Annotated in this window: 48 protein-coding genes (1 of these 48 running past the window's edge); 31 read left to right on the top strand and 17 right to left on the bottom strand. The window is 71.0% G+C overall.

The genetic code is table 11. From position 1 onward, the window contains the following. Positions 1-113 precede the first annotated feature (113 nt). Positions 114-800 (bottom strand): hypothetical protein, encoded by a 687-nt coding sequence (locus AB0J40_RS43620; protein ID WP_364465860.1) that lies wholly within the window; start codon positions 798-800, stop codon positions 114-116. 281 nt (positions 801-1,081) lie between these two features. On the opposite strand from AB0J40_RS43620, the gene AB0J40_RS43625 reads away from it, so the two are divergent. Both AB0J40_RS43625 and AB0J40_RS43630 read left to right on the top strand, forming a co-directional pair. Further along, on the top strand, positions 1,082-1,873 hold the full coding sequence (locus AB0J40_RS43625; protein ID WP_364465862.1) for a hypothetical protein: 792 nt from the start codon (positions 1,082-1,084) through the stop codon (positions 1,871-1,873). After that, positions 1,870-3,963 (top strand): serine/threonine-protein kinase, encoded by a 2,094-nt coding sequence (locus AB0J40_RS43630; RefSeq protein WP_364465864.1) that lies wholly within the window; start codon positions 1,870-1,872, stop codon positions 3,961-3,963. The genes AB0J40_RS43625 and AB0J40_RS43630 overlap by 4 nt, the downstream gene beginning before the upstream one ends. On the opposite strand, the gene AB0J40_RS43635 is transcribed toward AB0J40_RS43630, so the two are convergent. Beyond that, on the bottom strand, positions 3,941-4,363 hold the full coding sequence (locus AB0J40_RS43635) for a hypothetical protein (protein ID WP_364465866.1): 423 nt from the start codon (positions 4,361-4,363) through the stop codon (positions 3,941-3,943). The two genes, AB0J40_RS43630 and AB0J40_RS43635, sit on opposite strands and share 23 nt — an antisense overlap. Positions 4,364-4,646: 283 nt before the next feature. Here AB0J40_RS43635 and AB0J40_RS43640 point away from each other — a divergent pair, with 283 nt between their 5' ends. The 9 genes from AB0J40_RS43640 (at position 4,647) to AB0J40_RS43680 (ending at position 15,345) form a co-directional block, all read left to right on the top strand. Further along, on the top strand, positions 4,647-5,225 hold the full coding sequence (locus AB0J40_RS43640; RefSeq protein ID WP_364465868.1) for an AAA family ATPase: 579 nt from the start codon (positions 4,647-4,649) through the stop codon (positions 5,223-5,225). Positions 5,226-5,696: 471 nt separating this feature from the next. Further along, positions 5,697-7,463, top strand: a complete 1,767-nt coding sequence (locus tag AB0J40_RS43645) for a glycoside hydrolase family 18 protein (protein ID WP_364465870.1) — start codon at positions 5,697-5,699, stop codon at positions 7,461-7,463. A gap of 43 nt (positions 7,464-7,506) precedes the next feature. After that, on the top strand, positions 7,507-8,244 hold the full coding sequence (locus AB0J40_RS43650) for an IclR family transcriptional regulator (protein WP_364465872.1): 738 nt from the start codon (positions 7,507-7,509) through the stop codon (positions 8,242-8,244). A 73-nt stretch (positions 8,245-8,317) separates the two neighbouring features. Next, complete coding sequence (locus tag AB0J40_RS43655; RefSeq protein WP_364465874.1) at positions 8,318-9,469, top strand: 4-hydroxybenzoate 3-monooxygenase; 1,152 nt, start codon at positions 8,318-8,320, stop codon at positions 9,467-9,469. A 90-nt stretch (positions 9,470-9,559) separates the two neighbouring features. Then, positions 9,560-11,179 (top strand): FAD-dependent oxidoreductase, encoded by a 1,620-nt coding sequence (locus tag AB0J40_RS43660; RefSeq protein ID WP_364465876.1) that lies wholly within the window; start codon positions 9,560-9,562, stop codon positions 11,177-11,179. Between the two features lie 48 nt (positions 11,180-11,227). Continuing rightward, positions 11,228-12,283 (top strand): LacI family DNA-binding transcriptional regulator, encoded by a 1,056-nt coding sequence (locus AB0J40_RS43665; RefSeq protein ID WP_364465878.1) that lies wholly within the window; start codon positions 11,228-11,230, stop codon positions 12,281-12,283. Between the two features lie 74 nt (positions 12,284-12,357). Continuing rightward, a complete protein-coding gene (locus AB0J40_RS43670) occupies positions 12,358-13,647 on the top strand; it encodes a sugar ABC transporter substrate-binding protein (protein ID WP_364465879.1) in 1,290 nt (429 codons plus the stop codon). Further along, the gene (locus tag AB0J40_RS43675) at positions 13,644-14,528 is read left to right on the top strand and encodes a sugar ABC transporter permease (RefSeq protein ID WP_364465881.1); all 885 of its coding nucleotides are present in this window, start codon (positions 13,644-13,646) and stop codon (positions 14,526-14,528) included. Before AB0J40_RS43670 ends, AB0J40_RS43675 begins: the two co-directional genes overlap by 4 nt. Further along, on the top strand, positions 14,518-15,345 hold the full coding sequence (locus tag AB0J40_RS43680) for a carbohydrate ABC transporter permease (protein ID WP_364465883.1): 828 nt from the start codon (positions 14,518-14,520) through the stop codon (positions 15,343-15,345). The genes AB0J40_RS43675 and AB0J40_RS43680 overlap by 11 nt, the downstream gene beginning before the upstream one ends. A gap of 1,809 nt (positions 15,346-17,154) precedes the next feature. Here AB0J40_RS43680 and AB0J40_RS43685 read toward each other — a convergent pair. Beyond that, positions 17,155-19,098 carry a HAMP domain-containing sensor histidine kinase gene (locus AB0J40_RS43685; protein ID WP_364465885.1) on the bottom strand — a complete coding sequence of 648 codons (1,944 nt, stop codon included), beginning with the start codon at positions 19,096-19,098 and terminating at the stop codon, positions 17,155-17,157. Continuing rightward, positions 19,088-19,783, bottom strand: coding sequence for a response regulator transcription factor (locus AB0J40_RS43690; RefSeq protein ID WP_364465886.1), 696 nt, complete (start codon positions 19,781-19,783; stop codon positions 19,088-19,090). The genes AB0J40_RS43685 and AB0J40_RS43690 overlap by 11 nt, the downstream gene beginning before the upstream one ends. Positions 19,784-19,940: 157 nt before the next feature. Here AB0J40_RS43690 and AB0J40_RS43695 point away from each other — a divergent pair, with 157 nt between their 5' ends. Beyond that, the gene (locus tag AB0J40_RS43695) at positions 19,941-23,075 is read left to right on the top strand and encodes a GH92 family glycosyl hydrolase (protein ID WP_364465888.1); all 3,135 of its coding nucleotides are present in this window, start codon (positions 19,941-19,943) and stop codon (positions 23,073-23,075) included. A gap of 58 nt (positions 23,076-23,133) precedes the next feature. Here AB0J40_RS43695 and AB0J40_RS43700 read toward each other — a convergent pair whose 3' ends face one another. The 3 genes from AB0J40_RS43700 to AB0J40_RS43710 are packed head-to-tail and all read right to left on the bottom strand — an operon-like array spanning position 23,134 to position 25,381. After that, a complete protein-coding gene (locus AB0J40_RS43700) occupies positions 23,134-24,147 on the bottom strand; it encodes a hypothetical protein (protein WP_364465890.1) in 1,014 nt (337 codons plus the stop codon). Then, on the bottom strand, positions 24,144-24,467 hold the full coding sequence (locus AB0J40_RS43705) for a helix-turn-helix transcriptional regulator (protein WP_364465891.1): 324 nt from the start codon (positions 24,465-24,467) through the stop codon (positions 24,144-24,146). Before AB0J40_RS43705 ends, AB0J40_RS43700 begins: the two co-directional genes overlap by 4 nt. A 53-nt stretch (positions 24,468-24,520) precedes the next feature. Further along, positions 24,521-25,381: an alpha/beta fold hydrolase gene (locus tag AB0J40_RS43710; RefSeq protein ID WP_364465893.1), complete on the bottom strand. Its 861-nt coding sequence runs from the start codon at positions 25,379-25,381 to the stop codon at positions 24,521-24,523. Between the two features lie 115 nt (positions 25,382-25,496). Between AB0J40_RS43710 and AB0J40_RS43715 the strand changes: the two genes are divergently transcribed. From AB0J40_RS43715 to AB0J40_RS43730, 4 genes are all read left to right on the top strand, one after another. Further along, entirely contained in the window at positions 25,497-26,615 is a 1,119-nt protein-coding gene (locus AB0J40_RS43715; protein WP_364465895.1) for a helix-turn-helix domain-containing protein, read from the top strand. A 99-nt stretch (positions 26,616-26,714) separates the two neighbouring features. After that, positions 26,715-27,176: a hypothetical protein gene (locus AB0J40_RS43720; RefSeq protein ID WP_364465897.1), complete on the top strand. Its 462-nt coding sequence runs from the start codon at positions 26,715-26,717 to the stop codon at positions 27,174-27,176. Positions 27,177-27,183: 7 nt separating this feature from the next. Continuing rightward, positions 27,184-27,597, top strand: coding sequence for a hypothetical protein (locus AB0J40_RS43725; RefSeq protein WP_364465899.1), 414 nt, complete (start codon positions 27,184-27,186; stop codon positions 27,595-27,597). A 52-nt stretch (positions 27,598-27,649) separates the two neighbouring features. After that, on the top strand, positions 27,650-28,876 hold the full coding sequence (locus AB0J40_RS43730; RefSeq protein ID WP_364465901.1) for a DUF222 domain-containing protein: 1,227 nt from the start codon (positions 27,650-27,652) through the stop codon (positions 28,874-28,876). A gap of 155 nt (positions 28,877-29,031) precedes the next feature. On the opposite strand, the gene AB0J40_RS43735 is transcribed toward AB0J40_RS43730, so the two are convergent. Both AB0J40_RS43735 and AB0J40_RS43740 read right to left on the bottom strand, forming a co-directional pair. Then, positions 29,032-31,623, bottom strand: coding sequence for an exo 1,3/1,4-beta-D-glucan glucohydrolase (locus tag AB0J40_RS43735; protein ID WP_364465903.1), 2,592 nt, complete (start codon positions 31,621-31,623; stop codon positions 29,032-29,034). 272 nt (positions 31,624-31,895) lie between these two features. After that, entirely contained in the window at positions 31,896-32,372 is a 477-nt protein-coding gene (locus AB0J40_RS43740) for an Lrp/AsnC family transcriptional regulator (protein WP_364466030.1), read from the bottom strand. Positions 32,373-32,497: 125 nt separating this feature from the next. On the opposite strand from AB0J40_RS43740, the gene pdhA reads away from it, so the two are divergent. From pdhA to AB0J40_RS43765, 5 genes are read left to right on the top strand one after another with little or no spacing between them, the layout of a single operon-like run. Continuing rightward, on the top strand, positions 32,498-33,568 hold the full coding sequence (gene pdhA / locus AB0J40_RS43745) for a pyruvate dehydrogenase (acetyl-transferring) E1 component subunit alpha (RefSeq protein ID WP_364465905.1): 1,071 nt from the start codon (positions 32,498-32,500) through the stop codon (positions 33,566-33,568). After that, the gene (locus tag AB0J40_RS43750) at positions 33,568-34,563 is read left to right on the top strand and encodes an alpha-ketoacid dehydrogenase subunit beta (protein WP_364465907.1); all 996 of its coding nucleotides are present in this window, start codon (positions 33,568-33,570) and stop codon (positions 34,561-34,563) included. The genes pdhA and AB0J40_RS43750 overlap by 1 nt, the downstream gene beginning before the upstream one ends. After that, positions 34,556-35,731: a dihydrolipoamide acetyltransferase family protein gene (locus AB0J40_RS43755; protein WP_364465909.1), complete on the top strand. Its 1,176-nt coding sequence runs from the start codon at positions 34,556-34,558 to the stop codon at positions 35,729-35,731. Before AB0J40_RS43750 ends, AB0J40_RS43755 begins: the two co-directional genes overlap by 8 nt. Before the next feature lie 53 nt (positions 35,732-35,784). Continuing rightward, positions 35,785-36,333 (top strand): hypothetical protein, encoded by a 549-nt coding sequence (locus tag AB0J40_RS43760; RefSeq protein WP_364465911.1) that lies wholly within the window; start codon positions 35,785-35,787, stop codon positions 36,331-36,333. After that, complete coding sequence (locus AB0J40_RS43765) at positions 36,330-37,313, top strand: hypothetical protein (RefSeq protein WP_364465913.1); 984 nt, start codon at positions 36,330-36,332, stop codon at positions 37,311-37,313. Before AB0J40_RS43760 ends, AB0J40_RS43765 begins: the two co-directional genes overlap by 4 nt. 15 nt (positions 37,314-37,328) lie before the next feature. Here the strand turns inward: AB0J40_RS43765 and AB0J40_RS43770 are convergent, their stop codons facing one another. The 6 genes from AB0J40_RS43770 to AB0J40_RS43795 all read right to left on the bottom strand — a co-directional run bounded on the left by AB0J40_RS43770 (position 37,329) and on the right by AB0J40_RS43795 (position 44,223). Continuing rightward, positions 37,329-37,817: a putative immunity protein gene (locus tag AB0J40_RS43770; RefSeq protein ID WP_364465914.1), complete on the bottom strand. Its 489-nt coding sequence runs from the start codon at positions 37,815-37,817 to the stop codon at positions 37,329-37,331. A gap of 38 nt (positions 37,818-37,855) precedes the next feature. After that, complete coding sequence (locus tag AB0J40_RS43775) at positions 37,856-38,986, bottom strand: FAD-dependent oxidoreductase (RefSeq protein WP_364465916.1); 1,131 nt, start codon at positions 38,984-38,986, stop codon at positions 37,856-37,858. Then, positions 38,983-39,303 (bottom strand): bifunctional 3-phenylpropionate/cinnamic acid dioxygenase ferredoxin subunit, encoded by a 321-nt coding sequence (locus tag AB0J40_RS43780; protein WP_364465918.1) that lies wholly within the window; start codon positions 39,301-39,303, stop codon positions 38,983-38,985. The genes AB0J40_RS43775 and AB0J40_RS43780 overlap by 4 nt, the downstream gene beginning before the upstream one ends. A gap of 182 nt (positions 39,304-39,485) precedes the next feature. Continuing rightward, the gene (betA, locus tag AB0J40_RS43785; RefSeq protein WP_364465920.1) at positions 39,486-41,144 is read right to left on the bottom strand and encodes a choline dehydrogenase; all 1,659 of its coding nucleotides are present in this window, start codon (positions 41,142-41,144) and stop codon (positions 39,486-39,488) included. A 10-nt stretch (positions 41,145-41,154) separates the two neighbouring features. After that, positions 41,155-42,723 carry an amino acid permease gene (locus tag AB0J40_RS43790; protein WP_364465922.1) on the bottom strand — a complete coding sequence of 523 codons (1,569 nt, stop codon included), beginning with the start codon at positions 42,721-42,723 and terminating at the stop codon, positions 41,155-41,157. Between the two features lie 33 nt (positions 42,724-42,756). Then, complete coding sequence (locus AB0J40_RS43795) at positions 42,757-44,223, bottom strand: aldehyde dehydrogenase family protein (protein ID WP_364465924.1); 1,467 nt, start codon at positions 44,221-44,223, stop codon at positions 42,757-42,759. A gap of 92 nt (positions 44,224-44,315) precedes the next feature. Here AB0J40_RS43795 and AB0J40_RS43800 point away from each other — a divergent pair, with 92 nt between their 5' ends. Together AB0J40_RS43800 and AB0J40_RS43805 are read left to right on the top strand one after the other, a co-directional pair. Then, positions 44,316-44,894 carry a TetR family transcriptional regulator gene (locus tag AB0J40_RS43800; RefSeq protein ID WP_364465926.1) on the top strand — a complete coding sequence of 193 codons (579 nt, stop codon included), beginning with the start codon at positions 44,316-44,318 and terminating at the stop codon, positions 44,892-44,894. A 126-nt stretch (positions 44,895-45,020) separates the two neighbouring features. Beyond that, a complete protein-coding gene (locus AB0J40_RS43805; protein ID WP_364465928.1) occupies positions 45,021-46,142 on the top strand; it encodes an aromatic ring-hydroxylating dioxygenase subunit alpha in 1,122 nt (373 codons plus the stop codon). On the opposite strand, the gene AB0J40_RS43810 is transcribed toward AB0J40_RS43805, so the two are convergent. Beyond that, a complete protein-coding gene (locus AB0J40_RS43810) occupies positions 46,139-46,786 on the bottom strand; it encodes a GntR family transcriptional regulator (RefSeq protein WP_364465930.1) in 648 nt (215 codons plus the stop codon). The two genes, AB0J40_RS43805 and AB0J40_RS43810, sit on opposite strands and share 4 nt — an antisense overlap. 57 nt (positions 46,787-46,843) lie before the next feature. Here AB0J40_RS43810 and glyA point away from each other — a divergent pair, with 57 nt between their 5' ends. The 8 genes from glyA to AB0J40_RS43850 all read left to right on the top strand — a co-directional run bounded on the left by glyA (position 46,844) and on the right by AB0J40_RS43850 (position 57,322). Continuing rightward, positions 46,844-48,091 carry a serine hydroxymethyltransferase gene (gene glyA / locus AB0J40_RS43815; protein WP_364465931.1) on the top strand — a complete coding sequence of 416 codons (1,248 nt, stop codon included), beginning with the start codon at positions 46,844-46,846 and terminating at the stop codon, positions 48,089-48,091. Beyond that, positions 48,088-49,299, top strand: coding sequence for a sarcosine oxidase subunit beta family protein (locus tag AB0J40_RS43820; RefSeq protein ID WP_364465933.1), 1,212 nt, complete (start codon positions 48,088-48,090; stop codon positions 49,297-49,299). Before glyA ends, AB0J40_RS43820 begins: the two co-directional genes overlap by 4 nt. A gap of 8 nt (positions 49,300-49,307) precedes the next feature. After that, positions 49,308-49,586, top strand: a complete 279-nt coding sequence (locus tag AB0J40_RS43825) for a sarcosine oxidase subunit delta (protein WP_364465935.1) — start codon at positions 49,308-49,310, stop codon at positions 49,584-49,586. Next, entirely contained in the window at positions 49,583-52,120 is a 2,538-nt protein-coding gene (locus AB0J40_RS43830) for a 2Fe-2S iron-sulfur cluster-binding protein (protein ID WP_364465937.1), read from the top strand. The genes AB0J40_RS43825 and AB0J40_RS43830 overlap by 4 nt, the downstream gene beginning before the upstream one ends. Beyond that, positions 52,110-52,577: a sarcosine oxidase subunit gamma family protein gene (locus tag AB0J40_RS43835; protein WP_364465938.1), complete on the top strand. Its 468-nt coding sequence runs from the start codon at positions 52,110-52,112 to the stop codon at positions 52,575-52,577. Before AB0J40_RS43830 ends, AB0J40_RS43835 begins: the two co-directional genes overlap by 11 nt. After that, entirely contained in the window at positions 52,574-53,416 is an 843-nt protein-coding gene (gene purU / locus AB0J40_RS43840; RefSeq protein WP_364465940.1) for a formyltetrahydrofolate deformylase, read from the top strand. The genes AB0J40_RS43835 and purU overlap by 4 nt, the downstream gene beginning before the upstream one ends. A gap of 12 nt (positions 53,417-53,428) precedes the next feature. Then, the gene (locus tag AB0J40_RS43845; protein WP_364465942.1) at positions 53,429-55,855 is read left to right on the top strand and encodes an FAD-dependent oxidoreductase; all 2,427 of its coding nucleotides are present in this window, start codon (positions 53,429-53,431) and stop codon (positions 55,853-55,855) included. A gap of 162 nt (positions 55,856-56,017) precedes the next feature. Continuing rightward, positions 56,018-57,322: a trypsin-like peptidase domain-containing protein gene (locus AB0J40_RS43850; RefSeq protein ID WP_364465944.1), complete on the top strand. Its 1,305-nt coding sequence runs from the start codon at positions 56,018-56,020 to the stop codon at positions 57,320-57,322. A 4-nt stretch (positions 57,323-57,326) separates the two neighbouring features. Here AB0J40_RS43850 and AB0J40_RS43855 read toward each other — a convergent pair whose 3' ends face one another. Further along, positions 57,327-57,671 carry the 3' portion of a MarR family transcriptional regulator gene (locus AB0J40_RS43855; RefSeq protein ID WP_364465945.1) on the bottom strand. Its footprint extends 30 nt past the window's final position, so 345 of the gene's 375 nt are visible here — the last part of the coding sequence; its start codon lies off the right edge, out of view — the gene reads right to left on this strand; the stop codon is at positions 57,327-57,329.

Below are 57,671 nucleotides of genomic sequence, written 5' to 3' on the forward strand. Positions count from 1 at the left end.
GGGGCCGCGCCCCCCCCCTCCCACCCCCCGCCCCGCCCCCCCCCCCCCACACACCCCGCCGTTCGCCGCCAAATCCACCCCCCCCCCCCCAACGGCTGCATGTCAACCGGGGGTCAGCGGAAGCGGATCACCGTGATGCCCGCGAGCACGAAGAACACCAGGACGACGAGGGTGCCGGTCTGCCCGCCGGACGAGCGGGTCACGACCTGGTCGACCGAGCCGGTCAGCCGCACGCCGCACTCGGCGACGACGGTGTGCCGCCCCGCTTCGATCCGCGTGAACTGGACGGGCGCGGTGAAGGCGCCGGAGCTGTCGGTGAAGGCGGAGCCGACCTCGGTGCCGTCGGCGGTCAGCGTGACCCGCCGTCCGGGGTTGCAGCCCTTTCCGGACGCCGACAGCTCGTCGCCGGGCTGGACGCTCGGCCGGTCGAGCACCAGTTCCCCCGGTTTCGGCTCGGTGCTGGTGGTCGTGGGCGTGCCGGGCGTGGCCGGGGTGGTCGACGTCGGCGGGGTGCTCGTGGTGGCCGGCGGGGTGGTGGTCGTGGGGGTCGGCGGGGTCGTGGTGGTGCCGGGCCGGGTCGGTTTCGTGGTGACGACCGGCGGGGTGGTCGTGGTCGGCGGCGGGGTCGTGGTCGGCGTGGCGGTCACTGTGAACCGGCTGCCGCCGCTGAGCGCCGCACCGGTCCGGGCGTTGGTGCAGGTGCCGGTCACCGGGTAGGTGCCGGGCTGCGCGCCGGCGGGCACCGTGGCCGCGACGGTGCCTTTGGTGTTGGTCTGCAGGTCGGTGTTCGCCGACCACATCGGCGTGCCATTCCACGAAAAGGTGACCGGGCCTTTGCAGGGATAGAAATTCCACGCAATGGTGAAGGAACTCCCAGCCTTCCCGGTTGATGGTTGTAAACTAACCGAGGATATGTATGGTGATTGTGCGTTGGCGCTGGTCGCGGTGGCGAGCAGAAGCAACGTTCCGGCCACGGCGCCGAAAAACAGCCGAACCACGAATCGCATTGGGACGTCCCTCCCCGGTGTGTGCTCGCTGTAGCATTCCGGACCAGTCGGATAACGCAAGTAGGGGATGCCCAATGGGACGTGTCATCGCGGCGGGGGTTGCGTTGGGTTTGTGCGCCGTACTGGTCGGCGCGCCGGCCGCTTCGGCGGACTCCGGCTCGCTCGACGTGCAGGCGTCGATCGACGGGCGGCCGGTCGCGGACGCGACCGTCCCGATCGACCCGGCCCGGCAGATCGAGCTGCAGGTCGTGGCCACCAACTCGGGCACCGCGCCGGTGAAGGTCCGCAGCGTGCGGCTCTCCGGCGTCGCGCTCGCCCTGACGTTCTTCGCCTACGACACGACGGCACCCTTCGAAGTTCCGGCGCGGGGCTCGATCACCCGGACGTTCGTGCTCGACCTCGGCGATCTCGCCGGACAGGCGACGGGACTGCTGCCGTCGTCGGTCGAGCTGCTCGACGCCCAGCGCGTGACGCTCGGCGAAGCGACCACCGTCGCCGACGTCCAGGGGTCCTTCTGGTCGGTTTACGGCGTCTTCGGCCTGGCGATGCTCGTGCTCACCGTCCTCGCGTGGCTGACCGCGCTGCTCGCGCTGGCCCGGCATCGCCTCGCGCCCAACCGCTGGCGTCGTGGCCTGCGGTTCCTGCCCGCCGGGTTCGGCACCGGCCTGGTCGCGGTGATCACGTTGTCGGTGCTGCGGCTGGTCCCGCCGGAGCCGGCGGTCGAGATCCCGGTGGTGCTCGGCGCCGCGGCGATCGCGTTCCTGCTCGGCTACCTGACGCCGCACCCCGCGCCGCCGCCGGCCGTCACCGACAGTGACACCACGGTGCGGCTGGCCGTCCCGCCGACGCAGGAATTCACCCGATGAGCGCACCGGCCGAGCTGGTCGCCGCCCTGCCGCAGTACGACATCGGGGCGGAGATCGGCGAGGGCGGCATGGGGGTCGTGTTCGCCGGGACGCACCGGACGCTCGGGCGGCACGTCGCGATCAAGCAGCTGCCGTGGGACGTGCTCAACCACGCGGCGAGCAGCGAGCTGTTCGACCGCGAGGCGCGCGTGCTGGCCAGCCTGGACCACCCGCACATCGTGCCGGTGTACGACTACGTCCGCACCGGCCGCGAGCACCTGCTGGTGATGGAACGCCTCGACGGCGGCACGGTGCACAGCCGGTTCCACGGCGACGGCGTCAGCGGCGAGCAGGCGTGCGCGATCGGCCTGGCGATGCTCGCCGGGCTGCACGCGGCGCACCGCGCGGGCGTGCTGCACCTCGACGTCAAGCCGCGCAACCTGCTGTTCAACCTGCAGGGCGTGGTGAAGGTGGCCGACTTCGGCATCGCCCGGGTGATCAGCGAGGGCGCGACGCTGGTCACGCACGGTGGCGAGATCCTCGGCACGCCGGCGTACATCGCCCCGGAGCAGGCGATGGGCAACGCGCTGAGCCCGGCGGCCGACGTGTACGCGGCGGGCACGGTGCTGTACGAGCTGCTGTCGAAGGAGCTGCCGTTCGACAACACGCGCGGCGCGATCAGCATGATGCGCCAGCACATGTTCACCGACCCGAAGCCGATTTCGGGAGTGCCGATGCCGATCGCCGGCGTGATCATGCGCGCGCTGGCCCGGGAACTGGACGCGAGGTACCGCGAGGCGGAGTCGTTCGCGGCGGACTTGGCGGCCGCGGCGACGGCGGTTTACGGGCCGGGATGGCTGGAGCGGTCCGGGGTACCGGTGCTGCACTTGACGCCCCGGGTGATCGCGGGGCTGAACTCGCCGACGGCGCCGGTGGTGGACGAGCGGACGCGGCCGGTGAGACGGCCGACGGGTCCAAACGCGACACTCGTGGCGACGAGTGGTGGGTTGGACACGAACCCAGGCGTGGCAGGCGGTCCTGGCTTCGGCGCGGCGGCCGGCGCGGGCGCGGCCGGCTTGGCGGCGGGCTCCGGACCGGGCTTTGCCGGCGGCGCGGGAGGTGCCGAGGCCGGCTTCGCCGGTGGGCTGGGCGTCGGCTCGGCAGGCGGCTTCGGACCGGGCTCTGCCGGCGGCGCAGGGGGTGCGGAGGCCGGCGCGGCAGGCGGCTTCGGACCGGGCTCTGCCGGCGGCACGAGCCTGGCGGGTGGCTCCCAGGCCGGCCATGCCGGCGGCCTCGGATCCGGCGCCATCGGCTCCGGACCGGGCTTCGCGAGCGGGCCCGGGTCCGGCTCGCTCGGCGCCGGTTCCGGCCCGACCGGCGGCACACTCGCCCCGGATTCCGACTCCAGCCGCTCGCGGGCCGCCGTTCTCTGGCTGCGGCTCGCCGCCGCGGCCGCCGCCGTCGTGCTGATCGTCCTCGCGCTGCTCAATCCCGACCGGTTGCCGCACGAGGCGTCGCCCACCCTGCTGCTCGGCGGCGCCCGGGTCACCGCGCCCGTCGAAGTGGACCTCAGCAAGCCGCTCACCTTCGCCGGTGCCGGGAATCCCGGGCGGGTCGCGCTCAGCCTGTCCGCCGCCGGGATTCCGCTCGGCTCGGCCGAAACCATCGCCAAACCGGACGGCAACGGCTTCACCGCCGAGCTCACCCTGCCGGCGATCGCGCGGTGGGTGGTCGGCGGGGCGGTCACCGCGACCGTCCGGACCGGGCCCGTCACCCAGGTCTTCACCCTGCTCACCAGCCAGCACCCGCTGGCCAGCGCGATGGGTGCGGGCAGCCTCATCCTGGCGCTGTTCGCGCTCGCCTACCTGGAATCGGGGCTGCGAACCATCCGCAACGGCCACCGCTGGCGCGGCGCGGCGGTCGGCGGGCCGGTGCTGGGCCTGCTGTTCGGAGCCGTCGCTTGGCTGTGCGTCTGTGTGCTGCGGGTGCACGAACCGGCGCCGGGGTTCGGGGCCGGGTGCGCCGTCGCGGGTGCGGTCGCGGCGGGGCTCGTGGTCGCGGCGGCGCGGCGCCGCGCGTCCACAGTGGTCAGTCGACCATCCGGACGGTGACGTGCGGGCTGTAGCTCTTCCGCCTGCTCCACCCGGTTTCGGCGCAGAGGCTCAGCTGGATCGCGCGGTCGGCCGGCGCCCAGTAGCCGGTGCGGACGAAGTAGCCCTCCATCGTGTTCAGCGCGGCGAGGCGCTTGCGGGCCGAGCACATCTCCCAGCCCCACTGGCGCCCGGACTTCTCGACGCCGTTGCGCCGCACGGACAGGCACGGGTTGCCGACCGCGCGGATATCGGCGTCACCCTCGGTGACGTAGACGACGCCGTCGATCTTGTAGAACCGGTTGTTGTCGAGCAGGGACACCTGCCCGGAGAGCGTGACGCCGACCCGGCCGCCTTCGTCGCCCGTGAGCGTCCAATCGAGACAGAATTCCTGGACCGGGAGTTCCAGCGACTGGGTCATGACGAGTTCCCCTGTTCTAGGCCGAGCGTCCCCTTCAGAAGATAGGCAAAATCCGGACGCCGGGAAGGGGCCGGGACGATCTTCACCCGAAGCGGTTCCCGGCCGGCGAATGCCTTGCCGCGCATGGGTTTTCAGGCGAGTGGGTGACTTCGGGCACGGGTGGTGACATCGGCGCGCCTCTCCGGGTGGTGCCGTCCGTACGGTCGGGTCTGTTCCTCGGACGGTCACGTTCCGTGAGTTAAAGGTAAAGGAACCATTACCTTCGCCGGGGCGTTGACGGGGCATGAGCGAGCCCACGGTCATCGAACTCGGGCCCCGCGACATGCTCGTCGTGGCGGGCCTGCCCGGCGCGGGCAAGACGACGATGCTCGGCCACGCCGCGCCCGGCCTGGTGGTGCTGGATTCCGACCAGGTCCGCACGCGGCTGGCGGCGGCGGTGCCGTCGGTCCCGTACCGCTGCTACCGGCCGGTCGTCCACGCGTGGCACCGGGCCCGGGTGGTGAGACGGGCGCTGGCGAGAGGGCCGATCGTGGTCCACGAGCCGTCGACGCGCGCGACCACGCGGGCGCTGCTGGCCCTGGTGGGGGCGGTGAGCGGCCGCCCGGTACGGCTGCTGTTCCTGGACGCGACGGCTGCGGAGGCGCTGGCGGGGCAGCGGAGCCGGGGGAGAGTGGTGCGGCCGCGGTCGTTCGCCCGCCACGTGCGGCGCGTGGGACGTTGGCGCGAGGGCCTGCTGGCGGAGCGCGTGCCGGCGGGGTGGAGCAGCGTGCAGGTGATCGACCGGGCCGGCGCGAGGCGGACGCGGGTGGTGGCCAAGTCCCTGGTGAGCTGCCGAGCCGTGCAAGATGTCGTGAGTGGTTAGGGCGGTTAGAACCGCCCTGAACACTCACGACAGGCCGCGGAAGACTGCTCGGGCGGCGGGCGCGAGGCGGGCTGGGCTGCGGAAGGCTGCGCGGCGGCGGGTGCGGGGCCGCGGAAGGTTGTTCGGCGGTGGGCGGGAGGAAGGCTGGGGCGGCGGACGACTGCTCGGGGGTGGGTGTGAGGCGGGGGTCTGCGGAAGGCTGCTCGGCGGCGGGTGTGGGGACGGGGCTGAGGAGGGCTGCTCGGCGGCGGGCGCAGGCGGGCCGGGGCCGCGGTTCGGGCGATCGGTGGCGCGAGGCTGACCACAGCAGCCGCCGAGGCGCGGGCACGGCGGCGGCCGACGCGCGGGCCCACAGCGGCTGCCGAGGCGCGGGCGCGAGGCTCGCCCGCCGTCGAAACCGCCTTTAGTTGGTCTAAACATTTTACATATTGGTCTAGACAATACCTCCAGTCTCCCCGACTGGAGGACCCGATGAGGCGTTCCAGACTGTCCGCATTCCTCGCCGCCGCACTGCTCGCGCTCTCCGGGATCGCCACCGGAACCGCCGATGCGGCCAACCTCCTCGCCAACCCCGGCTTCGAAGCCGGCTCCCTCACCGGCTGGACCTGCGCGAACGCCGCCACCGTCACCACCCCCGCGCACAGCGGCGGTTACGCCCTCGCCGGCACGCCCGTCGGTGCCGATTACGCCCAGTGCTCGCAAACCGTGTCCGTTCAGCCGAACACCACCTACTCCGTCTCGGCCTGGGTGCGGGGGAACCCCGTCTACCTCGGCGTCACCGGCGGCCCGTCGACCTGGTCGGGCAACGGCAGCGCCTACAACCAGCTGTCCCTCACCTTCACCACCGGCAACCAGACCTCCGCCCAGCTCTACCTCCACGGCTGGTACGGCGCCGGCACCTACTACGCCGACGACGTCGTCCTCGACGGACCCGGTGGCACCACCCCGGGTACGCCCACAGCTCCCGGCACCCCGCAAATCACCACAGCGACGAACAACTCCATCGCCCTGAGCTGGGGCGCGAGCGCCGGGACCGTCACCGGGTACCGCGTCTACGAAGGCAGCACCGTCGTCGCCACGACCACCGGGACCAGCGCCACCATCGGCGGCCTCGCCGCCTGCACGACCCACAGCTACTCGGTCGCCGCCTACAACGGAGCGGGTGAGTCGCCGAAGAGCGCGACCGCCGGCGGGAGCACCGCCGGCTGCGTCGACACCGGCCTGCCCAAGCACGCCCTCATCGGCTACCTGCACTCCAGCTTCGCCAACGGCTCGGGCTACGTCCGGATGGCCGACGTCCCCGCCGCCTGGGACATCATCGACCTCGCCTTCGGCGAACCGACCTCCGTCACCTCCGGGGACATCCGGTTCACCCGCTGCCCGGCCACCGAATGCCCGAACGTCGAGAGCGACGCCGACTTCACCGCCGCCATCAAGGCCAAGCAGGCGCAGGGCAAGAAGGTCCTCATCTCCATCGGCGGCCAGAACGGCCAGGTCCAGCTGACCACCACCGCCGCGCGGGACAAGTTCGTCAGCTCCGTCTCCGCGATCATCGACAAGTACGGCCTCAACGGCCTCGACGTCGACTTCGAGGGCCACTCGCTCTCGCTCAACGCCGGCGACACCGACTTCCGCAACCCGACCACGCCGGTGATCGTCAACCTCATCTCGGCGCTGAAGTCGCTCAAGGCCAAGTACGGCTCGGGCTTCGTGCTGACAATGGCGCCCGAGACGTTCTTCGTGCAGGTCGGCTACCAGTTCTACGGCGGCACGAGCGCGGGTGACGCGCGGACCGGCGCCTACCTCCCCGTCATCCACGCGCTGCGGGACTCGCTCACCGTGCTGCACGTCCAGGACTACAACTCCGGTCCCGTCATGGGCCTCGACAACTCCTACCACAACATGGGCGGCGCGGACTTCCACATCGCGATGACCGACATGCTCAAAGCCGGCTTCACCGTGGCGAACACCGGCCAGTTCTTCCCCGGCCTGCGCCCCGACCAGATCGCGATCGGCCTGCCCGCCGCGGTCAGCGCCGGCAACGGCTACACCTCGCCCGCCGACGTCCAGACGGCGGTGAACTGCCTGGTCAAGGGCAGTGGCTGCGGTTCGTACACGCTGCGCGGCGGCGCCTCGCCGGCGTTGCGGGGCCTGATGACCTGGTCGATCAACTGGGACAAGTACTACAACTGGGAGTTCCAGAACAGCCACGAGCCGTTCCTGAACTCGCTGCCGTGACGCCGGGCGGTGTGCCCCGCCGCGGTGGGGCACACTGCCTGACGTGGAGAAACGCGACTCCGTGCTGACGCGGGCCGTCCGCATCTTCGAGACCTTCGGGCCGGACACGCCGGCGTTGCGCGTCACCGACATCGCGCGCCGCGCGAACCTGCACATCGCCACGGCGTCCCGGCTCGTCGACGAGCTGGTCGGCCACGGCTGGCTGAGCCGCGACCCCGATCGGAGGATCCGCGTGGGCGTTCGGCTGTGGGAACTGGCGTCGCGCGCGTCGCCGACGCTCGGGCTGCGCGAAGCCGCCATGCCCTTCATGGAGGACCTGCACGCCGTCGTCGGGCACCACACCCAGCTCGCGGTGCTCGAGGACCGCGAGGTGCTCTTCGTCGAGCGGCTCTCGGCGCCCGGCGCGGTCGTCAACGTGACGCGCGTGGCCGGCCGGCTGCCGCTGCACGCGTCGTCGTCCGGGCTCGTGCTGCTCGCCCACGCACCCGCCGACCTGCAGGAACAGGTTCTGTCCGGCCCGCTCGAGGCGTTCCGCCGCACGACACTGACCGACCCGGCGCGGCTGCGGCGGTTCCTGGCCGACGTCCGGCGCGACGGCTACGCGTTCTGCGCCGGGTTCATCGACGAGGAGACGACGGGCATCGCGGTGCCGCTGCGCGGACGCGGCGACACCGTCGTCGCGGCGCTGTCGGTGATCGTGCCCAACGACCGCAACGCGCGGATGCAGATCCCGGCGCTGCGGGCGGCGGCGCGCGGCATCTCGCGGACGCTCTCTCACTGAATGAGAATGCCGTAGTCGGTGCCCGGCCCGCCGGGAGATGCTCGGGGCTCCCCGCGGGAAAGGACGTGCTCCAGTGCGCACCCAGGTCGTCATCGTCGGCGCCGGCCCGGCCGGGCTGCTGCTGTCCCACCTGCTCGGCCTCGACGGCATCGACTCGGTGCTCGTCGAACGCCAGACCGCCGAGTACGTCCAGGCCCGCATCCGCGCGGGCATCCTCGAAGCGGGCACGGTCGAGCTGCTGCGGCAGGTCGGCCTCGGGCACCGGCTCGACGTCGAGGGCATGGAGCACCGCGGCATCTACCTGCAGGCACCGGGGGAGCGCCACCACATCGACTTCACCGGCCTCATCGGACGGTCGGTGACCGTCTACGGGCAGACCGAGGTGACCAAGGACCTCATGGCGGCGCGGGAAAAGGCCGGCCGCCCGGCGTACTACTCGGCTTCGGACGTGGCCGTGCACGACGTCACCGGCACGCCGTACGTGACCTTTGTGGACAGTGACGGCACGGCCCGGCGGATCGACGCGGACGTCGTCGTCGGCTGCGACGGGTTCCACGGGCCGAGCCGGGCGTCCGTCCCGGACCCGAAGGTCTGGGAGCGGACGTACCCGTTCGCGTGGCTGGGCGTGCTGGCCGACGTCGCACCGTCGACCGACGAGCTGATCTACGCCTGGCACCCGGACGGGTTCGCGATGCACAGCATGCGCTCGCCGCGGGTGAGCCGGTTCTACCTTCAGGTGGCGCCGGACGAGGACATCGCCGAGTGGAGCGACGACCGGATCTGGACGGCGCTGTCCGAACGGCTGGGCCTCGACGGCTGGACCCTCGAAACCGGGACGATCACGGAGAAGAGCGTCCTGCCGATGCGCAGCTTCGTGACGACGCCGATGCGGCACGGGAACCTCTACCTGGCCGGCGACGCGGCGCACATCGTGCCGCCGACCGGCGCGAAGGGCCTGAACCTGGCGGTGGCCGACGTCGCCCTGCTGGCCCGTGCGTTGAAGGCGTCGTTCCAAGGCGACGACGAACTCGTGGACGCCTACTCGGAGACGGCGCTGCGCCGGGTCTGGCGCTGCACGCACTTCTCCTGGTGGATGACGTCGATGCTGCACCGCCACGGCGACGACTTCGACGCCCAGCTCCAGCTGTCCCAGCTCCGCCGCACGGTCACGTCGACCGCCGCGAAGACCGAGCTGGCGGACAACTACGCGGGCCTGCCGCTGTAGTCCTGTCCGGTTCTGGCTCTTGACGCCCGACCCGCCCGGGTCGCACCATACCCGCGTAGTAATTCGAATTATCAGCGCCGGGAAGGGCTCATGAGGGAACTGGACACCGAGATTCTGGTGGTCGGCGGGGGACTCGGTGGAGTCGCCGCCGCGCTGGCCGCCGCGGCCCGCGGGCGGCGCGTCGTGCTCACCGAAGAGACCGACTGGCTCGGCGGGCAGCTCACCGCCCAGGCCGTTCCGCCGGACGAGAACCCGTGGATCGAGCGGTTCGGCTCCACCCGCACCTACCGCGACCTGCGCGCGGGCATCCGCGACCACTACCGCCGCCACTACCCGCTGCGCGCCGAGGCCGCGAAGCACCCGGAGCTGAACCCCGGCGCCGGGCGCGTCAGCAAGCTGTGCCACGAACCCCGGGTGGCACTGGCCGTCATCGAGGCCATGCTCGCGCCGCACGTCAGCGCCGGGCGGATCCACGTCCTGCGCCACCACCGCCCGGTCGAAGCGCACACCACGAACGACCGCGTCGACGCCGTCACGCTCGAGAACGGCGCAGACCGCGTCACCGTCAAAGCCCAGTACGTCCTCGACGCCACCGAGAACGGCGACCTCCTGCCGCTCACCGGCACCGAGCACGTCACCGGGGCCGAGTCCAAAGCGGACCACGGCGAACCGCATGCCCCCGACGAGGCCGCCCCGGCGAACCTCCAGGGCATCACCTACTGCTTCGCGGTTTCCCACCACGAAGGCGAAAACCACGTCATCGACAAGCCGGAGATGTACGGCTTCTGGCGCGGCTACCAGCCCGACTTCTGGCCCGGCCCGCTGCTCGGCTTCGCCGCCCCGGACCCGCGGACGCTCGAACCGGTGGAACGCACCTTCGTCCCGAACCCGCCCGGCGACCCGCTCGCGGTGAGCGCCGACCAGAGCGCCGACGCCGGCGACAAGGAACTGTGGGCCTTCCGCCGCATCCTCGCCCGCAACCTGCACACCGAAGGCGCGTTCGGCTCCGACATCACGCTGGTCAACTGGCCGCTCAACGACTACTGGCTCAAGCCCGCGCTCACGGTCCCCGGCCACGCAGGCGAAGCGGACGTCGAGGCAGCCCACCACGAAGCCAAGCAGCTCAGCCTGTCCGTCCTGTACTGGCTGCAGACCGAGGCGCCCCGCGCGGACGGCGGCACCGGCTTCCCCGGCCTCAAGCTCCGGCCCGACGTCACCGGCACGGAAGACGGGCTCGCGAAATCCGCGTACGTCCGCGAAGCCCGGCGCATCAAGGCGGTCACGACCGTCACCGAGCACGACGTCTCGGCCGAGATCCTCGGCGTCGACGGCCGGGTGCGCCGCGCCGACGCCGTCGGGGTCGGGAGCTACCGGATCGACCTGCACCCGTCGACCGGCGGGGACAACTACATCGACGTCGCGAGCGTGCCGTACGAGATCCCGCTCGGCGCGTTGCTGCCCGTCCGGATGACGAACCTGCTGCCCGCGGGCAAGAACATCGGCACCACGCACATCACGAACGGCTGCTTCCGGCTGCACCCGGTGGAGTGGAACATCGGCGAGGTCGCCGGGCTGCTCGCGGCCTTCGCGATCAGCGAGGACGTCGAGCCGCGGAGCGTCCACGCGGACAGCCGGCTCTTCGAGGACTTCGCGCGCGTGCTGGACGCCGCCGGCGTGGAACGCAGGTGGCCGGAAGTGCGGGGGTACTGATGCGGCCGCCGGTAGAGTCCAGGCGAACCGCACGGGAGGGAGTCACCGATGACGGCGGGTTCGGGCCGGGTCACGCAGGCCCAGGTGGCGCGCCTGGCCGGCGTCTCGCAGGCCGTCGTGTCCATGGTGCTGAACGGCTCCGACAGCCTGCGCATCACCCCCGAGACCCGCGACCGCGTGCAGCAGGTGCTGCGCGAAACCGGGTACACGGTGGACATCATGGGCCGGCGGCTGCGCGGCGGGTCCAACCAGATCCTCGGCGTCTTCACCTACGAGTCGGTGTTCCCCTCCGGCGTCGCCGACTTCTACCGGCCGTTCCTGCTCGGCATCGAGGAGGAGGCCGAGGCGCAGGGCTTCGACCTGCTGCTGTTCACCAGCGGTGGCCGCCGCGACGGGCGCCGCCGCATCTACGAACAGGGCACGAACCGGCTGCGCATCGCCGACGGCTCGATCCTGCTCGGCCGCCACAACGACCCGCAGGAGCTCGCGCAGCTCGTCGAGGAGCAGTTCCCGTTCGTGTTCGTCGGCCGCCGCGAGTCGCCGACCGGGCCGATCAGCTACGTCGGCGCGGATTACGTCGCGGCCACCCGTGAGGTGCACGAACGGCTGTGGGGCCTCGGGCACCGCCGGATCGGCCTGCTCAGCGTGACCGAGGAGAACGAACCGACCCTCGACCGGCGCGCCGGGTACGAGGCCGCCGCGCGCAAGCACCGCCGTCCGCCGCTGGTCTTCCTCGCCGACGATCCGGCGATCGCGCTGCGGCAGGCGCTCGACGAGGGCGTCACGGCGTTGCTCGTCGAGAGCTCGGCGATGGCCGACGGCCTCTTGGCCTGCGCGCACGAACTCGGCTTGGGGGTGCCCGACGACCTGTCCATCGTGGTGCTCGGGGACGCCGACCCGTCGCAGCAGCCGCACGCGCACGCGGTGCCGAGCACCGGCACGGACTGGTCGATGTTCCGCATCCCGCGCCACGAAATGGGCGCGCACGCCGTGCGCGTGCTCGTCGGGCTGCTGAAGAACCCCAAGCCCCGCCAGCTGCTCCTGCCGTGCACGATCCACGAGGGCGCCACCACGGCGGCACCCTCCACACCGGACTCCCGCTGAGGCTCGAGCGGCCTGTTGACAGCACTGACAGCGGCACTTACGGTCGCTGCTAATTCGAATAACCAGGAGGCATCGTGGCCTACCGGAGAATCCGGCTGCTCGCCGCGGCCCTGTCCGCCGTCGCACTGGCTTCGACGGCGTGCTCGGGCGGCGACGGCGACGACAAGAACATCGCCCTGCGCATGACCGTCTGGACGACGGACAAGAACCAGCTCGCCCTCTTCGACTCGATCGCCGCCGAGTACCGCGCGGCGCACCCGGAGGTGGCGTCGGTCAAGTTCGACGTCGTCCCGGGCGACACCAGCGCGTACTCGGCCGCGCTCACCACCCAGCTCTCCGGCGGCAACCCGCCCGATCTCGCGTGGATCCTCGAGCGCGACGCCCCGGACTTCGTCCAGTCCGGTGCCCTGACGAACCTCAAGCCCACTTTGGACAGTGCCGCCGGGTACAACGCCGGTGAACTGGTGCCGTCCGCGACGAAGCTGTGGACCAAGGACGACGGCCTCTACGCCTACCCGTTCTCGACGTCGCCGTTCGGCATGTTCTACAACAAGAACCTGCTCAGCCGGGCCGGGGTGACCGAGACCCCGGACCAGCTGCTCGCGAGTGGACGGTGGACCTGGGACGCGGCCAAGCAGATCGCCACCCAGGTCGCCGCGAAGGAGACCGGCAAGGCCGGCCTGGTCATCCGCGAGTTCGAGTACAAGCAGTGGGTGCTGCTCGCCTCGGTCTGGCGCGGCTTCGGCGCCGACGCCTGGGGCCCGGACGGCCGGACGTGCGGGTTCACCTCCCCGGAGATGACGTCCGCGATGACGTTCCTGCACCAGGCGATCTTCACCGACAAGGCGCTGCCCGGCCCGGGCACGACGGCGGACTTCTTCGCCGGGGAAGCCGGTCTCACGATCGCGCAGATCAGCCGTGCCGGGCTGCTCAAGGCCAAGCCGTTCGAGTGGGGGATCGTGCCGCTGCCCGCCGGGCCGAAGGCGAACGCGCAGGTCATCGGCCAGGCCGGGATCGGCGTCCCGGTCAAGGGCAAGCACGCCAAGGCGGCCGCGGACTTCCTCGCGTTCTTCACCAACCCGGCCAACTCGGCGAAGCTCGGCCAGTACTTCCCGCCGGCCCGCGACAGCCTGCTCAACGCGGCCACCCTGGCCAAGGCGAACCCGCTGTTCAGCCAGGACCAGCTGCAGAAGGTCGTCGTCAACGGGATCAAGACCGGCGCGGTGCTGCCGTCGCACACCGGCAGCGCGCGGATCGCGTCGCTCGTCCAGTCCGCTTTGGACCCGATGTGGAAGCCGGACGCGAACGTGCCCGCCGCGCTCGCCGGGGTCTGCCAGGCGATCGACCCGGCGCTGAGCCAATGACGTGGACGTCGAGGAAGCGCGACGAGCTGGCGGGGTGGCTCTTCGTCGCCCCGCAGGCTCTCGGGTTCCTCGCCTTCGTGGTCGCCCCGCTGGTCGCGGTGGTCTGGTACAGCTTCCAGGACGTCAACCTGCTGGCCGGGACGTCGTCGTTCGCGGGTGCGGACAACTACGCCAAGCTCTTCGACGATCCGACCGCGCCGAAGGTCGCCCGCGCGACGGCGATCTTCTGCGTCGGCCTGGTCGTGCTGAACCTGGCACTCGCGCTGTCGCTGGCCTTGCTGCTCAACCTGAAGCTGCGCGGCACCACGGTGTTCCGGACGGTCTTCTTCTCGCCGGTCGTCGTCACGCTCGTCGCGTGGACGATCGTCTGGAACTTCCTCCTGCAGGACAACGGCGGCGTCAACTCGCTGCTGCGGACCGTCGGGATCGACGGGCCGAACTGGCTGCGCGGCAACGGCACGGCGATGCTGTCGGTGATCGTCGTGCAGGTGCTGAAGAACGTCGGGCTGAACATGGTGCTGTTCCTCGCCGCACTGCAGGGCATCCCGGCGTCCGTCATGGAAGCGTCGCAATTGGACGGTGCCGGGCCGTGGCGGCGGCTCCGGTCGGTGATCCTGCCGATGATCAGCCCGACGACGTTGCTGACGGCGATCATCACCGTCGCCGGCGCGCTGCAGGTGTTCGCGCAGATCCAGGTGCTCACCCTCGGCGGCCCCGCCGACAGCACCAACGTGCTGGTGTTCTACTTCTACCAGCAGGCCTTCGCCAACCACGACCTCGGCTACGGCTCCGCGCTGGCGGTCGTGCTGTTCCTCGTCATCCTCGTGCTCACGCTGCTGCAGTGGCGGATGCGGAAGCGGTGGGTGTTCCATGAGTCGTAGGGCCAAGATCGCGTGCTACGCGGTGCTGGTCGTGCTGGCCGTGCCGTTCGTGTTCCCCACCTGGTGGATGATCACGGCGTCGCTGCTGCCGGCCAACGAAGTGTTGGCGTACCCGCCGAAGCTGTTCCCGAACCAGCCGCAGTGGGAGAACTACAAGACCGCGTTCACGGACTTCCCGTTGGCGCAGCAGTACTTCAACAGCCTCTACATCGCCGTGCTCGTCACGCTCGGCACGATGTTCTTCTCCTCGCTCGCCGGGTACGCGTTCGCCCGCATCCGGTTCCGGGGCGAGAAGCTCTTCGCGCTGATCCTCGTCGGACTGATGGTGCCGAGCGAGGTCACGATCATCCCGCTGTTCCGGGTGGTCGACGACCTCGGCCTGACCAACACGCACTGGCCGCTGATCGTCGTGCCCATCTTCGGCGCGCCGAGCGTGCTGGCGACGTTCGTGATGCGGCAGTTCTTCATCACCATCCCGAACGAACTCGAAGAAGCGGGCCGGCTCGACGGCCTGTCGCGGTTCGGGCTCTACCGGCGCGTCGCCCTGCCGATCGCCAAGCCCGCGCTGGCCGCGGTCGCCATCTTCACGTTCCTCAACACCTGGAACTTCTTCCTGGAACCGCTGGTGTACCTCACCGACAAGAGCATGTTCACGCTGCCGGTGGCGCTGACGCAGTACGTCGACGTCTACGGCGGCCACCTCTGGAACGTCCAGCTCGCCGCCGCGACCACCACGGTCGTGCCGGTCTTGATCGTGTTCGTCATCGCGCAGCGCCAGTTCGTCGAAGGGCTCGCTCAAAGCGGCCTGAAAGGCTAGGAGGCAGTTGTGATCGATCGCAGAACCTTCCTCGGCGGAGCCACCGCCGCCGCGGCGCTCGGCCTCGTGGGCGCCGGAGCGGCGGCGGCCGCGGGCCGGTACCCGCTACTGGGTGCCGGGCCGGCCGCTGCCGGCGCCGGCACCTCCGCCGCGGAGGCCGTGCCGCCGGCCGCCGGGCCGTTCCCGCCCCTCGCCCCGCTCCCGCCCGGCGCCCCGGACCGGCGGCTCTTCTCGCCGCTGGAGCAGCGCTTCGGGCCCTACCTCGCCATTTTGCCGGGCATTGTCAACGATGTCAGCACCGATCCCGCCACTCTGGGCTTCTTCGGCGGCGGCTGGTGGCGGACGCCGAGCGAGCCGTACAACGCCCGCGTCCAGGAGCACGTCTACACGTTGAGCTGGTTCTACGCGAACCGGCGCGCGTGGAACCCGTACTTCCTCGACCCCGCCCTGCGGAACCGGCTCGACGCGGCGATCGGGCACTACCTGAACCTGCAGCACGCCGACGGCTCGTTCCCGGAGTACTCGATCACCGAGAAGTCCAAGGCCGCCACCGGGTTCGGCCTGGGCTACCTCGCGAAGACGCTGGCCAACCTGCGTCAGGTCAACGCGCTGCCCGCTCGCCGGGCCGAGATCGAAGCCGCGCTGTACCAGGGCATGACGTGGTTCCTGAACCCGGCCAACCCGATCTGGGTGCACCCCGTCGAGTACGCCAACCAGAACGCGTCCGGGCTGTCGTCGTCGCAGCTCGCTTTGAAGCTCGACCCGGACGCCGTGCTGGGCAAGCAGTTGCGGGACCGGATCGAGTTCCTCGCCGCGAACGGCCAGAGCCCGGCCGGCTTCTTCTACGAGCCGACCGGGATGGACGTCAACTACAACTTCGAGGTGATGCTCCCGGAGATCGCCGAGATCTACGCGCTGACCCGCGACCGCACGGTCGTGCGCATGGCCCGGAAGTTCGCGGACTGGTTCGGCTACAACGTCGTCCGCGAACCGGACGGCTCGGGTTCGCTGACCTACGTCGCCACGTCGAGCCGCACGCACGTGTCCTATTACGACGACGTCATCCCGGACCCGGACCGGACCAACCTGGCTTCGCTGTTCGTCCCCGAAGTGCCGGACCTGGCCGCGTTCTTCACCACCCGGGAAGACCGCGCCGAGACGCGCGGGCAGTGGGCGGCGACCCCGGGCCCGGCCGTCGGACCGGCCAAACAGGACACCTCGCCACGCATCCTCGCGCACGTCTCCTACGGCGAGGCGTTCCCGTCGCGCGGCGAGAAGCAGGAGTCGATCCGGCAGCTGCCGTACCTGCGGTCGACCGACTTCGCCGTCCAGCGCCGGGACACCGAGCTGAACCAGACCTACGTCTACGTGCGCCGCCCGCGGCTGTACCTGGCCGGGTTCTGGGGCACGCGGCCGTCGAGCTACGTCCGGGGCGCGCAGGGCATGCTGTGGCACCCGCGGGCCGGCATGGTCGTCCACTCGCAACAGGACGACACCCAGTGCTGGGCCAGCCTGCTCCCGAACGGCTCCCCGGACGCGCGCGGCCTCCTCGACGCCACCTACGCCATCGGCGACCGTGAGTGGGACGGCAGCCGGAAGGTGCCCGGCTCCGCGCCGGTCGTCGTCCGGTACGGATTGGACAGTCGCATCCGGACGGACCTGACGATCACCCGCGACACCGTCACCCGCGCGGTCCGCGGCACGACCCCGCTCACCGAGCAGATTCCGCTGGTCCTGCACCCGGGCGACGACGTGCGCTTCTCCGACGGCACCCCGGTCGCCCACGGCGCCGACGCCGCGGCGACCGCGTCAGGGCTGACGATCCGCCGCGGCGGCACGACGGTGACCATCGGCTGGGGCACCGGACTGGCCGCGACCGTCACCGCCACCGCCGTCACGTTCCTCCGCGACGGCGCCCGGCGGCTGCACGTCCTGCGCGTCCCGCACCCCGGCACCCTCACCACGGAGATCCGGCTTCGGTAGCCGGACGGTGAACGTCGACCCGGCGTCCACTTCGGACTCGACGGTGACCGTGCCGCCGTGCGCGGCCACCAGGTGGCGCACGATGGCGAGGCCGAGCCCGCTGCCGCCGGTCTGGCGGCTGCGGGACTTCTCGGCCCGCCAGAACCGGTCGAACACGTGCGGCAGGTCCGCGGCGGCGATCCCGGTGCCGGTGTCCGCGACGGCGAGCGTCACGATGTCCACAGTGGACGAGACACGGATCGTCACCCGGCCGCCGGCCGGCGTGTGGCGGATGGCGTTCGTCACCAGGTTGCCGACGATCTGCCGCAGCCGCACCGGGTCGGCGTCGAGCCCGGTCGGGCCGGCCGCCTCCACGGCGAGCGTGACGCCGGCCGCGGCGGCCCGGTCGGCGTGCGCGGCGGCGACGTGGCCGGCCAGCTCGGCGGCGTCCACCGGCTCCGGGTGCAGCCGCAGCCGGCCGGCGTCGGCCGCGGCGAGGTCCTGCAGGTCCTCGACGATGTGCTGCAGCAGCACGGTTTCTTCGAGCAGCGACGTCGTCAGGGCCCGGTCGAACGGCAGGTGCCCGTCCTCGGCGGCCTCCAGCCGGCCGCGGATGACGTTGAGCGGGTTGCGCAGCTCGTGGGCGATGTCGCTGACCATCGCCTTGCGCTGCTCTTCGATGCGCTCGCGGCGGGCGGTGAGGTCGTTGAACGCGGCGGCGAGGTAGCCGACCTCGTCGCGGGACTTCACCGGCGCCGGCCGGTCCTGCTTCGCGGCCTCGGTCAGCGCGCGCAGCGGCCGCGACAGCCGCCGCGCGACCAGCACGGTGATCGCCGCGGCCAGCACCAGCACGCCGCCGGTGACCGCGAGGATCCGGGTGAGGTTCTCCTTCGACAGCGTGAACGTCGGCAGCTGCGACCCGCCGGGGCCGAGCGTGAAGAGCAACGCGGGCGGCGCGACGAACGGCGTCAGCTGCGCGCGGCGGGCGGAGTCGACACAGGCTCGGCTGGGGCCCTGGTCGGCGACGCCGAGCGCGTCGAAGTCGAGGCCCAGCTTCACCTGCTCGGCGCCCTGGGCCTGTAGGCAGCGGTTCACGGCTTCGTCGAGTCGGTCGAGCGCGGCCTGCTCGGTCGGCGTCGGCGTGGCGAGGTCGTAGATGCCGCACTTGGCCGCGAAGTAGCGGGCGGCGAGCGGGTCGAGCCCGGTGAGCTGCGGGCGGCCGCTCGCCGAGAGGCGCACCTGACTGGGGAAGCCGAGGGTGGTCAGGCACGCGGCCGCCTTCCGCGCCAGGCCGTCGAGGTCCTCGCGTTCGTCCGCGGGCAGCCGGAACGGGCCCGCCGCGCGCGGGTCGATGCCGCTCGTCCCGGCCTGGGGCAGCAGCACCGGGTCGACGTGCAGCGGGTCGACCGACGCCGTCGCCTTCACCGGCAGCGTGACCGGCTCGCCGCCGGAGTCGCCGAGCACCCGGCGGTCGAGGGTGGTCAGCACGATCCGGCGGCCGGTGCCGGCGGACAGCTCCCGCAGCCGCGGGCCGACCTGGTCCCAGGTGTGGTTGACCGCGGCGAAGCCGATCAGCTCGGTGTAGATGGTCGCGTCGCCCGACAGCGCTTGGCCCTGCTCCTGCTGGATGGCCCGGGTGGTGGTCTGCACGGCGAGCCACGCGGTCGCGGCGATCGAGCCCAGCGCGATCAGCAGGGAGACGGCGGTCAGCCGGACGACGAGACTGCGCCGGAGAGGGAAGCTGTGCTGATGCGCCCTCGGCTGAGAAGCGCGCCTCGGGCTACGCGTCATTTTCCGCCGTCAGCTTGTACCCCACGCCGAAGACGGTACGCAGGTAGACGGGTTTCTGTGGGTCCGGCTCGAGCTTCTTGCGCAGGTTGAGGACGTGGACGTCGATGATCCGGGTGCTGACGAACCGGTCGTCGCCGCGGGTCAGCTCCAGCAGCTGCCGCCGGGTGAAGACCCGGCCCGGCTGCCGGATCAGCGTCTCCAGCAGCTGGAACTCGCCCGGGGTGGTCTCGACCGGGCGGCCGTCGACCGACACCTCGTGCCGGACCGGGTCGAGCCGCAGGGCGCCGGCCCGCAGCGCCGGGTCGGGCGGCTCGCTGCGGGCCGACGTCCGGCGCAGCAGCGTGCGGACCCGGGCCATCAGCTCGCGCGGGCTGTAGGGCTTGGTCAGGTAGTCGTCGGCGCCGAGGTCGAGGCCGAGCAGCAGGTCCTCCTCGGTCGCGCGGGCGGTGAGCATCAGCACCGCGACGTCGGACTCGCCGCGCAGGATGCGGCAGACGTCCAACCCGTCGACCTCGGGCATCATCACGTCGAGGACCAGCAGGTCGGGCCGCTCGCGGCGGGCCTCGTCGAGGGCCGCGCGGCCGTCCGGGGCCAGCACCACGGTGTGCCCTTCGCTCTCGAGGTAGAGCCGGAGCACCTCGGCCTGCTTCTCGTCGTCCTCGGCGACCAGTACACGTGCGCACACGGCGTCGAGGTTAGGCGTCCTGACACGGTCCCCACCCGATCCTGACCGGATCTTCATACCTTGAGGGCACGAGCCAGGTCTTTGTCAAAGTGTTGACCCCGGGCCCGGCCGCAGGCAAAGGTCGGATGACAAGGCTGTCGGCTTCGGGAGGCACCGGGTGCGGTACAGGTTCATGGCGGCGGTGGTCGCGACGGCGGTGATCGGGGCACCCGCCGTCGCTTCGGCGGCTCCGACAACGTTGTCACCGCTGGTCGGCGATCCGGCGGCCTACGTCGACCCGCTGATCGGCACCGGCCGGGGCGGCAGTTCGGTCGGCGAGATCAACAACTTCCCCGGGCCGGCGGCGCCGTTCGGGATGATGCAGTTTTCGCCGGACACCCAGGGCGCGTACGCCGGCTACCAGTACCACTCCGACCGGATCCGCGGGTTCAGCCTCGACCACGCCTCGGTCGGCTGCACCGCGTTCGGCGACGTGCCGCTCCTGCCGGTCACCGGCGACGTCGGCAGCGCGCCCTGGGACCGCACCGAGCACTTCGGCCACGACGGCGAACAGGCCGAACCGGGCTACTACGCCGTGACGCTCGACGACTCGAAGGTCCGGGCGGAGCTGACCGCGACGACCCGCACCGGGCTCGCGACGTTCACCTACCCGGCGGGCTCGACGCCGCAGGTGCTGGTCAAGGGCGGGGCCAGCCTGGCCGGGAACTCCGCCGCGACGTTGCAGATCACCGGGGACCGCGAGGTCAGCGGCTCGGCGACCACCGGCAACTTCTGCGGCAAGGGCAACAAGTACACGGTCTACTACGACATCGCGTTCGACCAGCCGTTCACCGCGCACGGCACGTGGGACGGCTCGTCGGTCGACCCGGGCACCGACCGCGTCGACTCGCCGCGCGCGGGCGCGTACCTGACGTTCGGTTCGCAGACCGTGCACGCGAAGGTGTCGATGTCCTATGTGGGCGTCGACGGCGCGAAGGCCAACATGGCCGCGGAGGTCCCGGGCTGGGACTTCGGTGCGGTGCGAAAGTCCACAAGGGACAAGTGGACGCAGGCGCTGGGCAAGATCCGCGTCGCCGGCCGTGATCCCGCGCAGCTCAAGACGTTCTACACCGCGCTGTACCACTCGCTGATGCACCCCAACACGTTCGACGACGCCGACGGGCGCTACATCGGCTTCGACAACCGGATCCGGACGCTGCCCGCGGGGCGCCACCAGTACGCGAACTTCTCCGACTGGGACACCTACCGCTCGCTCGCGCCGCTGCACGCCATGCTGTTCCCGAAGGAAGCGAGCGACATGGCGCAGTCGCTGACCAACGACGCCGTGCAGGGTGGCTGGTGGCCGCGCTGGCCGTTGGCGAACGCCTACACCGGCCAGATGACCGGCGACAGCTCGGTGGCGCTGATCTCCAACCTCTACGCCTTCGGGGCGCGCGACTTCGACGTCACGACGGCGCTGAAGTACCTGGTCAAGGGCGCGACTTCGGTCGACAACACGCCTGGGGCGTACCAGGAACGGCGGGGCATCGCGGACTACGTCGCTCGCGGGTACCTGCCGAACAACGACGCTTCGCGCGGCGACCACGCCCGCGTCGGCGCGTCGATCACCTTGGAGTGGGCGATCGACGACTTCGCGATCGCGCAGTTCGCGCAGGGCATCGGCGACCGCGACGTCGCGCGCGAGTTCACCAAGCGCGGCCAGAACTGGCAGAACATCTTCAACCCGCTGACCGGGTACCTGCAGCCGCGCGGGCAGGACGGCCGCTTCCCGGACGGCGCGGCCTACGTCCCGCCGCCGCCCGGCAAGTTCGGCCAGGACGGCTTCGACGAGGGCAACGCGGCCCAGTACACGTGGCTGGTCCCGCAGGACCCGGCCGGTCTCGTCACGGCGATGGGCGGACCTTCGGCGGTCGCGTCCCGGTTGGACACGTTCTTCCAGAAGCTGAACGTCGGCCCGAACGAGCCGTACATGTGGGCGGGCAACGAGCCGGACTTCGGCGTCCCGTGGCTGTACAACCACGTCGGGCAGCCGTGGAAGACGCAGCAGGTGGTCCGCGAGATCGCGACGACGCTGTTCAGCGCGACGCCGGACGGCGAGCCGGGCAACGACGACCTCGGCGCGCAGTCGTCGTGGTACGTCTGGGCCGCGCTCGGCATCTACCCGGCCACGCCGGGGACGCCGGACCTGGTCGTGCACAGCCCGCTGTTCGAACGCGCGGTGCTGTCGCTGCCTTCCGGGCGGACGCTCGACATCCGTGCGCCGCAGGCGCCGGCGACGTACGTCCACTCGTTGTCGCTGAACGGCCGGGACTGGAACCGGACGTCGCTGCCGGCCGGCACCGTGCGCGACGGTGGCCGGCTGGACTTCTCCCTGGTGTCCACTCCGGACAAGCGGTGGGCGGCGGACGCCACGCCACCGTCCTATCGCGACAGTGAGCGGCCGTTCCTGGCGTCGGCGACCAACCAGGTCGTCGTCCCGCCCGGGAGCACCGGGGAAGCCACGGTCAGCGCACAACGGCTCGGCGGGCACGACCGCGTGCTCGACGTGACCACGCAGGCGCCGGCCGGGATCTCGGTGACCGGGCCGCGGCAGCTGCGGCTCGACGACCGGACCGGCGGCGGTTCCGCGAAGCTGACCGTGTCGGTGGCCGCCGGGACACCCGAGGGTTACTACCAGGTGCCGGTGACCGTCCGCGGCGGCCCGGCGTCGGTGCCGGGCTCGGTGATCGTGCTGGTCGCGCCGCCGGATGGACTGGCGGCGGCGTACTCGAACGTCGGCATCTCGGACGACGGTGACACCGGGGCGGCCGACATCGACGGCGCCGGGAACAGCCTGTCGCGGCAGGCCTTGGCCGCGGCCGGATTGGTGGGCGGTCAGACCTCGCAGGCGGTGGGCACGTCGTTCGTCTGGCCCGCGGCGCCGGCGGGCCGGCCGGACAACGTCGTCCCGGCCGGGCAGCCGGTCCGCGTGTCCGGGACGCGGTTGTCGTTCATCGGCACGGCTTCGAACGGCGACCACCGGGCGTCGGCGACGGTGACGTTCACCGACGGCACCACCGCGGCCGCCGACCTGTCCTTCGGCGACTGGGTGTTCCCCGGCGGCGGCACGGACCCGGTGTTCGGCAACACCCTGGTGGCCCGCACGGACCACCGCAACCAGCCGGGCGGGCCGGGCGGCGGGGCGTCGATCTACGCGACGACGCCGTTCGACGCCCCGCCCGGGAAGCAGATTGCGTCGGTGACCCTGCCTGCGGACCCCAACCTGCACGTGTTCGCCATCGGCCTCGCCTGACGCCCTCGTGAGTGAGAAACAGGGTGCTAACCCTGTTTCTCACTCACGACGGGTGGGGTCAGGCGGCTTGCTGGGCGTTGTAGACGTTGATCGCCGCGTCGCCGAAGTGCGGGCTGCGCTCCTCGTCCGAGTTGTCGTCGGAGTGGTAGCTCACGTTGCCGACGAGGTAGCCCCAGCCGCGGGACAGCTGCAGGTCGTCGAGCCAGGGGCCGCCGCTCGCGCCGTGGCCCTGGTCGCAGTGGATCGCCTCCTGGTCGGGCTGGAACGGCCAGATCCCGGGGCGCCACGTCGTCCCGGTGCAGTAGCGCAGCTGCTGGCCGGTGATGCCGGCGCGGGCCGGGTGCGTGTCGAACGGGTAGCCGAACTCGTAGACGTTCCAGTCGTAACCCTGGCCGAACTTGTAGCCCTGCCAGCCGGTCACGTTGGCGACGCTGACGCCGGCCCGCGGCCAGAGCGTGATGGCCGCGAAGTCGTAGTCGCTGTCCCCGCCGTCGAAGTAGCCGTTCGGCGTCGACACCGACTTCCAGCTCCACCGGCCCAGCGGCTCACCGGAACCGGCGTAGTCCGGCACGAAGACGAAGTTGCTGTACCAGTGTTTCGCGCCGTCGGTGACGCAGTGCCCGGCGGTCCAGATCATGCTGCGGTTCGTCGAGTTGACGACGCTCGCGGTGCACTGGTGGCCGCCGTCGGGCTCGTCGAAGTACAGCTTGCCGACGGTCGTCGCGGGCATCTGGCCGTGCGCGGTCCAGACCTGCGACTGGCTGAGCGAGGTCAACGCCGCCGGGGCCTGGGGCACGGTCTTCGCCACCGCCGCGCCCGGCGCGGCCTGCGCGGGCAGGACGTGCGACTGCGGTTCGGCCCCGTGCTGTTCGCGCGGGACGTCGGCCGGCTTGGCCGCCCGCATCCGTTCGGGCGTCCACGAGCTGAGGACGTCCTTTTCGGCCGCGGTCGACTGCTGGACCACGGCGGCGGAAGCCTTGCCCGGCACCGCGGGTGTTCCCGCGTGCGCTGTGCCGTGGACCAGCAACCCCCCGAGCACCACGACGGCGGCGACGCCTGCCCATCTCCTCATTCCGGCTCCTCCCCGTTCCGGGCGGCGGCTCCGCCCGGCAGCCAGCCTCCCGCCGCGGGCGCGGCGGCGACACTGGACCTTGGACTTGCGCCGTTCAGGGGAGGCCGGGCGCGCAGCAGGCACGCCACCGAGCCGGCCTGCAGCCGCGACTCGACGCGCAGCTTGAGCAGGACGTTGCTGACGTGGAACTTCACGGTGCGCTCGCTGATGTCCAGCCGGCGGGCGATCCCGCGGTTGGACAGGCCGTGGCCGAGCAGGCCGAAGATCTCGCGCTCCCGCCGGCTCAGCCGCTCGACGCGTTCGAAGACGCCGTCGTTCATCTGTTCCCCCTCCGCTCGCACCGAGAAGAGGGGGAACGCGCGGGTGCAGATACTCAGCCGGGCGAGCCCGCGGCGCAGACCTTGATCGGGGCCGCGTTCGCCGGGTCGAGGGCATTGCGGACCAGGTGCCACACGTTGAGGTCGTAGGCCTCGCCGATGTGGCCGACCGGGTCCACCGGGCAGAAGTCCTGGACGTACTGGTTCCGCACGCCCGGCTCGCGGACGAACGACGTTTCGGTCGGCGTCACCAGCTCGTCGTAGCGGGAGGTGATGATCGTGTAGCCGATGCCGGGCTGGGCGACCGGGCCGGTGTTCAGCGCGACGATCGCCGCGCCGCCGTCCAGCTCGTCGGCGAAGATCGGCAGGCCGATGGTCTTGACGATCGTGTCCCACGTGCTCTTGCCGAGCAGGGTGTAGGCCAGCGTCAGGAGACCGGACGCGTTCGCGCCGTGCGTCGGCGGGGCGATCGCGACGACCTGCCCGAGTTCGCGCTGGATGCCCTGCATCTTGGCCAGGTAGAGCGACTGGAGGCCACCCTCGGAGTGCCCGACGACGTCGACCTTGGCCGCGCCGGTGGCCGCGCGGACCTTCTCGACGAAGGCCTTGATCTCCAGCGACGACTCCGCCACCGGCTTGAGCCCGCCGGCGAAGGGGAACTGCGGGTAGGCGCCGTAGGTCAGCGAGAACGTGCAGTAGCCGCGGGCGGCCAGGTCGGCCTGCAGGAAGTTGAGGTCCTCGTAGTAGGTGGCGAAGGTGCCGTGCAGCAGGACGACCGGGTTGGGGTGGGCCGCGCTCGGGCGGCAGCCGAAGTCGTTGTTCCCGCCGGTGGCCGCCTGGGCCGGGACGGCGGCGCTCAGCGTCAGCACCCCCGCCAGGCCGATCGCGGCCAGCCATCGTTTCGTTCCCCGCGCCATCGCGAAGTCCCTTCGTCTGGTGGTGTGCACAGCATGCGCCGGTTGATCAACGCTGTCTGCTGGTAAAACGCGCAGAAACTTGCCGTGGCCGTTTGTGCATGGTGACAATGTGCGGATGGATGCCGTCGAGGCGCTCTTCCCGCGGTCGGGGGAGATCGCCGCCGCGATGATCGCCCGGTGCGCCGCCGAGATCCCGGCGTACCGGCTGCTGCCGGCGAGCGTGCTGGAGGGCGACCTGGTCGCCAACGCGATGGCCGTGTTCGAGCTGTTCCTCACCACGGTGGCGGAGGACCGCCTGCCGACCGAGGAAGAACTCGCCCGGCCGATCGCGTGGGGTGCCGAGCGGGCTCGCGACGGCCTGCCGCTGGAAGCCGTGCTGCGGATCTACCCGCTGGCCGCCCGGGTCGCGTGGGAGCGGGCCGACGGCGACCGCGCGCTGCTCGGGGCGCGGATGCTCGACTTCCTCGGCGAGGTGATGCCGCGCGTCGCCTCGGCGTACCTGCGCGAGCGCGACGACCTCGACTGGGAGCGGCGCGAGGACCGGCAGCACCTCACGGCCAACCTGCTCGCCGGCCGCCCGGTGGGGCGCCGCGAGCTGGCCGAGGCGTACGACGTCGTGGTGTTCCACCTGCCCGCGTTGCCCGCCGCCGCGGATTCCCGCGCGGCGACGGACCTGTTCCGCGCGGTCCGGTCCGATTTGGACGGTCAACCGGGTGTGCTGGTGACGTTCAAGGGTGACGGCGGCGTGCTCCTGGTGCCGACCATGTCGCCGGTCGAGGAGGTAGCGGCTCGGGTGGACCGGGTCTGCGGCCGCCGGTGCACCGCGGCCACGGCCCGCGCTTCGACTCACGCGGACATTCCGTTCGCGCACTCTTCGGCCCTGGAAATCCTTGCGCTGGCGGAGAACCTGGGGCGGCCGCCGCGGCTCTACCGGCTGGCCGACCTGGCCATCGAGTACCAGATCGCCCAGCCGAGCCCGGCCCGGGAAGCGTTGGCCGCGGTGCTGGCGCCGTTGGCGGACCACCCGCACCTGATCGACGCTCTGCGCGCTTTCGTGACGTCGGGCTACAACCGCGGTGAAGCGGCTAGGGCGTTGAGTATTCACCGCAACACGCTGACGTACCGGCTGGGCCGCATCCAGCTGATCACCGGCTACGACGCGACGCGGCCGGCGGACGCCCGCCACCTGGCGGCCGCGATGACGGCTTACGACATCGCGCGCCGGAACGGGTGAATCCCACGGGATAACGCTTGGGTCGCGTTCTCGCGGATCCGTTGCAGATCGGCGCGAGCGGCCGATTCCAGGGGGCGGACACGGAAGAAGTTGATTCCCATGAAATCCGCCGGAGTTCTCGTCGCCGTCCTGATCGGAGCGGGTGCCGCCGCGTGCGGGGTGCCGTCGGTGGTCGGAGTGCCCGTCGCCGCGCCGGTCAGTACCACCATCGTCGCCGTGCCCGCGCCGGTTTACGTGCAGCCGCCCGCGTACGCCGCGCCGACGGACACCGCGGAGGCGCGCACGGTCGTCGCGTACTACGACGCGATCAACCGCCGCGACTTCGCGATGGCGTGGTCGCTCGGCGGCAGCCGCATCGCGGGCGGCGGCGGGTATGCCAAGTACGTCAACGGTTTCGCGACGACGTCGTGGGACACGCTGACGGTCACCGACGTCCGCGGGAGCACGGTTTCGGTGGTGCTGTCGGCGGTCCAGACCGACGGCAGCACCAGGACGTTCGCGAGCACGTACACCGTTTCCGGCGGCGTCATCACCGGCAGCCACATGACCCGGACGAAATGAGCCAGCCATGCGTCTCTTTCGCTTCACAGCAGCCCTTTCCGCCGTACTGGCGTTGGCCGCGTGCGGGCTGCCGCGCACGATCTCCGGCCAGCCGGCGGTGTCCACAGTGGTCACCACGGCGCCGAGCACGCCGACGGTCACCGTGCCGCCGCAGACGGTGGTAGTCCAGCCGCCGCAAACGGTCGTCGTCACCCCGAAGGGCGCGGCCACGCAGTGGTACGCGCAGCCGAGCTGGATTTCCGCCCAGCCGTGGATCACCATCACGCCGGAGGTGGGGCAGACGCCGTGCCAGTGGCTCCACGCGCGCGGGTATTCCTACGCGCAGGCGTATGCGGCGTGGGCGCAGAACGGTTATCCTGCGACCTGGTCGGCTACTGGTGACGGTTACCCGTGTCAGAAGTCTTATGGTATGCAGCACTAGGTTCGCTCGTTCGTGTGGTGATCGTGTGTTCGGGTTCGGCTAACCTTGTTGTATGGCAACGGAAACGGCGTGGCAGACGGATGCGATGGCCCTGGCCGATCGCATCTCGACCCTGCTCGCCGTGGTGCGTTCTGCCGAGGCTGAGATCGGTGCGCTGCTGGTGGAAATCGAGTCTCGCGGTGTGATGGGACTCTTCGGCTACCGCTCGGTTGCCCGGCTTCTCGAGCACTTGGCCGACATCCCGAAGTCCGCTGCCGAGACGATGGTCAAACGAGCCCAGGCCCTGCACCCCGGCCACCACCTCGACAGCCCGCCCCCTGTCGCCCCCGCTACCGCGGCCGCCGCGGCGGAGGGCCGCCTGAGTAACCCGATGATCGACACCATCGTCGGCGCCCTCACCCAGGTCCCGCTCGAGCACCGCGAGGAGGCCGAGCAGCACCTGCTGGCCCTGGCTTCGAGCGCGGGTTACAGGCAGGTCGCTGCCCTCGGCGCCCGCATCGTCGCCCACCTCGACCCCGACGGTCCCGAACCCGACCCCACCGAACCTGCCACTCCCAGCCGGGAACTGTCCCTGCGCCGCAAACGGACCGGAGTCTGGGAGCTGCACGGCCGCTTCGACGACGAAACCGGCACCCGCGCCAGCGCCCTGCTCGACGCCTTGGCCGAACGCCGCACCAACCCCTCCGAGGGCGCCGACCTGCGATCCCCGCAGGAACGCTACGGCGACGCCTTCTCCGACGCAGTGGATCTCGCCCTCAACTCCCCGGACCTGCCCATGCAGGCCGGCGAGCGGGCGCACGTGATGGTCGCGGTATCGCTGAAGGACCTCAAGTCCGGCGTCGGCCACGCCACCCTCGGAGACACCGGCACCATCACGGCGGCAGAAGCCCGCATCCACGCCTGCGACAGCATGATCATCCCCGCGGTACTGGGCGAGAACAGCGAACCCCTGAACCTCGGACGGCTCCGCCGCCTGATCTCCGCAGGCCTCCGCCGAGCGTTGTTCCTGCGCGACCGCGGCTGCGCCTTCCCCGGCTGCCACCGCCCACCCCGCCACTGCCAGGGCCACCACATCCGCCACTGGGCCGACGGAGGCCCCACCAACCTGAACAACCTAGTCCTGATGTGCGCCCACCACCACCGACTACTCCACCGCTCAGGGTGGGAAGTCCGCATCGCCGCCGACGGCCTCCCCGAGTTCCTCCCACTAGCATTCCTGGACAAACACCGAAAACCCAGATGCAACAACCTGCACCAACCACTGCCATTCGCAGCGTGACAGTCGAACATGGGAAAGGCCCGCAGCCAGAAGGCTACGGGCCTACACCCACGTCCTTACGCCGGCGGCGGCTCCCGCCCCGTCGCGATGAACGCGGGGTTTACGCCGTGAAACGGACCGGGCCGGGAGCTTTCCGCTCCCGGCCCGGTCGCCGATCAGGTCAAACTCGAACAAGGTCTCGCGTCGGGATCCTTCGCCCCGTTGGGCACCCAGCGCACGTTCGCGAACGACGCCTGGAACGGCGCGTCCGTGTACACCAGGAACGGGGTGTTGATGTTCTCGAAGTCCAGCCCGTTGTTGAAGCAGGACAACGGGATCTTCACCGTCGTCTTCGCGCCGCCCGCGAGGTCCGTGAACAGCTTCGTCGCGTTCACCTCGGAGAAGCACGGGTAGACGCAGTGCATGCTGATCACCGTGCGGTTCGTCGGTGCCTGCTGCACGATCGTGTCGAACTCCAGTGCGCCGTCCGCGTTCAGGTAACTCCTGAGGTCGTTCGTGCCCGCCGGGTTCTGGAGGTAGAACTGGGCGGCACCCGTGCCGGTCCAGGTCGTCTTCAGGCCGTCGCCCTGGACGTTGACGTCCGTCGGGACCGTGTTGATCTCGGGGTGTTCCGCGATGCCGTCCGGGCCGATCTCCGTGCCGCCCCAGTTGGACGCCGAGCCGATGAAGCTCTTGTACGGCGGGACGTCGGTGCGGTTGTACAGCTCGAGGTCCTCCGTCGCGGTGCCGCCGCCACCGGTCGACGCGCACGACGCCGGGCCTTCGGTCTCGTCCAGCTTGCCGATCGTGACGCGCTGGCCGGTCTTCAGGCCGTAGCCCAGCTTGAACAGCGGGTCGTAGTCCGGCGACCACGGGTTGAGCGGCGACTGGCATGCGCTCTTCGGCCACGAGTACGACAGCGTGCCCTGGTAGCCCGTGCCGTCCTTGCCCTTCACCAGCATGTCCGCGACGCCGCCGCCCTCGGTGCCGGGCAGCCAGGCCGCCACGAACGCGTCGGAGCGGTTGATCTCCTTGTTCATGTACAGCGGGCGGCCGCCGACGTACACGGTGACGACCGGGGTGCCCTTGCCGCTGACCTTGTCCAGCACGGCCAGGTCCTCGGGGTAGAGCTTCGCCGCTTCCAGGGTCTTGCGGGTGAGGTCGCCGACGCCCTCGGCGTACGGCGTCTCGCCGATGACCGCGATGACGGCGTCGTAACCCTTCGGGTCGACGGTGCCGGTGGCGTCGAACGTGACGTTCTCGGCGCCGAGGTCTTCCTTGATCCCGGTGAGGATCGAGGTGGCGTTGGGGAAGTCGGCGTTGGTGTTGCCGGTGCCCTGCCAGCTCAGCGTCCAGCCGCCGGTCTGGTTCTGGATGTTGTCGGCGCTCTTGCCGACCACCAGGACCTTCGACTTCGGCTTCAGCGGCAGCACGTTGCCGTTGTTCTTCAGCAGCGTCTGCGACTCGCGCGCGGCGTCGCGGGCCAGCCAGTTGTCCTTCAGCGCCTCGTCGGAGTTCGCGTAGGAGCGGTCGGACGGCTTCTGCGACTCGAAGAGGCCGTCGCGGATCTTCACGCGCAGGATGCGGGTGACGGCGTCGTCGATCCGGGACATCGGGATCTGGCCGTTCCGGACCTGGGCGACGGTGTTGGTGATGAACGCCTTCCAGTCGGCGGGCACCATCACGATGTCGATGCCGGCGTTGATCGCCTGCGGGCACGAGGAGTTCGTGCAGCCGGTGACCTGGCCGATGCCGTTCCAGTCGGACACGACCAGGCCGTCGAAGCCCATCTTGCCCTTGAGGATCTGGTTCAGCGCCTTGTCGCTGCCGTGCAGCTTGCCCTCGTTGATGCCGAGGTCGGTGTTGGTCCAGCTGTTGAACGACACCATGACGGTCTGCGTGCCGGCGGCGAGCGCGCCGTAGTAGCCCTGGCCGTGGATGTTGATCATGTCGGCCTCGGACGACGGGTTGACGCCCTGGTCCTGGCCCTTGAGGGTGCCGCCGTCACCGATGAAGTGCTTGGCGGTGGCGATCACGCCGTTGTAGCCGATGCGCTTGGTGGCGCCGTCCTGGAGGCCGTTGATGGCCTCGAAGCCGTAGGAGCGCGTGATGCGCGGGTCCTCGGAGAAGCCTTCGTAGGTGCGGCCCCAGCGGTCGTCCTGCACGACCGCGAGGGTGGGCGAGAAGGCCCAGTCCTGGCCGGTGGCGCGGATCTGCCGGGCGGTGGCGCCGGCGACGTCGCGGACGAGGCACGGGTCGTGCGCGGCGCCGAGCCCGATGTTGTGGGGGAACACGGTGGCGCCGTAGACGTTGTTGTTGCCGTGCACCGCGTCGATGCCCCAGATGACGGGGATCTTGGTGCGGCTGGTCTTCGAGGCGTTCCAGTAGGCGTCGGCGAGGTTCAGCCAGTCCTGCTGGGTGGCGTGCTTGTTGCCGCCGGGCCACGCGCCGCCGCCGTTGAGGACGGAGCCGATCGCGTACTGCTTGACCTCGTCGGGGGTGATGGAGGTGATCTCGGGCTGCGTCATCTGCCCGACCTTCTCCTCCAGGGTCATCCCGGAGAGGATCTGGGCGATGCGCGCCTCGTCGCCGGCCTTGCCCTTGAACCGGCTGTCGACCTTCGGCCAGTCGGCGAGGGTGGGCAGGCTGTTCTCGATCTTGGCGCAGCCGTCCTTGTCCTTGGCCGGCTGGCCGATGACGGGCTGTGCCGGTGCGTCGGCTTGGGCCGGCGTCGCTTGGGCGATCCCGCCCAGCAGACTCAGGCTCATCAAGGTGACGAGCGAACTTCGGCGCGCACGGACCCACGCGCGGGATCTTCTGGCCATGGTCTGGTCCATTCTGCGATGAACGGCGGACCGGCCGATCCTCACCGGGCGAGCGGGCGGCGTCAATAGGTTTCGAGGTAGTTATTTCTCGACATAAAATAAGAGTCGCCCGGCGACGGGATCACGTGCTCTTCTGCCTAATCGGTGATGTGGTGAAAGGCAAGGGTGCTCGCGGGCAAGGGTTTTGCCCGCGCGTCGGAGGCGGCAACCCGGGCTCAGCCGAGGACCGAGCCCGGCAGTTCCTCGAAGATCAGCCACGTCCGCGTCGACCGCACCCCCTCCAAAGCCTGCAGCCGCTCCAGCACGACGTCCCGCAACGTCTGGTTGTCCGGCGTCCGGACCAGCAGCAGGATGTCGAAGTCGCCGCCCACGAGGGCCACGTGGTCGACGTACGGGATCTCGTGCAGGTCCGTGGCCATCGTGCGCCACGACGTCTGCTCCACCGTCACCATGATGTACGCCGACGTGCCCAGGCCCGCCCGTCGCGGGTCGATCCGCGCGCCGAAGCCCGTGATCACTCCCTCGGCCAGCAGCCGCTCCAATCTCGCGTACGCGTTCGTGCGCGAGATGTGCAGCTTCTCCGCCAGTGCGCGGACCGCCAGGCGCCCGTCCGCGGACAGCTCCGCCAGCATCGCCCGGTCGACCTCGTCGAGGGCCGGGGCCGTTCGTCCCGGAAGGCCGCCGTGGGCCAGCGCACTGATGGACGTTTGGTCACCCGCGCCAGCAGAAAAAGGCCGTTTGTCGCTCATTCGGCCAGGACCTTGAACACACGATCAGCAAGAACCACCATCTCAGCATCATATGTCTGCGAGAGGTGGTGCCCGTGGAAACCCTGCTGCCCTCCGCGTCCCCCGTGCGGTTCGCCGCCGAGGACGGGACCCGCGTCGACCAGCACGACGGCTACGCCGAGCCCGCCATCGACCGCCTGAAGGCCGCCTACCGGCTGATGGTCCTGGGCCGCCGGTTCGACGTCCAGGCGACCGCCCTCACCAAGCAGGGCCGCCTCGCCGTCTACCCCTCCAGCGCCGGCCAGGAGGCCTGCCAGGTCGCCGCCGCGCTCGCGCTGCAGGACCAGGACTGGCTCTTCCCGACCTACCGCGACTCCGTCGCCCTCGTCGCGCGCGGCCTGAAGCCCGGCGAAGTCCTGACGCTGCTTCGCGGCGACGCGCACTGCGGCTACGACCCCGCCGAGACGCGCGTAGCTCCCCAGTGCACTCCGCTCGCGACGCAGACCCTGCACGCCGCCGGTCTCGCGCACGCCATGCAGCGACGCGGTGAGGACGCCGTCGCGCTCGCGCTCATCGGCGACGGCGCCACCAGCGAAGGCGACTTCCACGAGGCGCTCAACTTCGCCGCCGTCTTCAAGGCGCCCGTCGTGTTCTTCGTGCAGAACAACCGCTACGCCATCTCCGTCCCCTTCGAGAAGCAGAGCGCCGCGCCCGCCCTCGCCTACAAGGGGATCGGCTACGGCATGCGTTCCGAGCAGGTCGACGGCAACGACGCCGTCGCGGTCCTCGCCGTCCTCGACGACGCCGTGAAGCACGCCCGCGAAGGCAAGGGCCCGGTGCTCGTCGAGGCCCACACCTACCGCATCGACGCCCACACCAACGCCGACGACGCCACCCGCTACCGCGACGCCGCCGAAGTCGCGAAGTGGCGCGAAGCCGACCCGCTCAAGCGCCTCGAGACCTACCTCGGGGACGCCCTCGACCCCGACGAGATCGCGCGGTACCGAGCAGAGGCCGAGGAGTTCGCCCAGTCCGTCCGCGACACCCTCAACGCCGACGCGGAACTCGACCCGATGTCCCTGTTCGACCACGTCTACGCCGAGCCGACCCGCCACCTCGAAGCGCAGCGGGCCGCCCTGCGAGCCGAACTGGAGGCCTGATGACGACCACGATGGCGCAGGCGCTCAACGCGGCCCTGCGCGACGCGCTCAAGGACGACGACCGCGTGCTCGTCTTCGGCGAGGACGTCGGCACGCTCGGCGGTGTCTTCCGGGTCACCGACGGCATCACCGCCGACTTCGGCGAGGACCGCTGCTTCGACACCCCGCTGGCCGAGTCCGGCATCGTCGGGTTCGCCGTCGGGATGGCGATGGGCGGGTTCCGCCCGGTCGTCGAGATGCAGTTCGACGCCTTCGCCTACCCGGCGTTCGAGCAGATCACCTCGCACGTCGCGAAGCTGCGCAACCGCACCCGCGGCGCGCTGGAACTGCCGATGGTCATCCGGATCCCCTACGCCGGCGGCATCGGCGGCGTCGAGCACCACTGCGACTCCAGCGAGGTCTACTACACGCACACGCCGGGCCTGCGCGTCGTCACGCCGGGCACCGCGCAGGACGCCTACGACCTGCTCCGCGACGCCATCGAGTCGCCGGACCCGGTCGTCTTCCTCGAGCCGAAGGCGCGCTACTGGTCGGGCGAAGAAGTCACCTTCACCCGCACCGGCCCGGCGATGGACAAGGCCGCGGTGCGCAAGACCGGCAAGGACGTCACGCTCATCGCCTACGGCCCGATGGTCGCCACGGCCATGGAGACCGCCGAAGCGGCGAAGGACGAGGGGTGGGACGTCGAGGTCGTCGACCTGCGCTCCCTGAGCCCGTTCGACGACGAGACCGTGACGGCGTCCGTGCGCCGCACCGGCCGGGCCGTCGTGGTCCACGAGGCCGCCGGCTTCGGCGGCTACGGCGCCGAGGTCGTCGCGCGCGTCACCGAGCAGTGCTTCCACCAGCTGCACGCGCCCGTGCTGCGCGTGACCGGGCTCGACATCCCGTACCCGGCGCCGAAGCTGGAGCGGCACACGCTGCCCGACGTCGACCGGATCCTCGACACGATCGCGCGCCTGCAGTGGAACGACACCCCGGTGGTGGCCGGTGCCTGACTTCCTGCTGCCCGACCTCGGCGAAGGCCTGACCGAGGCGGCGATCCTCAACTGGCACGTGAACGTCGGCGACACGGTCGAGGTCGACCAGATCGTCGTCGAGGTCGAGACGGCGAAGGCCGCGGTCGAGGTGCCCGTGCCGTTCGCCGGCGTCGTGTCCGCGCTGCACGGCGAGCCGGGGCAGCTGCTGCCGGTCGGCGCGCCGCTGCTGTCCGTCGGCGGGTTCGCCGAGCCCGGCGTCACGACGTCGTCCGGCAGCGGGAACGTCCTCATCGGGTACGGCACCGCGCCGACCACCCGGCGCAAGCGCGCCCGCCGCGTCGAAGCGCCCGCGCCGAAGGCCAAGGCGCCCGGCGTGATCTCGCCGTTCGTCCGGAAACTGGCCGCGGACAACGGGATCGACCTCGCGAAGCTCACCCCGGCCGGTCCGGACGGCATCATCCGCCGCGCCGACGTCGAGGCCGCCCTCAAGAAGCCCGTCGCGAAGGGGAAGCGGATCCCGCTGACCGGCGTGCGCAAGGCCGTCGCGGACAAGCTGACGACGTCCCGGCGCGAGATCCCCGAGGCCACGGTCTGGGTGGACGTCGACGCGACCGAGCTGGTCGCCGCCCGAGCCGCCTTGAACGCCAAGACGGACCGGCCGGTCAGCCTGCTCGGCCTGATCGCGCGGTTCGCCGTCGCGGGGCTGAAGAAGTTCCCCGAGCTGAACTCGCGCGTCGAAGGCGACGAGATCGTGCTGCTGGACGAGATCCACCTCGGGTTCGCCGCGCAGACCGACCGCGGGCTGGTCGTGCCGGTCGTGCGGGACGCGGGGGCGCTGTCGACGCGGGACCTGTCGGCGGCCATCGGCGACCGCGCCCGCACCGCGCGCGACGGCAAGCTGGCGCTGGCGGACCTCACCGGCGGCACGTTCACTGTCAACAACTACGGCGTCTTCGGCGTCGACGGGTCCGCGGCGATCATCAACCACCCCGAGGCCGCGATCCTCGGCATCGGCCGGATCATCGACCGGCCGTGGGTGGTCGACGGCGCCCTCGGCGTGCGGAAGGTCTGCGAACTGACGCTGGCGTTCGACCACCGCGTCTGCGACGGCGGCACGGCAGGCGGGTTCCTGCGGTTCGTCGCCGACTGCGTGGAGTCGCCGGTCACCGCCCTCGGTGATTTGTAGACGCACCGGCCGCATTGGCCGGTGGTGACGGTCGTGGCACTTACAGTGTTCGCGTGACGACTCCAGCCCAGCACGACCGGGACCAGGCGGAAGCCCGCGTGGGCCGGCTCAAGCAGGACCTGCGGGCGGGGCTGGCGACCCCGCCGGCCGACGTCGAGGCGATGGACGAGCTCGTCGCGACGGCCCACCGGCTGCTCGACGCCGAGGTGGCGTTCGACGAGGCGAAGCACCGGCTCGCGAACGCCGAGCTGGAGTCCCGGCACGCGGCGACGCAGCGCGCGGTCGTGTACTACGCGGCCGCGCCGGTGCTGGTGCCGCTGGTGGCGGCGGCGCTGGTGCTGTTCGACGTGCTGTCGCCGGGGTGGCTGTTCGCGCTCGTGCCGCTGTTCGCGGCCGGGCTGTGGATCGGCTTCGGCCCGGTCCGGCGCGTCGGCGACGTCATCCGCGAGCGGACGCGGGCGGCGTGGGCGGGCAGCGCGACGGCCGGGCTGCTGGTCCTCGCGCTGGTCCCGTGGTCCGGGTTGGTGGTCTGCACGATCCTGACGGCGCTGGGCGTCGCGGCCACGTGCGGGCTGCTGTGGCGGGAAAGCCGGATCCCGTGAGCCACGGCTACGCGACCTACGGCGACGACCCCGAGTTCTCGGCCGGCTACGAAGAGCCGGTCGACACCACGCGGCGCGACCTCGACGAGCTGTTCGCGGCGGTCGACGGGCTGCGCGCGGCCGTCGAGGAGACCGACGACCGCGTGCGCCAGGACGTCGCCGACCTGACCGAGCGGCTCGAGAGCGGCGGCGCGAGCCGCCAGGAGGACCGGCTGGACCTGCTCGGGCGGCGGCTGGACCGGCTGCAGCAGCAGGTCCAGGCCCTGGAGCGCGCGGTCCGCGTGGCCGACGGGGTGCCGCAGGCGAACCTGGACGAGGTCGGCGCGGAGACGCGGGCGCTGGCGGCGGAGGCGGCGCGCTGGGACGACCTGCACAAGGAGCTCGTCACGAAGGAGCAGCGCGCGCGGTACTCCGACGAGATCTCGCGCCTTTCCTCGGTGCAGGCGGCGTTGTCCCGCTGCGACGCGGACTTGCTGGACGTGATCCGGGTGCTGGCGTCGACGGACCGCGGTGCGCGGGCTCGCGGGGACGCGGAGTCGTCGTTGCGGGCGTTGGCGACGCGGCGCCGGACGTTGCTGGACGAGGAGATCCCGGCGGCGGTCCAGGCGGCCGACCAGGCGCGCTTGGCGTTGCGCGAGGCGGACGCGGTGGAGGCGCGGGTGGTCCCGCAGCTGGAGCGGGCCGAGCGGGCGTGGCACGACCTGCAGGTGCGGCTGCGGACGCGGATCACCGACGCGCTGGGGTCGAACGCGCTGCTGCCGACGTGGTTCGGTCACGCGCTGGGGGTGGCACCGCCGGCGGGGGCCTCGGGAGACGCGTGGATCCGCACGGCGGCTTCGGTGCTGGCGTACCGGGTGACGTTCGGGATCACCGACCAGGCGCTGCCGCTGGGGCCGCCGCCCGAGGACGCGGACACGACGGAGCGGCGGTGGACCTGGCGGGCGCGCCTGGAGTCGGATCTGGACGAACTCTCGCTGTAGGCCTGGTGCGGGTTGTCACGACCGGCCGCGCAGTGCCGCTTCCAACTGGCGGTGCAGCTCGCCCAGGCGGGTTTTGCCCGGCTTGCCCGGTGGGAACTTCCGCAGGATCTCGCTCACCTCGCGCGGCGCCTGCGACAGCGCCCAGGCGACCTCATCGGAGGCGGAACCACCCGCCAGTTCGCGGGCCAACGCCGCCTGCTGCGCGGGGCCGACGATGTGCTTCACCTGGTGCGGCGACTCCAGCGGGTGCAGGTAAGCCGCGCCGGCCACGCCCACCGCCGCGCGCGCCGCCGCCGCGGCCGCCGGGTCCGGGGTCCTGCTTGCCGCCAACGCCTCCCACGCCGCCGTCCGCAAGGCGCGGGTTCGCGGGCCTCCCGAAGCGAACTCCCGTGCCGCCGCGATCGCCGCCGCCGGGCGCGGATCCGGTACCAACGGCAGCACCCGCGCGGCGCAGTCGGCGGCCCAGCCCGTCAGCACCCGCAGTTCGTCCAGAGCCAGCTCCATGTGGGTGAAGCGTATCTTTGAAACGCCGGTTGAGACTTTCAGACGGCCGCCGGCCGCCGAAGGGGACGTCGCAGGCGGTTGAACAGCTTCGCGTTGTTCAACGCGAACACCCCCACCGTCTCCCCGTCGCGCTGCCACACCGCCGCGAACGACGCCGACGCCGGATCGCCGTCCACGAACGAAAGCGTGTCGGTCGGCACCGGGTGCCCGGCCAGCTGCAAGGTCCCCGAATACTGGTCCGACCAGACGTAACCACTCGGTGTGTACGTTCGCGCGGTGTGCCCGGCCAGCAGGTTCGCCACCGCGACCGGGGCCTGCTCCGACGCGTTCGTCCAGTGCTCGTGCCGCCGGCCGCCGTAGCGGGCCACGTCGCCCACCGCGACCACGTTCGGCAGCGCCGTCACCAGTCCATCGTCGGTGTGGACGCCGTTGCCGACCGTCAACCCGGAGCCGTCCAGCCACTCCGTCGCCGGGACCATGCCGATGCCCGCCACGACGACGTCGGCCGGGACGAGCGAACCGTCGGCGAGGTGGACGCCGGCCGCGTCCACGGCCGTCACCGAAACGCCGCACCGCAGGTCCGTACCGTGGTCGGCGTGCAGCCGGGCGCAGACAGCGGCCAGCTCCGGGCCCAGCACCGGCGCCATCGGCGCGGCCAGCGCCTCCAGCACCGTGACGTCGAGGCCCAGCGACCGGCACGTCGAGGCCACCTCGGCCCCGATGAACCCGGCACCGATCACCACCACCCGGACCCCGGGCACCAGGGCTTCGCGCAGGGCCAGTGCGTCGTCGACCGTCCGCAGCGTGTGCACCCCGGACCAGCCGGGCACGGTCCGCGCCCGGCCACCGGTCGCGATGACGACGCCGTCCGCGTGCACCGAACCGCCGTCCGACAACAGCACTCGACGCGAAGCCGGCTCCAGCGCCGTCGCGCGCACGCCGAGCCGGAAGTCCAGCGCCAGCGAGGCGAGGTCGCCGGCGTCGAGCAGTTCCAGCGACGCCGCGGAAACGGTGCCGGCCAGGAAGCCCTTCGACAGCGGCGGCCGGTCGTACGGCAGGTGGGTTTCGGAGCCGATCAGCACGATCCCGCCGTCGTACCCCTGCGCGCGCAGCTCCTGCGCCGCGCGGACCCCGGCGAGCGACGCGCCGACGACCGCGATGCGCTTCACGCCGCGTCCTCGCCGGCCACGCCGTCGACGTAGATGACACCCTCCTCGACGACCACGGCGTACGTGCGCACCGGGTCCTTCGCCGGCAGGCAGGTCGGCATGCCCGTGCGCAGGTCGAACAGCGCCGCGTGCAGCGGGCACTCGACGAAGCAGCCTTCGAGCCAGCCGTCGGCCAGGGAAGCGTCCTGGTGGGTGCACGTGTCGCCGATGGCGTACAGCTCGCCCTCCTCGGTGTGGAACACCGCGATGGCGGGCGGTCCGGGGATCCGGACGGACTCGCCGGGGGGCAGCTCGTCCACCGTGCACGCGCGAATCATGACGCCTCCGAGGTATGTTGCGCATGGGGGAACATCAACTGTGATACGCAACAAGTGTGAGTTCGCCGGAGAGGCGCGTCAAGGGGGTACGCCCCGGTAGTTTTCGTTACCGGATAACGGGTATCCCGGGCGCGCCGAAGGCCCGTACCGGGGATGGCGGTACGGGCGCGACGACGTCGGGGCTAGTTCTCGCCGTGCCGGTAGAAGGGCGTCTTGATCGGGGCGAGCGGGGTGTTGCCGAGGATCAGGTCGGCGGCCTTCTCGGCGGTCATCATCACCGGCGCGTAGATGTTGCCGTTGGTGATGTAGGGCATCACCGACGCGTCCACCACGCGCAGGCCCTCGGTGCCGTGCACCCGCATGGTCTGCGGGTCGACGACGGACTTCTCGTCCACGCCCATCTTGGCCGTGCACGACGGGTGCAGGGCGGTCTCGGCGTCCTTGGCGACCCAGTCGAGGATCTCCTCGTCGGTCTCCACCGACGGTCCCGGCGAGATCTCCCCGTCGTTGTACGGGTCGAGCGCGGGCTGGTTGAGGATCTTCCGCGCCACCCGCACGGCCTCGACCCATTCCTTGCGGTCGTTCGGCGTCGAGAGGTAGTTGAACTTGATCGCCGGGTGCTGCCGCGGGTCGGTCGAGGTGATCTTCACCGAGCCGCGGGTGTCGGCGTACATCGGGCCGACGTGCACCTGGTAGCCGTGGCCGCCCGTCGGCGCCGAACCGTCGTAGCGGATCGCCACCGGCAGGAAGTGGAACATCAGGTTCGGGTACTTCACCTCGTCGTTCGACCGGACGAACCCGCCGCCCTCGAAGTGGTTGGTGGCGGCGGGCCCGGACCGCAGGAACAGCCACTGCGCCCCGATGTAGGGCCGCTTCCACTTCGCCAGCGACGGCTGCATCGACACCGGTTGCTTGCAGGCGTACTGGATGTACACCTCCAGGTGGTCCTGCAGGTTTTCGCCGACGCCTGGCAGGTCCTTGACGACGTCGATGCCGAGCTTCTCCAGTTCGGCCGCGTTCCCGACACCGGACAGCTGCAGCAGCTGCGGGGTGTTGATCGCGCCGCCGCAGAGGATGATCTCCTTGCCGTACACCTCGGCCGGCGCCTTCCGGCCCTGCGCGTACTCGACGCCGACCGCGCGGGTGCCGTCGAAGAGGATCTGCGACACGAACGCGTGCGTCTTCACCGTCAGGTTGGGCCGGTCCAGCACCGGGTGCAGGTACGCACCCGCGGCGGACAACCGGCGTCCTTTTCGGACGTTGCGGTCGAAGGGCGCGAAGCCCTCCTGCCGGTAGCCGTTGACGTCGTCGGTGCGCGGGTAGCCCGCCTGCTCGGCGGCGTCGAAGAACGCCTGGAACAACGGGTTCGACGCCGGGCCGCGTTCCAGTTCGAGGGGACCGTCGTGCCCGCGCCACTTCCCGTCCGGCGGATCGGCGAGGCAGTTCTCCATCCGGTTGAAGTACGGCAGGCAGTGCGCGTAGTCCCAAGTGGACATCCCGGGGTCGGCGCCCCAGCGTTCGTAGTCCATCGGGTTGCCGCGCTGGAAGATCATCCCGTTGATGCTCGACGACCCGCCGAGCACCTTGCCGCGCGCGTGGTAGATGCGACGGCGGTTCATGTACGGCTCGGGCTCGCTGCGGTAGCCCCAGTCGTAGAACTTCGACCCGATCGGGAACGTCAGCGCGGCCGGCATGTGGATGAAGACGTCCCACTTGTAGTCGGACCGGCCCGCCTCCAGGACGAGGACCTTGTTCGCCGGGTCGGCCGAGAGCCGGTTCGCCAGCGCGCAGCCCGCCGAGCCGCCGCCGACGATGACGAAGTCGTAGGTTTCGGAACTCATGGCGTGCCTCCTAGCCGGGCAGGGTGTCCGGTGCGTTGTCGGGCATGTGCTCGGGGCTCGTGTGCGCGGAGCCCCACGTGCGGCGCCGGACGTACAGCATGATCGCACCGATGATCACGATCAGCCCGGTGACGATCACCGCGCCCCACTGGAAGTACCAGTGGTCGTCGCCGTAGACCTCGGCGCGCGGCCAGATCAGGTTGACCGTCATCGCCCCGCCGTAAACGACGGCGACCAGGTTCACCAGCGTGCCCCAGCGGCCGAGCTTGAAGTACGGGCCGTGCTCGGGACGCGGCCAGTGCCCGCGCAGGCGGCGCACCAGCATCGGGCCGGTGACCATCAGGTAGGGGATGTAGAAGAGGATGATCGCGGTCGAGGTCAGGATGAAGAACGCCCGCTGGTTGCCCAGGTTGATCAGCAGCACCACGACCGTGAGGCCGCCGGTGAGCAGTGCCGGCAGCACCGGCGTCTTGGACCGCGGCGACACCTTGGCCATCGCGCGGCTGAACGGCAGGCGGCCGTCGCGGGCCATCGCCCACGTCATCCGGATGGCCGCGGTCTGCACGGCGAGGCAGCACACGGTGATCGCGATCGCCGAGCAGATCAGGAAGGCGTCGCCGAGTCCTTCGCCGAGGGTGCTCTTGAGCAGGTAGGGCATGCCGGACGTGCTGAGCTCGTCGGCCTTGAGGTTGCCGACCGCCATCATGCCGAACAGCATGATGAGCCCGCCGACGATGAACGCAGCGGCGAGCGCCCGCAGGATCGCGCGCGGCGCGTGCCGCCGTGGCTGGGTGGTCTCCTCGGCCAGCGAACCGGCGGTGTCGAAGCCGTAGAAGACGTACGCGCTCATCAGCGACGCCACCAGGAACGCCCCGAGGTACCCGAACGAGTGACCGTCGCCGGTGCCCGCGGTGTCGAAGACGAGACCCGGTCCGCGCTTGATGTGGATGGCGAGCGCGATCACGAGCAGGATGCTCGCGCCGAGCTCGACCGCGACGCCGAAGTTGTTGATCTTGGCCATCAGCTTGACGCCGATGATGTTGACGATCGTGGCGAACACGACCAGCACCACGGCCAGGATGATGGCGTTCTGCGCGCCGCCCGGGGTGGACGTCAGGCCGGCGTCGGCGTCGCTGCCGACGATCTGGAACGCCGTCGAGACCTGCGGCAGGATGATCTGGTAGGCCACGGCGACGGCGCCCGCCGTCACGATCGCGCCGATGATCATGATCCAGCCGGCCAGCCACGACGTCGCGGGCTTCGCGATCTGCTTGGCCCACTGGTACACCGACCCGGCGAGCGGGAACTGGCCGGCGAGCTCGGCGAAGCACAGCGCGACGGCGAACTGGCCGAGGAAGACCAGCGGCCACGTCCAGATGAAGGCCGGGCCCCCCGACCCGAAGCCGAAGAAGAAGAGCTGGAACACGCCGGTCAGGATGGAGATGTAGCTGAACCCGGCGGCGAAGCTGGAGAACGACCCGAGCGAGCGCTCGAGCTCCTGGCGGTAGCCGAACTTCTCGAGTTCGGAGCTGTCGTCGGCAGCAGGCCCCCCGCCCGCCGGTATTTCCTGAGTGGTCATCGCAACGTCCTCACGTGGTGGGGGAGGGAGTGTCTAGCCCTTGAACCAGTGCTGCGGAACGGGATCGATGTTCTGGTAGACGTGCTTGCTCTCCTGGTACTCGGCCAGCCCGGACGGCCCGAGTTCGCGGCCGATGCCCGACTTGCCGAAACCACCCCACTCCGCCTGCGGCAGGTAGGGGTGGTAGTCGTTGATCCACACGGTGCCGTGGCGCAGCGCCCCGGCGACCCGCTGGGCGCGGGACGCGTCCGACGTCCACACGGCCCCGGCGAGCCCGTACTCGGTGTCGTTGGCCAGCGCGATCGCGTCGGCCTCTTCGGTGAAGCGTTCCACGGTGACGACCGGGCCGAAGACCTCTTCCCGGACTACCGCCATGTCCCTGGTGCAGTCGGAGAACACGGTCGGGCGGAGGAAGAACCCGTTTTCGTACTCCGGTCCTTCGGGGCGCTTGCCGCCCGCCCGGAGCGTCGCGCCTTCCTGGAGAGCGCTTTCGATGTAACCCTCGACCTTGGCGCGGTGCTGCGCCGAGACGAGTGCGCCCGTTTCGGTGGCGGGGTCGAGCGGGTCGCCGACGCGGATGCGGTCGGCGCGCGCGGCGAGGTCCGCGACGAACCGGTCGTGGATCTCGTCCTGGACGATCAGGCGCGCGCCCGCCGAGCAGACCTGTCCCGAATGGACGAACGCGGCCATCAGCGCGTAGTCCAGCGCGGTGTCGTAGTCGGCGTCGGCGAAGACCACGTTCGGGTTCTTGCCGCCGAGTTCGAGGGCGACGCGGCGGACGCCCTTCGCGGCGGCCGCCATGATCTTCTCGCCGGTCGCGTAGCCGCCGGTGAAGGAGACCAGGTCGACCCCCGGGTGCTCGACCAGCGCCGCGCCGACGCGGCCGTCGCCGAGCAGCAGGTTGACGACGCCGGGCGGGGCGCCCGCCTCTTCCAGCAGGGCGACGAGCTTGATCGTGGTCAGCGGCGTGACCTCGCTGGGCTTGAGCACCACGGTGTTGCCCGCGGCCAGCGCGGGCGCGACCTTCCAGGACATCTGCAGCAGCGGGTAGTTCCACGGCGCGATCAGGGCGCAGACGCCGACCGGTTCGTGCACGATCCGGCTGACGACGGTCGCGCTGCCCGCGTCGACCAGGCGGCCGGCGTCCTTGTCGGCGAGGTCGGCGTAGTAGCGGAAGACGTTCGTGACGTCGTCGATGTCGATGCCGCCCTCGCCGAGCGTCTTGCCCGTGTCGAGGCTCTCGGTGCGGGCCAGCTCTTCGCGGTCGCGGACCAGGAGGTCGGCGACCTTGCGCAGCAGGGCGCCGCGTTCGGTGGCGGTCGTCCGCCGCCACGGGCCTTCGTCGAAGGCCCGGCGGGCGGCTCTGACCGCGGCGTCGACCTCCGCGCGGCTCGCCTCGGCGACGGTCACGATGACCTCGCCGGTCGCGGGGTTCAGCACGTCGGAGCGCGTCCCGGTGGACGCGTCCAGCCAGATGCCGTCGATGTGGAGGTCCTTCACTCCGGCTCCTTCCGGATCGGTGGTGGCCGGTACGGGTCGAGAGTGCGTACATTTGTACGCGAAACATGTACAGATGTCCACAAGGGGGCTCGATGGCGAAGAGCGAACCCGGCGCGACGCGGCGCCGCGGTCCGAACGACCCCGAGCGGCGCGCGCGGATCGCCAAGGCCGCGATCGAGGTCGTCGCGCAGCGGGGGATCGACGGCGTCACGCACCGGTCGGTGGCCGCCGCGGCCGGCGTCCCGCTCGGCTCGACGACCTACCACTTCGCGACGCTGGACGACCTCCTGGAGGTCGCGCTGCACGAGGCCGCCGAGAAGAACGTCCACGCGCTGAAGGAGTGGGAGGCCGCGCTCCCGCCGGACGCCGACTTCGCCGCGGCGCTCGCCGAACTGGTGATGGGCTACATCAACGAGCAGTACCGCGACACCGTCGTCGAGTACGACCTGTACGTCGCCGCCCTGCACCGTCCCGCGCTGCGCAAGGCGAGCGCGGCCTGGGACGAAGCCCTCATCGAGTTCTTCGGCCTGCGGACCGACCCGCTCACCGGCCGCCTGCTGGCGGGCTTGTTCTGCGGCCTGCTGATGCAGGCGGCGCTGGCCGACCCGCGCCCGACCCGCGCGGAGATCGAAACACTGTTCCGGCGGGCGATCGACGGCCCCGGGGTCTGAACCACTTGCGGGCACGGGAAAACGCGTCTTGACAGGCGTGCGCGGCGGCAGTCACTCTGTTCCGGAGTGAGCAACAAGACGCGTTCTGCGCAACTCCCGAACTGATCCGCGGAGAGGACCACGCCGGTGACCGCAATCGATCTCCCGCCGAGCCTGCTCGCCACCCTGCCCGGCTCCGCCTACACCGATCCGGCGGTCTTCGCGGCCGAACAGGCGAAGATCTTCGAGGCGGACTGGTTCTGCGCCGTGCGCAGCGCCGACCTCGCCGGGCCGGGGGCGTTCGAGACCGTGCAGATCGGCAAGGAGAGCGTGCTGGTCTCCCGGGGCCGGGACGGCAGGCTCAACGCGTTCCTCAACGTCTGCCGCCACCGCGGCGCCCGGCTGTGCACGTCCGAAAGCGGGACCGTGAAGCGCGCCTTCCAGTGCCCGTACCACGCCTGGACGTACGGCCTCGACGGCAAGCTGATCGCCGCGCCCAACCTCACCGGCATGCCGGACGTCGACCGCACCGAGTTCGGGCTGACGAAGCTCCACCTGCGGGAATGGCTCGGCTACGCCTGGGTCTGCCTGGCCGACGAGCCGCCGTCGTTCGAAGAGACCGTGATCGGTGCCGTCACCGAACGGCTCGGCGGGCCGACCGAGATCGACGCCTACGGCATCGAGGGGCTCGCGCTGGGCAAGCGCATCGAGTACGACGTGAAGGCGAACTGGAAGCAGATCATCGAGAACTTCATGGAGTGCTACCACTGCGCGACGATCCACCCGGAGCTCACCGAGGTGCTCCCGGAGTTCGCCGACGGTTACGCCGCGCAGTACTACGTCGGCCACGGCGCCGAGTTCGGCGGCGAGATCAAGGGCTTCACCGTCGACGGTTCCGAGGGGGTCGACCGCCTGCCCGGGGTCACCGAGGCCCAGGACCGGAAGTACTACGCGATCACCATCAAGCCGGGGGTGTTCGTCAACCTCGTCCCCGACCACGTCATCCTCCACCGCATGTTCCCGCTGGCGCCGGACCGGACGCTGGTGCGCTGCGACTGGCTGTACCTGCCCGAAGTCGTCGAGTCCGGCAAGGACCTGACCCGCTCGGTGGAGCTGTTCCACCGCGTCAACCTGCAGGACTTCGAGGCGTGCGAACGCTGCCAGCTCGCGATGGACTCGCGTTCGTACGCCCGCGGCGGCGTGCTCGTGCCCAGCGAACACCACATCGGCGCGTTCCACGACTGGGTGCGCGCCCGGCTGGCGGGCTAGATCAACGCCCGGATGGCGGCCTCGAACCCGGTGACGTGCTCGAGCGTCAACGCGGCGGCCTTCTCGCCGTCGCCCTCGATGATCGCGGTGAGGAGCGGGACGTGCTCGTCGACGTGGCCGGCCATCCCCGCCAGCCGGGGCACGAACACGCACCAGATCCGGGTCGCCAGGTTGTCGTACCGGATCAGCGTGTCCTCGAGGAACGGGTTGTGTACGCACCGGTAGATCGCCCGGTGCAGGGCGAGGTCGGTGCGCAGCAGCTCGGCGTTGTCCCCGCTCGGGACCCCGGCGTCGAGCTGCGCGCGCAGCTCGGTCAGCGTCGCCCGGTCGGCCGCGGTCGCGCGCTCGGCCGCCGCGGCCGTGGCCATCGGCTCCAGCGTGCGCCGGACCTCGGAGATGTGCGCGAGGTCGGAGATGTTGACGTCGGTGGCGAACGTCCCGCGCCGCGGGTAGGCGACGACCAGCCGCTCGGACTCCAGGCGCTTCAGCGCTTCACGGATCGGCGTGCGGCCCATGCCGAGTTCGGTGCCGAGCTCCTCCTCGTTGATGGGGGAGCCGGGCCGGATGTCGAGCATGACCAGGCGATCACGGACGAAGAGGTACGCCTGTTCCGCCAGCGACGGGGGATTGACCTGCGGGTGCATGGCGCTTAGCCTACATCGACAATTGATATATCAGAAGTCGACCATGAAGGGTTCCTGATGCTCAATCACTCCCTGGCCGACTACGACCCCGTGGTCGCCGAAGCGATCGGCGCGGAGCTGCACCGGCAGCGGTCGACGCTGGAAATGATCGCCTCCGAGAACTTCGCCCCGCTGAGCGTCCTGCAGGCGCAGGGCTCGGTGCTCACCAACAAGTACGCCGAGGGCTACCCCGGCCGGCGCTACTACGGCGGCTGCGAACACGTCGACGTGCTCGAGCAGCTCGCCATCGACCGCGTCAAGGCGCTCTTCGGCGCCGGGTTCGCCAACGTCCAGCCGCACTCGGGCGCCCAGGCGAACGCGGCCGCGATGGCCGCGCTGCTCAAGCCGGGGGACAAGATCCTCGGCCTCTCGCTGGCCCACGGCGGGCACCTGACGCACGGCATGCGGATCAACTTCTCCGGCCTGCTCTACGACGTCGCCGCCTACGAAGTGTCCGAAAAGGACTACCGGATCGACATGGCCGAGGTCGAGCGGCTCGCGAAGGAACACCGGCCGAAGGTGGTCATCGCCGGGTGGTCGGCCTACCCGCGTCACCTGGACTTCGCCCGGTTCCGCGAGATCGCCGACGAGGTCGGCGCGTACCTGATGGTCGACATGGCGCACTTCGCCGGGCTGGTCGCCACCGGCCTGCACCCGTCGCCGGTGCCGCACGCGCACGTCACGACGACGACCACGCACAAGACGCTCGGCGGCCCGCGCGGCGGCGTGGTGCTCACCAACGATCCGGCGCTGGCCAAGAAGGTCAACTCGGCGGTGTTCCCCGGTCAGCAGGGCGGGCCCCTCGAACACGTCATCGCCGCCAAGGCCGTCGCGTTCAAGATGGCCGCCGAGCCCGCCTTCGCGGAGCGTCAGCAACGGACGCTCAGCGGCGCGAAGGTCCTGGCCGAGCGGCTGCTGGACGGCGGGATCGACGTGCTGACCGGCGGCACCGACGTCCACCTCGTGCTCGCCGACCTGCGGAACTCCGAACTGGACGGCAAGCAGGCCGAGGACCGGCTGCACGAGGTCGGCATCACGGTGAACCGCAACGCCGTCCCGTTCGACCCGCGGCCGCCGATGGTCACGTCCGGTCTGCGCATCGGCACGCCCGCGCTGGCCACGCGCGGGTTCGGCGACGCCGAGTTCCGCGAGGCCGCCGACGTCATCGCCGAGGCGCTGCGGCCCGGCTACGACGTCGAGAAGCTGCGGGCCCGCGTCACCGCGCTCGCCGAGCAGTTCCCGCTCTACTCGGAGGACGTCCGATGACCGACCTGCCGGAGCACCCGGACTTCCTCTGGGACAACCCGGAGCCGAAGAAGGCCTACGACGTCGTCATCGTCGGGGGCGGCGGGCACGGCCTCGCCACCGCGTACTACCTGGCCAAGCAGGGCATCACGAACGTTGCCGTGCTGGAGAAGGGCTGGCTCGCGGGCGGGAACATGGCTCGCAACACCACGATCATCCGCTCCAACTACCTCTGGGACGAGAGCTCCGGCATCTACGAGCACTCCCTCAAGCTGTGGGAAGGGCTCGAAGAGGACCTCGGGTACCCGATCCTGTTCAGCCAGCGCGGAGTGCTGAACCTCGCGCACAGCCTGCAGGACGTCCGCGACAGCGTCCGCCGCGTCGAGGCCAACAAGCTCAACGGCATCGACGCCGAGTGGGTGGACGCCGACGGCGTCAAGGAGATCTGCCCGATCGTCAACACCTCCCCGGACGTCCGCTACCCGGTGCTCGGCGCGACCTTCCAGCCGCGCGCGGGAATCGCGAAGCACGACTACGTGGCCTGGGGCTTCGCGCGCGCCGCGCACGGCATGGGCGTCGACCTGATCCAGAACTGCGAGGTCACCGGAATCTCCACAGTGGACGGCCGGGTCACCGGCGTCGAGACGTCCCGCGGCCGGATCGCGGCGGGCAAAGTGGCGCTGTGCGCGGCCGGGCACACGTCGGTGCTGGCGAAGATGGTCGGGCTGGACCTGCCGCTGACGTCGCACCCGTTGCAGGCGCTGGTGTCGGAGCTGCTGGAGCCGATCCACCCGACGGTCGTCATGTCGAACGCCGTGCACGTCTACGTTTCCCAGGCGCACAAGGGCGAACTCGTGATGGGCGCCGGCATCGACAGCTACAACGGTTACGGCCAGCGCGGCTCGTTCCACATCATCGAGCAGCAGATGGCGGCCGCGCTGGAGCTGTTCCCGGTGTTCGCGCGGGCGCACCTGCTGCGGACGTGGGCCGGGATCGTCGACACGAGCCCGGACGCCTCCCCGATCATCGGCCTGACCCCGGTGGAGAACCTGTTCCTCAACTGCGGCTGGGGTACCGGCGGCTTCAAGGCCACGCCCGGTGTCGGCGACGTCTTCGCGGCGACCATCGCGCGCGGCAAGCCGCACGAGTACGCCGAGCCCTTCAGCCTCGACCGGTTCACCACCGGTGCCCTCGTCGACGAGCACGGCGCCGCCGCCGTCGCGCACTAGGAGTTCCCATGCAGCTGATCCCTTGCCCCTGGTGCGGGCCGCGCGAGGAAGCCGAGTTCCACTACGGCGGCCAGGCGCACGTCGCCTACCCGGCGGACCCGTCGGCACTGTCCGATGAGGAGTGGGCGAAGTTCGTGTTCTTCCGCGAGAACCCGAGCGGGCCGTTCGCCGAGCGGTGGAGCCACTCGGCGGGCTGCCGCCGGTGGTTCAACGCCGTCCGCGACACCCGTACCCACGACCTGAAGGCGGTCTACCGCCTCGACGAGCCCAGGCCGGTGATCTCATGACCCGGCTGTCGGGCGTGCCGCTCAAGTTCACCTTCGACGGCCGGGAGCTGACCGGTTTCCTCGGCGACACCCTGGCGTCCGCGCTGCTCGCCAACGGCATCCACCGGGTCGCGACCAGCATCAAGTACGGCAGGCCACGCGGCATCGTCGGCGCCGGTGTCGAGGACTCGAACGCACTGGTGCAGATCGAAAAGCCGTTCCCGGAGCCGATGCTGTCGGCGACGACGGTCGAGCTGTACGACGGCCTGGAGGCCCGCGGCCTCCGTGGTCAGGGTCGCCTCGCCACCGAACCGGACCCGGCGCGGTACGACGCCAAGCACGCCCACTGCGACGTCCTGGTCATCGGCGCCGGCCCCGCCGGACGCGCCGCCGCGGCCGCCGCCTCCGGCCGGGTGCTGCTCGTCGACGACCAGCCCGACGCCGAGGCTCCCGAGGGCGTCCGGCTCCTCTCGCGCACGACGGCGTTCGGTGTCTACGACGACGGGTTCGTGCTCGCCCTGGAGCGCCGGGGAGAGCCCGCCGCGCCCGAACGGATCTCGCGGCAGCGGGTCTGGCGGATCCGGGCGAAGCGGATCGTCATCGCCACCGGCGCCCACGAACGGCCGATCGTCTTCCCGGACAACGACCGCCCCGGCATCATGCTGGCCTCGGCGGCCCGCACGTACTTGAACCGCTACGGCGTCTTGGCCGGGCAGCGCGTGGTTGTGTTCACCACCAACGACTCCGCGTACGAGGCCGCCTCCGATCTGGCGGGCGCCGGGGCGGAGATCGTGCGGATCGTCGACGCCCGCGAGGGGTACGGGGTCATCGGCACCGACGGCGACTCCCACGTCACCGCCGCCCACGTGGCTCCGCTGGGGTCGACGGCGGGGGAGCGGGTGCCGTGCGACCTGCTGCTGGTGTCCGGCGGCTGGAACCCGGTCGTGCACCTCTACAGCCAGGCTCGCGGCACCCTCCGCTACGACGCCGGGCTGGGCGCCTACGTCCCGGACGGCGACCTGCCGAACGTGAGCGTCGTGGGCGCGGCCGCCGGCGAGGGGCTGCCGGAGACCAAGGTGCTCTGGCAGGTGTCCGCGCCGGAGTCCGAAGTGGACACCCGGTTCGTCGACCAGCAGCGGGACGCCACCGTGTCGGACATCCTGCGCGCGACCGGAGCCGGCCTGCGCTCGCTGGAGCACGTCAAGCGCTACACGACCATCGGCACCGCGCACGACCAGGGCAAGACCTCCGGCATGCTCGCCGCCGGGATCACCGCCGAGGCACTGGGCGTCGACCTCGCCGACCGCGGGCCGACGACGTTCCGGCCGCCGTACACGCCGGTTTCGTTCGCCGCGCTGGCCGGCCGGAACCGCGGTGAGCTGCACGACCCCGTGCGCGTCACGACGATCCACCCGTGGCACGTCGAGCACGGTGCCGAGTTCGAGAACGTCGGCCAGTGGAAACGGCCGTGGTACTACCCGCGCCCGGGCGAGTCGATGGCCGACGCCGTCCGGCGCGAGTGCCGCGCGGCCCGCAACGACGTCGCCGTGATGGACGGGTCCACGCTCGGCAAGATCGACGTCCAGGGCCCGGACGCCGGCTGGTTCCTCGACATGCTCTACACGAACATGATGAGCACCCTGAAGGTCGGCCGGATCCGCTACGGCGTGATGTGCGGGGTCGACGGCATGGTGATCGACGACGGCACGGTCATCCGCGTCGGCGAGGAGCGCTTCCTGGTCACCACGACGACCGGCAACGCGGCCATGGTGCTCGAGTGGATGGAGGAGTGGCTCCAGACGGAATGGCCGCACCTGCGGGTGTTCGCGACGTCGGTGACCGAGCACTGGGCCACGATCCCACTGGTCGGCCCGCGCTCGCGGGAAGTCCTCGGCCGCCTGGCGCCGGACCTCGACGTATCCAACGAGGCCTTCGGGTTCATGACCTGGCAGGACGCCGAGGTCGCCGGTCTTCAGGCGCGGGTCTGCCGGATCAGCTTCTCCGGCGAACTGGCCTACGAGATCAACGTCCCGTCGTGGCACGGGCCGGCACTCTGGCAGTCCATAGTGGACCAGGGCGCCACGCCGTATGGCACCGAGACCATGCACGTCCTGCGCGCCGAGAAGGGCTACCCGATCATCGGGCAGGACACCGACGGCACGGTCACCCCGCAGGACCTCGGCATGTCCTGGGCGGTGTCGAAGAAGAAGGCCGACTTCATCGGCAAACGCTCCTTCGCCCGCGCCGAGAACAACCGGCCGGACCGCAAGCACTTCGTCGGCTTGCTGCCGGCCGACCCGTTCCTGCTGCTGCCGGAAGGGGCCCAGATCATCGAATCGGAGACCGTGCCCGAACCGCCGGTGCGGATGCTCGGCCACATCACCTCCAGCTACGACAGCGCCGCCCTGGGCCGCACCTTCGCGCTCGCCTTGGTGCGCTCGGGCCGCGAGCGGATCGGCGAAACGCTGTACGTGCCGGTCGGGGACCAGGTCGTGCCGGTGACCGTGACCGAATCCGTGCTCTTCGACAAGGAAGGAGCCCGTCGTGACGGTTGACGCGGTCGACGAACCGTTCCGCACCCAGCTGACCGTCCGCCTCCGGGAGGGCGACACGCTGCTCGGCGTCCCGTTGCCGGGCCCCTGCACCTTCACCAGCGGCGACGGCGTCGACGTCCTCTGGATGGGCCCCGACGAGTACCTGGTGCTCGCCGAGCCCGGCCGCCAGGCCGAGTTGGCGGCGTCGCTTTCACGTGAAAGCGACGCGGTCGTGGACGTCTCGGCGCAGCGCACCGTCGTGCGGCTCACCGGGTCGCACGCGGCCGACGTGCTCGCGCACGGGTGCTCGATCGACCTGGAGGTGGCGCCGCCGGGTACGTGCGTGCAGACCTTGCTGGCGCGCACCGGAATCGTGCTGATGGTCCGGGAAGAGGGCTTCACGATCCTCGTGCGGCAGTCCTTTTCGGACTACTTCAAGGCCTGGCTGGCCGACGCGAGTCTGGAGTACGTCTCATGACCTTCACCCTGACCCTCAAGTGCCCCGAACGCTCGGGCATCGTCCACGCCGTCACGACGTTCCTCGTCGGGCAGGGCTGCGACATCGTCGAGCACCAGCAGTTCGACGACGACGTCCGCGGCTCGCTGTTCCTGCGCACGTCCTTCACGTGCGCCGAAGCGACCACAGTGGACGATCTGACCCGCGCGTTCACGCCCGTGGCCGGGGACTTCGGCATGGAGTTCGGCTTCTCCGACGGCACCCCGCCACGGATCCTCGTGATGGTCTCGAAGTTCGGGCACTGCCTCAACGACCTGCTCTTCCGCTGGCGCGCGGGCGGCCTCGGCGCGGAGATCGCCGTGGTCGTCTCGAACCACGAGGACCTGCGGGCGATGGCCGAGGCGGCCGGCGTGCCGTTCGTGCACGTCCCGGTCACCCCGGACACCAAGCCGGAGGCCGAGCAGCGGCTCCTGGACCTGGTCGGGGAGTACGAAGCGGACCTGGTCGTGCTCGCCCGGTACATGCAGGTGCTGTCCAACGAGCTGTGCCAGAAGCTCGAAGGCCGCGCGATCAACATCCACCACTCGTTCCTGCCCGGCTTCAAGGGCGCCAAGCCCTACCACCAGGCCTACGACCGCGGCGTCAAGTACGTCGGGGCGACCGCGCACTACGTCACGCCCGACCTCGACGAGGGCCCGATCATCGAGCAGGAGGTCCAGCGCGTCGACCACACGTACTCGCCGCGCGAACTGGTGACCGTCGGCCGCGACGCCGAAGCCCTCGCCCTTTCCCGTGCGGTGCGCTGGCACTGCGAACGCCGCGTCCTGCTCAACGGCAACAGCACCGTCGTCTTCCGGTAAAGGAGTTCCGCCATGAGTGCACCGAAGGTCGTGATCATCGGCGCCGGCATCATCGGCGCGAACCTGGCCGACGAGCTGACCGCCCGCGGCTGGTCCGACGTCACCGTGCTCGACCGCGGCCCGCTGCCGCGCACCGGCGGGTCCACCTCGCACGCACCCGGCCTGGTGTTCCAGACCAACGCGTCCAAGGCGATGACGGACTTCGCGCGCTACACCGTTTCGAAACTGGAAGAGCTGGACTGCTTCCTCCAGGTCGGCGGCATGGAGGTCGCGACGACGCCGGCCCGCTGGGAGGACCTCAAGCGCAAGCACGGCTGGGCGACGTCGTGGGGCGTGCCGGGCTCGCTCATCGATGCCGGCGAGTGCGTCGAGCGCTGGCCGCTCTTGGACGGCTCGCGGATCTTCGGCGCCCTGCACACCCCGACCGACGGCCTGGCGCGGGCCGCGAAAGCCGTCGAGGTGCTGGCCGAGCGGGCCACTTCGCGGGGGGCGCGGTTCATCGGGTCCACGAAGGTCACCGACGTCTTGCAGGAGGGCGGGCGCGTCACCGGCGTCCGGACCGACCAGGGCGACTTCCCGGCCGACGTCGTCGTGTCGTGCGCGGGGTTCTGGGGTCGCGAGATCGGCGCGATGGTGGGCATGGACGTCCCGCTGCTGCCGCTGGCCCACCAGTACGTGAAGACCGGGCAGGTCGCCGAACTCGTCGGCCGCAACACCGAAGAGGCCGAAGCGAGCCTGCCGATCCTGCGGCACCAGGACCAGGACCTGTACTTCCGCGAGCACGTCGACCGGATCGGCATCGGCTCCTACGCCCACCGGCCGATGCCGGTCGAGGAGTCCACGTTGGACCACTCGGTGACCGAGTCGGCGATGCCGTCCATGCTGCCCTTCACGGAAGACGACTTCGCGCCGTCGTGGGAAGAGAGCAAGCTGCTGCTGCCCGCACTGCGCCAGACCAAGGTCGAGGAGGGCTTCAACGGCATCTTCTCCTTCACCCCGGACGGCCAGTCGCTGGTCGGCGAGTCGGCCGACGTCCGCGGGTTCTGGCTGGCCGAAGCGATCTGGGTGACGCATTCCGCGGGCATCGCGAAGGCGGTCGCCCAGCTGCTCGTCGACGGGCATTCCGAAGTGGACACCCACGACATCGACGTCCACCGCTTCGAGGAGGTCCAGCTCGCGCCTTCGTACGTGAGCGAGACGGCGCAGCAGAACTTCGTCGAGGTCTACGACATCCTGCACCCGTTGCAGCCCAAGCTTTCCCCGCGCGACCTGCGCGTGACGCCGTTCCACGCGCGGCAACGCGAACTGGGTGCGGTGTTCCTGGAGGCGGGCGGCTGGGAGCGGCCGCAGTGGTTCGAGGCCAACGCGCCGCTGCTGAAGAAGCTGCCGCACGACGCGCTCCCACCGGCGCGGGACGCGTGGTCGGCGCAGTTCCACTCGCCGATCGCGGCGGCCGAGGCGTGGCAGACGCGCAACGGCGTCGCGCTGTACGACATGACGCCGTTGAAGCGCGTGGAGATCAGCGGGCCCGGGTCGCTGGCGTTCCTGCAGTCCCTGACGACCAACCAGCTCGACAAGTCGGTCGGCTCGGTGACCTACACGCTGATGCTCGACAACGCCGGCGGCATCCGCAGCGACGTCACCGTGGCGCGGCTCGAACCGGAGCTGTTCCAGGTCGGGATCAACGGCAACATCGACGTCGACCACTTCGTCAAGCACGCGCCGGCCGGCGTCCGGGTCCGGGACACCACCGGCGGGACGTGCTGCATCGGCGTCTGGGGACCGCTGGCGCGGGACCTCGTGCAGCCGCTGTCGCGGGAGGACTTCTCGCACACGGGTCTCAAGTACTTCCGGGCGCGGAAGGCACGGATCGCCGGGGTGCCGGTGGTCGCGATGCGACTGTCCTATGTGGGCGAACTCGGCTGGGAGATCTACACGAGCGCGGACAACGGCCTCCGGCTGTGGGACGCGCTGTGGGCGGCCGGGCAGTCCCTCGGCGTCGTCGCGGCCGGGCGGGCGGCGTTCAACAGCCTGCGGCTGGAGAAGGGCTACCGGCTGTGGGGCACCGACATGACCACCGAGCACGACCCGTACGAGGCCGGCGTCGACTTCGCCGTGCGCCTGGCGAAGGGCGACTTCCTGGGCCGGGACGCCCTGGACGGCCGGACCCCGTCGCGCCGGCTGCGGTGCCTCACGATCGACGACGGCCGCACGGTCGTGCTGGGCAAGGAACCGGTGTTCGTCGACGGCGTGGCCGCGGGGTACGTCACGAGCGCGGCGTACGGGTACACCGTCGGGCGGCCGATCGCCTACGCGTGGCTCCCGGCGTCGGCGGACATCGGCAGCGGCGTGGAGATCGAGTACTTCGGCCGCCGGGTCGCGGCCACCGTGGCCGCCGAGCCGCTGGTCGACCCCGGCATGGACCGCATCCGGCGGTGAGCGTGCTCCGACCCGGGTGCCGGCGTAACGTCGATCACGTCGGCATGCCGGCTCGCCGGCCCGGGTACATCCACAGCAAGTCCATGGAAGCGCGCCAGGAAATTCTCAGGATCGAGGCGTTTCCTGGAACGGCCGGAGGCTTGTCGAGGGCTGGAGCTGTGCATGAGCGAGTACGACCGAGGACCGCAGGGCGAGTACCCGTACGGCCATGGCTACTACGACCAGCAGCCCCGTGACCAGTGGGGGCGCCCGTACGCGCCGCAGCACACGCAGCCGCAGGGCTTCTACGGCCGGCAGGGTGACCCCTACGGCTACTACGGCCACCAGGGGTACGGCTACCCGCCGCCCGTCCCGCAGCCGCCGCGCCGGCGGCCGTTCCGCGCGCTGGCGTTCGCCGTCGTCGCGGTGGCGCTCGCCGTGGTCGCCGGGCTCGGCATCGGGCACCTCATCTCGGCCTCCACCAGCCCGAGCGCGAGCGGCAACCAGAACTTCGGGTTCTCCGGGCAGCCCACCTCGTCACAGACGGTGCTCGACGCCGACGCGGTGGCCGCGAAGGTCAACCCGGCCATCGTCAACATCAACACCGAGCTCGGCCTGCAGGGCGCGGCCGCGGCGGGCACCGGGATCGTGCTCACCGCGGACGGCGAGGTGCTGACGAACAACCACGTCGTCGCCGGCGCGACCAGCATCAAGGTGACCAGCATCGGCACCGGTGACACGTACAAAGCGCACGTCCTGGGCTACGACCGCAGCGAAGACGTCGCGGTCATCCAGCTCGAAGGCGCCTCCGGCCTGCCGACGGCGAGCATCGGCGACTCGTCGACGGTCAAGGTCGGCGACCAGATCCTCGGCCTCGGCAACGCGGGCGGCAAGGGCGGCGACCCGGTGCCGGCGCCGGGCACGGTGACGGCGCTGGACCAGTCGATCACCGCGTCCGACGAGTCCAGCGGGTCGTCCGAGCAGCTCACCGGCCTGATCCAGGTTCGCGCGAACATCGAGTCCGGCGACTCGGGCGGGCCGCTCGTCAACGCGGACGCGCAGGTCATCGGCGTGGACACGGCCGCGTCCACCGGCTACCAGCTCAACGGCCGCCGCAGCGGCGGGGCCGGGCAGGGCTTCGCCATCCCGATCAACCAGGCGGTCGACATCGCGCACAAGATCGTCGCGGGCACGGCGACGGACAAGATCCACATCGGCAAGACGGCGTTCATCGGGGTGTCGGTGTCGGACGGCCAGGGCGGCGCCCAGGTCCGCGAGGTGGTTTCGCGTGGCCCGGCGCAGCGGGCGGGCCTGACGGCGGGGAACGTGATCACGGCGATCGACGGGAAGCCGGTCGACTCGGCGACGACGTTGACGAACGTGCTGGACACCCACCACCCGGGTGACAAGCTGACGCTGACGGTCACGGACGCGTCGGGCGCGCAGCAGCAGCTCCAGGTGACGGCCGCCGAGGGGCCGGTGGGCTGAGCCCTCAGCGCAGGGTCTCGTTGAGCACTTCGCGGTGCGTCCGCTTGGCCGCGAGGTACTTTTCCCGGCCGGCGTCGGTGAGCGTCACGAAGATGCCGCGCCGGTCGACCTCGCACAGGGCCCGCTCGACGAGGCCTTCCTTCTCCAGCCGGGCGACCAGCCGGGACGTGGCGCTCTGGCTGAGGTGGATCGCGCCGGTCAGATCGGCCGAGCGGCACTTGAAGTCGCACGTCGCGAGCCGTTCCAGTGCTTCGAACTCGTTCGCGCCGATGCCGTGGCGCTCCTGCAGGCGGCACTCGAGCGCGGTGAACACGGCCGAGTAGCGGGCCAGCAGCTCGTGCCACTCCTC

The organism is Amycolatopsis sp. NPDC049691, from assembly GCF_040675005.1.
Taxonomy (GTDB): Bacteria; Actinomycetota; Actinomycetes; order Mycobacteriales; family Pseudonocardiaceae; genus Amycolatopsis.

Excerpts from the sequence above, each read along its gene's own strand:
- AB0J40_RS43620 (WP_364465860.1), bottom strand. The coding sequence starts at position 800 with ATGTGGTCGGCGAACACCGACCTGCAGACCAACACCAAAGGCACCGTC.
- AB0J40_RS43625 (WP_364465862.1), top strand. The coding sequence starts at position 1,082 with ATGGGACGTGTCATCGCGGCGGGGGTTGCGTTGGGTTTGTGCGCCGTA.
- AB0J40_RS43630 (WP_364465864.1), top strand. The coding sequence starts at position 1,870 with ATGAGCGCACCGGCCGAGCTGGTCGCCGCCCTGCCGCAGTACGACATC.
- AB0J40_RS43635 (WP_364465866.1), bottom strand. The coding sequence starts at position 4,363 with ATGACCCAGTCGCTGGAACTCCCGGTCCAGGAATTCTGTCTCGATTGG.
- AB0J40_RS43640 (WP_364465868.1), top strand. The coding sequence starts at position 4,647 with ATGAGCGAGCCCACGGTCATCGAACTCGGGCCCCGCGACATGCTCGTC.
- AB0J40_RS43645 (WP_364465870.1), top strand. The coding sequence starts at position 5,697 with ATGAGGCGTTCCAGACTGTCCGCATTCCTCGCCGCCGCACTGCTCGCG.
- AB0J40_RS43660 (WP_364465876.1), top strand. The coding sequence starts at position 9,560 with ATGAGGGAACTGGACACCGAGATTCTGGTGGTCGGCGGGGGACTCGGT.
- AB0J40_RS43665 (WP_364465878.1), top strand. The coding sequence starts at position 11,228 with ATGACGGCGGGTTCGGGCCGGGTCACGCAGGCCCAGGTGGCGCGCCTG.
- AB0J40_RS43675 (WP_364465881.1), top strand. The coding sequence starts at position 13,644 with ATGACGTGGACGTCGAGGAAGCGCGACGAGCTGGCGGGGTGGCTCTTC.
- AB0J40_RS43680 (WP_364465883.1), top strand. The coding sequence starts at position 14,518 with ATGAGTCGTAGGGCCAAGATCGCGTGCTACGCGGTGCTGGTCGTGCTG.
- AB0J40_RS43685 (WP_364465885.1), bottom strand. The coding sequence starts at position 19,098 with ATGACGCGTAGCCCGAGGCGCGCTTCTCAGCCGAGGGCGCATCAGCAC.
- AB0J40_RS43700 (WP_364465890.1), bottom strand. The coding sequence starts at position 24,147 with ATGAGGAGATGGGCAGGCGTCGCCGCCGTCGTGGTGCTCGGGGGGTTG.
- AB0J40_RS43705 (WP_364465891.1), bottom strand. The coding sequence starts at position 24,467 with ATGAACGACGGCGTCTTCGAACGCGTCGAGCGGCTGAGCCGGCGGGAG.
- AB0J40_RS43710 (WP_364465893.1), bottom strand. The coding sequence starts at position 25,381 with ATGGCGCGGGGAACGAAACGATGGCTGGCCGCGATCGGCCTGGCGGGG.
- AB0J40_RS43715 (WP_364465895.1), top strand. The coding sequence starts at position 25,497 with ATGGATGCCGTCGAGGCGCTCTTCCCGCGGTCGGGGGAGATCGCCGCC.
- AB0J40_RS43720 (WP_364465897.1), top strand. The coding sequence starts at position 26,715 with ATGAAATCCGCCGGAGTTCTCGTCGCCGTCCTGATCGGAGCGGGTGCC.
- AB0J40_RS43725 (WP_364465899.1), top strand. The coding sequence starts at position 27,184 with ATGCGTCTCTTTCGCTTCACAGCAGCCCTTTCCGCCGTACTGGCGTTG.
- AB0J40_RS43730 (WP_364465901.1), top strand. The coding sequence starts at position 27,650 with ATGGCAACGGAAACGGCGTGGCAGACGGATGCGATGGCCCTGGCCGAT.
- AB0J40_RS43735 (WP_364465903.1), bottom strand. The coding sequence starts at position 31,623 with ATGAGCCTGAGTCTGCTGGGCGGGATCGCCCAAGCGACGCCGGCCCAA.
- AB0J40_RS43750 (WP_364465907.1), top strand. The coding sequence starts at position 33,568 with ATGACGACCACGATGGCGCAGGCGCTCAACGCGGCCCTGCGCGACGCG.
- AB0J40_RS43770 (WP_364465914.1), bottom strand. The coding sequence starts at position 37,817 with ATGGAGCTGGCTCTGGACGAACTGCGGGTGCTGACGGGCTGGGCCGCC.
- AB0J40_RS43780 (WP_364465918.1), bottom strand. The coding sequence starts at position 39,303 with ATGATTCGCGCGTGCACGGTGGACGAGCTGCCCCCCGGCGAGTCCGTC.
- betA (WP_364465920.1), bottom strand. The coding sequence starts at position 41,144 with ATGAGTTCCGAAACCTACGACTTCGTCATCGTCGGCGGCGGCTCGGCG.
- AB0J40_RS43790 (WP_364465922.1), bottom strand. The coding sequence starts at position 42,723 with ATGACCACTCAGGAAATACCGGCGGGCGGGGGGCCTGCTGCCGACGAC.
- AB0J40_RS43800 (WP_364465926.1), top strand. The coding sequence starts at position 44,316 with ATGGCGAAGAGCGAACCCGGCGCGACGCGGCGCCGCGGTCCGAACGAC.
- AB0J40_RS43810 (WP_364465930.1), bottom strand. The coding sequence starts at position 46,786 with ATGCACCCGCAGGTCAATCCCCCGTCGCTGGCGGAACAGGCGTACCTC.
- glyA (WP_364465931.1), top strand. The coding sequence starts at position 46,844 with ATGCTCAATCACTCCCTGGCCGACTACGACCCCGTGGTCGCCGAAGCG.
- AB0J40_RS43820 (WP_364465933.1), top strand. The coding sequence starts at position 48,088 with ATGACCGACCTGCCGGAGCACCCGGACTTCCTCTGGGACAACCCGGAG.
- AB0J40_RS43825 (WP_364465935.1), top strand. The coding sequence starts at position 49,308 with ATGCAGCTGATCCCTTGCCCCTGGTGCGGGCCGCGCGAGGAAGCCGAG.
- AB0J40_RS43830 (WP_364465937.1), top strand. The coding sequence starts at position 49,583 with ATGACCCGGCTGTCGGGCGTGCCGCTCAAGTTCACCTTCGACGGCCGG.
- purU (WP_364465940.1), top strand. The coding sequence starts at position 52,574 with ATGACCTTCACCCTGACCCTCAAGTGCCCCGAACGCTCGGGCATCGTC.
- AB0J40_RS43845 (WP_364465942.1), top strand. The coding sequence starts at position 53,429 with ATGAGTGCACCGAAGGTCGTGATCATCGGCGCCGGCATCATCGGCGCG.
- AB0J40_RS43850 (WP_364465944.1), top strand. The coding sequence starts at position 56,018 with ATGAGCGAGTACGACCGAGGACCGCAGGGCGAGTACCCGTACGGCCAT.